Origin of the sequence: Paludisphaera rhizosphaerae, from assembly GCF_011065895.1 — a bacterium.
GTDB lineage: Bacteria > Planctomycetota > Planctomycetia > Isosphaerales > Isosphaeraceae > Paludisphaera > Paludisphaera rhizosphaerae.
Genome location: NZ_JAALCR010000007.1, coordinates 115,344 through 172,214, shown reverse-complemented (window position 1 = coordinate 172,214; position 56,871 = coordinate 115,344). Strand labels below are relative to the sequence as shown.

Genomic DNA, 56,871 nt, shown 5'->3' with positions numbered 1-56,871 from the left:
CCCTCGCTACATCCCGAGATCGTTGGTTCATTTTTGCTCCGCCTTGTCAATAAAAGCACAGGAGCGGCCGGCATGCAGCCATACACAGATTTGACAATTCAACCTGACGCCATATTGCAGCGCACCCAACCTGCGTTTGGCGCTATCGTGCGATCAGACCAACTCTTGGTACCTCCGATCGTAGCGAAGGTCTTGGAATCTTTGGGTATCGAAGTCGCCTCGGAATTCCTCTCCTATGCGAAGACGTACCCCGATTCATTGGCAGAATTATTGACCTTAGACGTTCAGCATGTCGAACGGGAATCTCAGTCGCTTGAGACAATTCTAAGAGACTACATCGATGTGAGGCTATTCGACGCTGGGCTTCCCGAAGACCTGGACGAGTTTGGGTTCGGGGCGATCTTGTCTCAAGACTGACCCCTTACTCTTTTATCCGTGTGTCATAGTGATGTAAATTCGTGTCGGCTTCCTTGACGACCTGTGAATTCTAGCATCCGAGGCCGTTCGAGCTATGAAAAAAGGCCTTGCGCCATGAAAGCGGCGCAGGGCCTTTTTTCATTAGTTTGTTGATTTTACTTGGGGGCGGAGGCGGTTTCGGCGGTCTTCTTGGGGGACTCGCCGGGGTCCTGGCGGAGGACGACGATGCGGTCGTGGAGGATGGCGACGAAGTCGGAGCGGCCGTCGCCGTCGACGTCGCCGACGGCCATCTCGCGGGGCTCGAACGAGTGGCCGGAGCCGCCGCGGTAGGACTTTCGTTCGAAGAGCTTGAACGTCAAGGCGTGCAGGAGGTCCTCGGAGCCGTCGTAGGTGGCGATGTCCACGGCCTGTTCGGCGAGGTCGGTGAAGATCACGTCGGCGACGCCGTCGGCGTTGAAGTCGCCGGCGATCAGGTCGCCGAGACGGCTCTCGGCGGTCCTGGGCTCGTACGAGGCGATCGCCTTCAGCCTCCGCGCCCGGCCCCCGGTCTGGAGGACGGCGAAGCGGTCGGTGCCGGCGATGAGGAGGTCGTCGCGGCCGTCGCCGTCGAAGTCGCCGACGTGCAGGCCGTCGAAGTTGATCGCCCCCAGCGTCAGGCTGCCGGCCTGGCGGTAGACGCCGTCCTTCGGGGTCAGGAAGAGCAGCGACTTGGTGCTGCGGTCCAGCAGGACGACGTCCTTGCGGCCCTCGCCCGTGACGTCGAGCGCCGCGGCGCCCTGGATCTGGGCGTTGCCGCGGGAGGCGTTGTACTGGTCCTTGATCTGCCACTGCCCCTTGTCGTCCAGCAGCACCTTGCGGGCGAAGGTGTTCTGGGCCACGAAGACGCCGGGGCCGTCCAGGTCGCCCACCCCCACGCCGGCGGGCGTCGCGCCGCCGAGCGGGCCGAGGCCCCCGTCGAACGGCTTCATCGAGCCGTCCTTCTGGCCCAGAAGCAGGATCGGCGAGCCGAAGGCGCTGAAGATGAGCAGGTCGGACTTGCCGTTGCGGTCGACGTCGAAGGCGCGGAGGGCCGTCGGCGCGCCGGAGAGGCCGGTGATCTTCACCTCGTCGGCGTCGGCGAACTTGATCGCGGAGTAGCCGCCGCGGCCGTCGGTCTGGACGCCGCGGACCTGGAATTCGTCGGAGCCCGGCTTGGATCGCGTGGCGTAGAGGAGGGTCGGCTTGCCGGATTCGTCGGCCAGGGTCATCGCCACCGGCTCGCCGATGGTCGGCAGCACGACGGGGAACGCCAGCCGGCCGTCCTGGAACCGGCTGACGCCGATCTGCTTCTCCTGCTCGGAGAGGATGTAGGCTTCATTGCGGCCGTCGCCGTCGAAGTCGGCGAGGGCGACTTGCTTCGCCCCCAGCAGGCTGGGGAACGACTCCGCGCTGCTGAGGCCGGTCGTCCCCGACTGGCGGTAGACCCAGACCTGGGCGTTGGCCGGGTCGGTGACGACGACGTCCTTCTTCTTGTCGCCGTCGACGTCCCCCACCGCCAGGCTCCGCCCGCGTTCGTTCCCCTTGGGGAAGCCGAAGAAGGCCAGCCGGCCCCACTTGTCCTCGGAGTCCGGCGCGGCGTCGTCGAGGGTGTAGACCTGGCCCCGGCCGGCCTGCTCCTCGACCGTCAGCACCTCCACGCCCTTCTTGCCGTCGATCTGCCCGAACGCCAGCGCCCGGACGCCCGGCAGGGCGAACTGCTGCTCCGGCCCCAGCTTCTTCTCCGGGGTGGAGAACCGGACGTGGATCGGGTGGTCGGTCTCGCCGTCGAGGATCACCACGTCGAGGCCGCCGTCGCCGTCGAGGTCCTGGAGCTTGACCATGCTCGGCTTGGACGCCGTGTGCGGCCAGCGCTCGGGCTCGGTGAAGACGCCGGGCTCGATCTGGCGGATCAGGACCAACTCGCCCTCGGTCAGAAGCGCCAGGTCGTCGCGGCCGTCGCGATCGAGGTCGCCGACGGCGAGGGCGTTGGTGCTCTCCAGGGCGTCGCCGGTCTTGATTCGCTTGGGAGCGCCGAACTTGCCGTTCCCCTCATTGGGGAGGATGACGACCTCGGCCGGGGTGCCGTAGAAGACCAGGTCGGGCTTGGAGTCGCCGGTGAACTCGCCGACGGCCAGGCTGACGACCTCGCGGTCAACGGGGAGGTTCACGACCCGCATCCGCTTCTCGGGCTCCAGCTCGTTGACGTCCTTGCGGAACGGGCGGGCCTCGGCCGGGTCGGCGGGCTTCTTGGTGGAGAGGAACAGGTCGATCCGCGAGCGGGCGTTGTCGGCGACGATCATGTCGTCGGTCTTGTCGCCGTCGAGGTCGGCCAGGGTCAGGTTGTTGATCCGGAAGTCGAGCTTGTACAGCTCCAGGGGAAGGAAGCCGAAGTAGTCGGCCAGCCGGCCCCGGCCCTCGGCCTTCGGCTCGTCGGCCGTCGCCAGGCGCTCCGCGCCCGCGGCGATTCCCAGACAGGCCCCGATCAACACGAACCCGCGAATCCCGAGCGGTTTGATCATCAGACGGTTCCCGACTTCCCGCGACCCTGGGCCGGTCGGCCGACGATTCGGCCTGCTCCCGCCCCCAGACTACGGGGGCGGGGCGTTATCGACAAGTGGAGGAGTTTGCCGATCGTGCGGGTGAAGCGGCCGTTCTCCGATCGTCAAGGGCGGAAAATTAGGCTCAAGCGGTGGACGGGGTCTCGCCGAAATAGACCACGAATCGACCTTGCCGATTATTCCATTTCCTCCGGCGGCCCGTTCATGACCCATCCTCTCAGCATAAACCGCTGGGCGACCCGCCCTTGGGATGCGGCGAAGGCGACGCGGCCGATCGCGGCGGCGGTCCTTCTGCTGCTGGCCGGGACGGCCGTCGCTCAGGAGCCGCCGGCGGAGCGGCCCATCGTCCCCCTGCCGCCTCCTCCGCGATTGGAGCCGGCCACGCCGGAGGCCGCGCCGCTGCCGCCGCCGCCGTCCCCGTCAGGCCTGAAAGGCCCCTTTGTCTCCGGGACGGCCGCGCCCAGCGCGACGATCGAAATCAAGGTGGGGCAAGGGAGGTTCCTGACCTTCGACGAGGATCTGGCCCAGCCGAACAAGCCCTCGCCGTTCCTGGCCGTGGGTGATCCCACCGTCGCCGACTTCTTTCAGGTCGGCCCCCGGCAGGTCAGGCTGCTGGGCAAGAAGCTGGGGATCTCCGACCTGATGGTCGGCACGGCGACGGGCAAGACGTACGAGTACGAGCTGCACGTCGTCCCCGACCTGGACGCGCTCGACGCCGAGCTGAAGCGGCTCTTCCCGGACGCCCGTCTGCAACTTTCGCCGCTGCGCGACAAGGTCGTCGTCGAGGGGCAGGCTCGGGACGCGTCCCAGGTGGGGCTGATCGTCGCGGCGATCGACGGCTACATCCGCCACGTCCAGCGGGTCGCGATCCTCGGCCAGGTGGGAGATGCGCGGAGCACCATCCAGGAAGCCCCCCTCAACCCGGACGGCTCGGTCAATCCCAACGCCCCCTCGGGCCCGAGCGCGATGGGGATGGAGATGGCCGGCGCGGGTCCTGGCATGATCGGCGGCCTGAGCGCAGCGGCCGGCAGCGGACCGCTGGCGCCGCCTACCACTCCCGGGTCGATGACGGCCAACCAGATCGCCGCCAACCACACCCAGGTCATCAACCTGATTCGCGTACCGACCTCGCAGCAGGTGCTGCTGAAGGTCCGCGTCGCCGAGTTGAACCGGACCGCCTTCCGCGAGGTGGGCGCCGACTTCCTGGCCTCCATCCCCGAGTTCTCCACCCTCTTCGGCAGCAATATCGCCGGCAATGCTTACGTTCCCGGCCAGATCGGCCGCACGACCTTCAACCCCGAGATCTCCCAGGTCGACGCGCGGTCGATGGCGATCGGGACGGCCGCGACGGTCTTCGGGACCTTCGCCGGCGGCCGGTTCAACACCGTCCTGGTGGCGCTGCGGCGAAACAACCTGTTGAAGATCCTGGCCGAGCCGAACCTGGTGACGCTCAACGGCCATCAGGCCAGCTTCCTGGCCGGCGGCCAGTTCCCGGTGCCGGTGAACTCCGGCCTGGGCGGCGGCGTCGGCGGCGGCAACGTGCAGGTCGAGTTCAAGGACTTCGGCGTCCGCCTGGCCTTCCTCCCCACCGTCGAGGACGGCGAGACCATCCGCCTGACCGTCGACCCCGAGGTCTCCTCGATCGACTTCTCGCTGGGGACCACGCTGGTCCCCGGCGGCTCGCCGGTCCCCGGCCTGAACGTCCGGCGGTCGCACACGACCGTCGAATTGAAGCAGGGCGAGACCCTGGCCATCGCCGGCTTGATGCAGTTGACGCTCGACGCCCAGACCCAGCGGATCCCGGGACTGGGGGACCTCCCCTACATCGGCGCCTTCTTCAGCAACACCACCAACACCCGGACTGAGAAAGAGTTGGTCGTACTGGTGACGCCCTACCTCGTGGAGCCCATGCGGCCGGGGCAGGTCCCGCCCACGCCCGGCGACGAGGTGAACGAGCCCAACGACCTGGAATTCTTCTTCATGAACCGGATCGAGGGCCGCACTGGCGTCGACAATCGGTCGACCACCAAGTACGACGACCCGCTCCACCTGGTCCGTCCGCATCTGCTGGAACGCAAATACATGAATGGTCCTGTCGGGTTCTCCCACTAATCAGTATGGATCTCACACGTTGACTCGAAATCGAGAGCCTGGGTGGCCATGAACCGGCCCGGGACGGCGGCGCGACCTTTGCCGATCACATGCCCACGACAAGCGTGGGCATGGCACCCGATTTCAATCTTCCCGCGGTGAAGTTGAGCGAAGAGCGTCGATACGTCCGCTCGAAGCTCGGAAAGCAAGGAGCGCAACCCCATGGAATCGAACCCCCGACGCCGTCAACCGCGCGTCGCGAAAGCCCTGGGGCTGGCGGCGATCCTGGCCGCGGCCCCGGTCGGACTCGCCCGGGCGCAGCAGGCCGCTCCGAGCGAGGTCGTGATCCCGCACCCGAACCCGGCGGCGCCGGCGCCGGTTCCGCCGGCGGCCGTGATCTCGCACCCGGTCGTCCCTCCGCCGCCGCTCATCCGAGGCGACGGCGCGTACGAGGAAGCTCCGGACGCCGCCTCGTCTGAGATCGTCCGCCCGGCCCCGGTCACGATTCAGGCCCCGCCCGACGAGTTCCCGACCCGGCTGGAGAAAGCCCCGCTCGACCCGGTGGCGACTGCCGAGAAGGGCCCGCACTTCGTCTTCAAGAAGATGCGGTCGTGGCTTTGGCGGCGATCGCAGGGGAAGATCCTGGGGTATCCCGAGGAGTTCAAGCCCCGGCCGCTGGGGTCGTCGGTCTACTCGATGGGCCGGACGATGGCCGCGAACGGGGCCGAGGCCCGGCTCGCGTTGTACGACTACGACTTCGCCCCCGGGACGGCCGAATTGACCGAGCGCGGACGCGACCAACTCGCCAAGGCGGCCGCCCAGATGGCCGCCAGCCCCTACCCGTTGATCGTTGAACGGACCCCGGACGACCCGGCCCTGGCCGAGGCCCGTCGTCGCGCCGTGATCGGCGCGCTGGCGTCGGCGTCGCTTCCCGTGGAGGCGGACCGCGTTCTGGTGGGCCAGCCGCTGCCGTTCGGCATGTCGGGCGTCAACGCTCAGATCGTCAACGCCAACTCCCTGAATCGGACCCAGCAGTACGGACCGCCGATTCCGATCAACTCCAACGGTGTGAACAGCCCCAGCGGCGTGACGAACCAGATGGTGGGCGTCATCCCCGGCCAGTGACGGCCGTGGTGGAAAGGGAGCGAGCGACCATGCGAATCGGATTCGCGACGACGCGGACCCCAGTTCTTCTGGGCCTGATTCTGGCGTCCGTCATGGCCACCGGGTGTCACGGACGCCGCCGCGAGGAGCACGCCTCCGCCAAGCTCCTCGACGGCGCCACGATCGCGCACGCCTCGCGCCGCCAGACGGCCGACGTGCAGGTGGCCATGGGCCGCACGCTCGAACAGACGGGCGACTTCAAGGGGGCGGAAGCCGCCTATCGAGAGGCCCTCGCCAAGGACCGTCGTCGAGGCGACGCCGAGGCCCGTCTGGCCGTCCTGGCGGAGCAGGCCGGCGACTCCAAACGCGCTGACGAGCACTTCGCCCGGGCGTTGAAGCTCGACCCCCGCGACCCGGACCTCCTCTGCGACCACGGATACGCCCTGTATCTCCGCGGCGAATGGGAAAAGGCCGAGGCCGCCTACCGCAGGGCGCTGGCCGAGGACCCGCGGCACGCCCGGGCGCACAACAATATGGGCCTGGCCCTGGCTCGCAAGGGAGAGCGCGACGCCGCCCTCGCCGAGTTCGCCGCCGCCGGCTGCGACCCTGCCGACGCCCGCTCCAACCTCGCCCTGGCGATGGCGATGGAGGGCCGAATGGAAGACGCCCGCGAACTCTACGCCGAGGCGCTGGCGTCCAAGCCCGACTCGCTCCCCGCCCGCGACGGCCTCCGCGCCGCCGGCGCTGTGCTGGCCTCACGCGACAGGCCGCCGGTCGCCGGGGTTCCAGCGACGGCCACCGCGTCCGCGACCCGTCGCGATTCGGCCGTGGCCCGCGCCTCAGCCCCCGGAAGCGACTGACGCCGCCGCCGGGGGCGCCTGGTCCGCGGGAGTGGATCCCAGCGACTTCATCATCTGGAAGACGGCCGGGGCGAGCAGAATCACGAAGATCGCCGGGAAGATGCAGAAGAGCGTCGGGAAGAGGATCTTCGTCGCCGCCTTCTGAGCGCGCTCCTCGGCGATCTGCTTGCGGCGCTCGCGGAGCGTGTCGGAGTGAGCCTTCAGGCTCTTCACCAGGCTGGCGCCGAACCGCTCCGACTGGCCGATCACCGTGGCCATCGACGCCGCCTCCTCCAGCCCCGTGCGCTCGGCGAAATGCGTGATCGCCTCGCCCGCCGTCCGGCCGAGCTGGATCTCGCGGTCGACGATCCGCAACTCTCCCCCCAGCATCGGGTGCGCCGTGCCGATCTCATCGGCGACCTTCTTCAACGCCGCCTGAAAACTCAACCCGCCTTCCAGGCAGATGATCAGGACGTCCAGCGCGTCCGGCATGGCTCGGCGGAGCTTGAGCTGGCGCCCATTGCGACGCTTGTCGAGCCAGAAGCTGGGCCCGATCATGCCCACGAGGAAGAGCCCCAGAGCGGCGCCCATCGCGCGGTCGGGAGGCGCCGCGCCGGTGAGCGTCAGACCGGCGCCCACGACCATCGCCGCCAGCATGATCGACAGCTTCACGCCCAGGAAGAGGTAGATCGCCTGGCGGTTGTACAGACCCGCCAGCACCAGGCGGTTGGCCAACCGATTGCGCTCGGCCTCGTCCTCCGGGACGATCACCTTGCCGAGTTTCGGCAGCGCGGCCTTGGCGATCTTGGCGACGGTCTCCGGCTTCTCCTCGTCGGCTCGGCGGCCGCGTCCCGACAACTCGTCGAGCCGGCCGGCGAGCTTGCCGCGCTTCTGCGAAAAAACCGTCCCGGCCAGGAGCGCCACTCCGGCGACGGCCCCGAAGACGGCGAGCAGGACGATGGTTTCCTGGTCCATGAGCGGAGGCCCTTCCTCGCGTCAAAACTCGAAGTTAACGATCTTGCGGATCCAGAGGATCCCGACCAGCTCCGCGCCGAAAGTGGCGGCCAGGACGTCCGGGTGCTCGAACAGGGCGATCGCGTAGTTGTAATTCATGACGAGGAGGATCAGGATCATCACCGGCGGCATGCCCGCCAGGACCCAGCCCTGCATCCGGCCCTCGGCCGTCAGGGCGGAGATCGCGCCTCGGATCCGGTAGCGCTCGCGGACCACGTTGGCCAGCTTGGCGAGCATCTCGGCCAGGTTGCCGCCCGTCTGCTGCTGGACGAGAACCGCCAGGACGAAGATCTTCAATTCGATGACGCCGGTGCGACGGGTCAGCTCGCGGAAGGCGACTTCGGGGGAGAGGCCGAGGTTCTGTTGTTCGTAGCAATACGCGAACTCGGTGGAGATGGGCTGAGGGAATTCCTCGGCGACGCCCAGCACGGCCTGGCCCAGGCTCTGACCGGCGCGGACGACGCGGGCCATCAGGTCGAAGGCGTCTGGAAGCTGGGATCGGAGCTTCTCCATCCGGGCGTCTCGGCAGCGTTTGACGTACCAGATCGGCAGCACACCGGCGATGACCGCCCCCATCACCCCGTGCAACGGGCTCCCCTGAATGAAGAACGCCAGCGCGCCGAGCGCGGCCGAGGCTCCGCCGGCGATCGTCAGCAGCCGGCCGGGGGTCACGTCCAGGCCCGACTGTTCGACCATCGACTCGAACGCCTGCGACCAGGTCGTCTGGCTGGATGCGGCCCGCGCCGCGGCGTCCATCTGGTCGAGGTTCTTGAACAGCGAGGCCTTCTTGACCTTCGCCGCCGCGCCGGCCGCCTGTCGCTTGAGCATCTCGACGTCGACGCGCTCGTTCACGCGGGCGCGGTCGCGAAGAAACAGGTCGGAGACGATCTGGTAGACGGCGGCGACGAACGCCGCGGCCGACGCCGCGGCCATGACGAGAATGATGGGCTCGTTCACGACGCCGTCTCCCGGGCCTTGCTTCCGAACAGGCCCCACGGCTTGGACGTCTCGACCGGCGGAGGCGGCGGGGCGTCGACCTTGGGCGTGAGGATCCGGCTCTCGAACATCTCCGGCGGCAAGGCCAGGCCAGCCTCTTCCAGCCTGGCCAGGCACTTGGGCCGGACGCCCGTGCAGAAGTGGTAGCCCTGCGCCCGGCGCTGCTCGTCCACGCCGGTCTGCTTGAAGACGAAGATGTCCTGCATACTCACCACGTCTCCTTCCATGCCGACGATCTCCGAGATCTTGATGATCCGGCGCACGCCTCCCGAGAGTCGGGCCGCCTGGACGATGAGGTGCACGGCCGAGGCGATCTGGCGGCGGATGATCCAGATCGGCAGATCGAACCCCGACATGCCGACCATCATCTCCATACGGCCGATGGCGTCGCGGGTGTCGTTGGCGTGGATCGTGGTCATGGAGCCGTCGTGGCCAGTGTTCATGGCCTGGAGCATGTCGAGCGTCTCGCCGCCGCGGCACTCGCCGACGACGATCCGCTCGGGCCGCATTCGAAGGGCGTTCTTGACCAGGTCGCGGGTGAGGATGGCCCCCTCGCCCTCGATGTTCGGCGGTCGGGTCTCCAACCGGACGACGTGCGGCTGCTGGAGTCGCAGTTCGGCCGCGTCCTCGATCGTGATGACCCGCTCGTCTTCCGGGATGAAGGACGAGAGTGCGTTGAGGAGCGTCGTCTTACCTGAACCGGTGCCGCCGGAGATGACGGTGTTGGATCGGCCTCGGATGCAGGCCGAGAGAAAGTCGACCATCTCCTGCGTCATCGCTCGCTTGGCCACCAGGTCGGCGGTCAGGAGCGGCGACTTCCCCGCGCGGCGGATCGAGAGCGAGGTGCCGTCGAGGGCCAGAGGGGGGATCACGGCGTTGACGCGGGAGCCGTCGGGAAGTCGGGCGTCGCACAGAGGGGACGTTTCGTCGATGCGCCGGCCGACCCGACCGACGATCCGACGGACGATTTCCTGGAGGTGCTTCTCGTCGTTGAAGACGACGTCCGTCCGGTTGAGCCGGCCCCCTTGCTCGACGTAGACCACCTTGGGGCCGTTGACGAGGATGTCGGAGACGGTCTGGTCGCGCATCAGGCCCTCAAGCGGGCCGATGCCGAAGACCTCGTCAAGCACGTCCTCGACGAGTCGCTCGCGTTCCGAGAGGCTCAGCAGGTCGTCGTGGCGGAGGCAGAGTTGCTCGGCTCCGCGACGAATCTCCTGGCGGATCTCCTCCTCGCTCATCGACCCCAACGACGAGACGTCCATCTCGGAGATTAGCTTCTCGTGCAGCTCCTTCTTGATCCGCAGCCGTCTTTCCTCGGCTGAAGACGGACCTCCGCTGCGTCGATCCGTCATGACCTCGTTCGGCAGGCTCATCGCCCTTCCTCCCATCTCCTCCGCGCAGGGGATGCCGCACGCCAGCGTCCCCGGACAAGCCTAGTGCGCGTCTGGGCCCACGGCGCGATCAGCGCGTCGCAACGGCCGGTTTTCGTCGCAGAAGCCGCAAGAAGGCCGGACCGGCGACTCCGGGCGTCGCAGCGGCCTGCGCCGGTTCTGTCTCGCGCAACAAGTCAGCGAGCTTCACCAGGCTCTTCGCCGCCCTTGAGGACGGCGCTTCGACCACGACGGGGACGCCGTTGTTGTTGGCTCGCGTCACGGCCTTGGCGTCCTCCGGGATCATATGGGCGATCGGGCCTCCCAGGGCCTCTTCCGCCTTGGCCTTCGGGACCTCCAGCGGTAGACCCGCTCGATTCACGACCACGCGGATACGATCGCCGGCCAGGCCCAGCCTGTTGAGGTGCTCCAGCGCCCGGTGGGCGTTGCGCAGGGAGTTGAAGTCCAGGCGAAGGACCACCAGCAGGACGTCGGCCTGCCGCAGCGCGGCGATCTGCTCGTCACGGTACGAATGATCGACGTCCACCACGACGAAGGGGAAGAGCGAGCGGGCCAGGTCGATCGCCCGCGCCACTCCCTCGGGACGGACCAGGCGGGAGTCGACCAGATGAGTCGGCGGGGCCAGCAGGCTGACGCCCGAGGCGTGCTTGACGAAGGTTCGTTCGAGCATCACCCGGTCGAACGAGGTGGGGTTCTTGCAGAGGTCGGCCAGGCTGAAGTTGGGTTTCAGATCCAGGAGCGCCGCCAGGTCGCCGGATTCCAGCTTCAGGTCGACCAGACCGGTCGAGCCGTGTTCGGCGGCCAGGGCGACGCCGAGGTTGGCGGCGACGGTGCTTGCCCCGGCGCCTCCACTCGGTCCGAGGATGGCGACCACCTTCCCCAGGGATGCCTTGGTGGCAGGCCCGGCAGCCAGTCGGCCGAGCGCCGCGGCCAGTTCGGCTTCCAGGTCGGCCCGATCCAGATAGTCGCGAACGCCGGCCCGCAAGGCCTGAAGGACGAACCGAGCGTCGGCGGCCGGCCCCACGGCCAGCAGGCCGCCGCCTGCCGAAGGGGCCAGCCGGGTCAGCAGTTCCAGGGCCGCCGCCGGGTCGAGCGGCAGCACTGCGATCACGGTTTCCACCCCCTTTTCGCGGGCCAGTCGGGTGGGGGCCTGGGCGATGGACACGACCTCGGGCCGAGGCCCGTCCTTTTGGTGGAAGGCCAGCACGGAACGGACGCGGGAGGCGAGCGACTCATCGTCGGCCACGATGAAGGAGGGCATGGGCGATTCCTTTACGGCGGGGGTCGACATTCCCTGAGTGAGCAGCGAGTCAGCGGGGAGGGCGGCGGAGTCCCTGCGAGGCGACGGCCGAAGCGTTGGGTTGAGGCCGCAGCCGGCCCGGCGAAAGTCGGTTCGACCCGGAGGGAAGGACCGTGATCTCGTCGCGGCCGGCGACCGTCCCACGGAGAGTCCGGACCGTCAAAACCACAAGCTCGGGTTCTTCGGGCTCGGGGGGGGGCGGGGGAGTCGGCGCGGCGATCGCGGGAGGAGGCGCGGCGGGCTCGGGCTTGGAAGGCGTCTCAGGGAGTCCGAGGTCGGCGAGCGTCGCCCGCGTCTCGTCGACCGGCGTCTCGTCGAGCGAGTTCCGCAACGACAGGTGGAGCTTCCCCTTGTCCTGAGCCAGATCGAGGATCGAAGCCTGTCTCGGCGTCACCAGCAGGGTCACGGAGCGAGTCTCGCTGAGGTTGGCCTTGGCCTCGACGGGTGCATCGACCAGGGTGTGCACGGCGAGCAACTCGATGTTCTGGAGGATCGTGGTCGTGGCCGAGCCGTCGTCTCCTTGCGAGCCAGGAGGCTGGATCGTCAGGAGAACGTCCACGCGGTTGCCGGGTTGGAGAAACCCCGCCAGGCTCGACGAAAACGTGGGGGTCAGGATGGTGAAGGCCCGCATCCCCGGCGGGATCATCGAGGCCATCCCGGCGCGGCTCCCCTTCGGTAGAAGCTTGGGCTCGACGACGATCTCACCCTTGAGCAATGGGATCGACGGAATCCGCCCGGCCGTTTCCTCGATGGAGGCCAGAGCCCCCTCGGGGACCTGGGACTTGGGGATTTCCTTGACCTCGATCGCGGCGGCCTCGATCGACTGGGCGCGGGCGAGTTCGGCCTTGGCCGTGACGACCTTCGCCTTCTCCTCGACGACGACCGCGGGCTTCTTCATCATCCCCTTGACGCCGAGCACGGCGGCCAGGCCGCTCGCCAGGGCGAGGATCGCGACCAGCATCGTCTGGGGTCTCACGACGCGGCTCCTTCAGAAGTCGTCGCGAACGCCGCGGCGGGGGCCGTTGGGTTCGCGGGGTGGGGCGAGGTCGGTTCCGGTCCGACGCCGTCCGGTCTCCAGATGAAGACCGCGGCGACAAGTCCGAGGAAGGTCATGGCGGCGAACGGCACCAGTCGGCGGCGGCGGTCGGCCCGCGCAGTCTCGGCGGCGATCTCCGGCGCGATCGACGGCCGGACGTCTCCTCGCCGCATCCGGTCGGCCAACCGGAGCATGTCGACGGTCGTCGCGGCCAGGCCGCCGTAGAGGACCGAGAGAGCGAGAGCGTAGAGCCCGGCGGCGATCGCCGAGGCGAAGAAGACGCGGAGCGTCAGGGCCGGCCCGAGCCAGGCCCCCAGGGCCGTCAGCAGCTTGACGTCCCCCGCCCCCACGCCCCCCAGGATGAAAAAGGCGGCGAGCAGGCCGAAGCCGGTTAGGGCCCCGAGCCCGCTCGCCGCCAGCCCCTCCCATCCCCCCGCCCAGGCCGATGCAGCCAGACCAGCGGCCAGCGCGGGGAGGGTCAGAGCGTTGTACACCTTGAATTTCCAGAGGTCCGTCCCAGCGGCGATCAGGGCGACCGTCGTCGCGGTCAGGACGAGCGCTTCATGGCCTGGCACGGGATCGCGCCTCCTCTTTCGTCCGAATGAGATCCGCTCGGTCCGACGGCCTCGGTTCACTGCGTGGAGGACGTGCCTCCACCCCCCGGAGCAGGCCCGCCGCCGGCCAGTGCCGACGACGCTCCCTGAAGTCTCGTTTTGACGATCGGCCCCAGCTCTCTCGCCGCCGTAATTGCGGCGACGGCGATCAAGCCGGCCACCAGGACGTATTCCGCCAAGATCGCGCCCCGCGCCCGGGGGGGCGGACGTTCGAGCCGGGTCATCGAGGCGCCTCCCGTCTCCCGCTCATGATCGCGACCGTCCGACTGGCTGTTAGCTCGGCGGACGGCCTCGTCGCGATCAGCCGCCGATCTGGGTGGCGACGGCGGTGAACTTGGAGGTGATGTTGGTGCCGAGGGTGGCGGCGGCGGTCATGGCGGCGACGGCGATGAGGGCGACCATCAACGCGTACTCAACCATCGTCGCGCCGTCTTCTTCGGTCATCAGGCGGTTCAGGAAGCTGCGCAGCATGGGGATGCTCCTTCAGAATCGTGTGGGTCGGGATAGGGCGAGCGTCGGCGACGGACGGGGGTTCAGCCGCCGATCTGGGTGGCGACGGCGTTGAACTTGGAGGTGATGTTGGTGCCGAGGGTGGCGGCGGCGGTCATGGCGGCGACGGCGATGAGGGCGACCATCAACGCGTACTCAACCATCGTCGCGCCGTCTTCTTCGGTCATCAGGCGGTTCAGGAAGCTGCGCAGCATCGGGAGCTCTCCTTAAGTGGTTGCTTGGGGGAAGACGTCGGAATCCTTAAACCGATCGTCCGGGGCGTTCTGGAGTGTTCTGGAGCGAAGGGGAGGCAGGTCGCTGGAGACCTGTCGGCGGGCCGTTCTCATCGGCTCACGAGAGAATCCAAGGTCACGTTCGACCGCGTGTCAAAAAAAGCGGCGAGAAGACGCGGTTTCCCGAGGCTCCGTCGCCTTTGGGAATCGCCGGTTCGTTGAAATCCTCTGGAGGCGGGAGCCATTCCGACTCTCTTGTTGGATGCGCTCTAGGCTTCTTATTGGGAGCCGCCTCGGATCGGCGACGCTCCCTCCCGACGAGAAAAGGAGCCGCAGACATGATCTGCAAGACTCGGCGCGCTCGGCCCCGCCGAGGCGCAGCGGCGATCGAGATGGCCATGATCGCGCCGTTCCTGACGCTCGCAGCTCTGGGGGCTCTCGATTACGGCCTTTGCCTTCGCGCAGCCGCGGCGGTCACCGAGTGCGCCCGCAGCGGCGCGAGCGCGGCGACCGACCCGGCCGTGGGAATCGCAACGCTGAACTCGGCGGCCCAGACCGCCGCCCAGGCCTCGGCCGTCGACCTCAACGTCGCGCCGACGGTCGCCGTCGTGTCGGGGACCGACTCCGAAGGCCTCAACTATGTGGAGGTCACGGCGACTTATACTTTCCACGGCGTGGTCGGCGGTCCCACGGGCATCTCCTCAGTCACGATCGTTCGCAAGGTCCGAATGGTGCGCAACCCCAACTCGGGGAGTTAAACGATGATGATCCGTGCCCGTGCCCTGGCGCGACGGCGACGAGGCGCCGTCCTCGCCGAAACCGCCGTGGTCTACCCCGCCTTCCTGATGACGGTCCTCGCCGGTCTGAGCCTCGGCATGGGCCTGTACCGCTACCAGGAAGTGGCCCATCTGGCGCGCGAATCGGCGCGATGGGCTTCGCTCCAGGACGCCACGATGCGGACCCCGGCTCAGATCCTCTCCAACGTCGTCCGGCCCAAGGCCGTCTGCGTCAACCCGAGTGCGGTCACGATCACCACCACTCCCTCGCAGACCGACATGGCCACCGTAACCATCAGCTATGCATGGACCCCGGAAATCTACTTCGGCACGATCACGCTCCACAGCACGGCGCGGGCGCGAATCGCCTATTGATCGGAGAGTCGAGACATGCTGCGAACGACGTACGCCCGAAGACGCGGTGCGACCGCAGTGGTCGCGGCCGTCTCGCTGATCCCGATCATCGGCGTGACGGCCATGATCATCGACGGCGGCCTCCTGATGGTCGAACGACGGCGCACTCAGGCCGCGGCGGACGCCGCGTCGTTCGCCGCCGTCTGCACCTACGACAAGGTCGCCAAAGGGGGGAGCGGCCGCGACCCCTGGACGGCCGCTTCGAACGCGGCGGTCTCATACGCCTCGGCCAACGGCTATTCCAACGACGGCGCCCACTCCACGGTGACCATGGCGCAACTCACCGTTCCCCCCACGCGGTACGGAACGGCCGACCTGACGCTCCAGGTTTCCGTCTTCTCGCATCAATCGCGGCTGTTCAGCTCGATCCTTGGTTCGGGGACCGTCAACGTCGCCGCCCGCTCGACTTCCGTTCGGGTGAGCAACTCGCCTCCGTCGATCATCGTCCTGAGCCCCTCGGCCTCGCCCAGCCTCACAGTTGCCGGCGGCGCCTACGTGACCGCCGCGGGCGAGGTCCAGGTGAAGTCGAACGCCACCAAGGCCGTCGACCTCAACAACATGGGCCACATCAAGGCGTCGACGTTCAAGATCGCCGGCAATTACCAACTCTCCAGCAGCGGCTACATCGACTCCGGCACGGCGGTCAAGACCGGCAGCGACCCCAGCGCGATGGTCGACCCGCTCTCCACCCTGACCGCGCCCGACCCTTCGGGGATGACCACCCGCACCAGCCCTTCCGGCTGGAACGCCACCAACCCTTACCCCGTTTACCCGGGCGTCTACAACAGCGGTCTGATCCTCAACTCGGGCGGCATGAACTACACGATGAGTCCGGGGGTGTACTACATCAAGAGCGGCAACTTCGAGGTCAGCAACGGCGTCCGAGCCACTGGCACGGGCGTGACGATCTACCTCTATAACGGCGACGTCAACATCCAGGGCGGAAACGGCACGTCGCTGACGGCTCCCACCAGCGGTACGTATCAAGATGTGGCCATATGGCAGCGTTCCGTCTACAACTCGAGTACGAACGACTACTCGCCGACTCACTCAATCGCGATGGCCAATGGGACGAATAACACGATTACCGGCAAGATCTACGCCCCGGGGGCGTCGATGAGCATCGCCGGCGGTTCGAACAACACCTACGGAACGCAGTTGATCGTCAACAAGCTCAACGTCTCCAACAACGCCGTGGTCAACGTCCCAGTGTCGACGGGGTCCACCACGGCGGCATTCCACCTGGCCCAGTGAACCTCAAGCCCGCGCAGGGGGTCTTGACATCGGCCCCCCTCGGCAGCATGCTTGTGTCGTAGGAAAGCCGAAGTGGCGGAATGGCAGACGCGACGGACTCAAAATCCGTTGGGGTAACACCCGTGTGGGTTCAAGTCCCACCTTCGGTACTCTAGACTTACGGAAATCCGCCCCCGCCTCCGGTCGCGGAAGAGCGATCCCCGCTAAACTTCCCACCCTCCCCCGTCGACGGTGCCGCATGCCTGACCGCGAGTCGGGACCATTGCGTTCAAGCGGCTACGATTACGGCCTCGGATGACGCGTGGCGACGTCGTAGGTTTCGGAGAAGCCAATTGTTCGCCCTGACGCCGTCCGTATGGAGGGCGGGGAGGCGTCCGAGCGACTCCGCCGAACGCGAGGCCCTCGCGAGCGCCGGTCCCACCCCGGCCTGGACTGTCTGGCTCTTCTGGAGTCCGCATCGGCTGAGGAAGGCCGGGGCGAAGAACCCTCGTTCAACCGGTCCGTCTTGGTCGGGCGGATGGCGCGTGCCCGTCGAGACTGGAGAGGAGTCTCGAAAAAAACGCTAAAATCGGAACCGATCCGAGACGGGCGGCATTCTTCTCGTGACAACGGGTCTCTCGGTTTCGCCACTCTTTCCCTTTTCCGCCCTGGATGATGCCCACGACCAGTCGACGCCACACTCTGCTGTGCATGCTGGCCTTGCACGTGACGTTGTCACTGTGCGGGGGCGGTCATCACGCGTTCGACGCGGTCTTCGCCCCGGGCGAGGTTCACGGAGCCGAAGAGGCCAGGGCCGTCTTCGATCAGCCGGCCGGCGGCTGCGCCGTCTGCGATCTCCTTTCTCTTCCGGTCCTGCCCGCCGAGTTCGGCGGTCTCGTGGAATGCGACCACGCCGTCGCGGCCTCCTCCGGGCTCGTTGAAGCAATCCTGCACCCTTCGCCTGAACGCCCGGCCACCCCTCCTCGCGCTCCACCTCGCCGCTCGGCCTGACGCCGTTCTTGCGCCTCCACGCGCGGGACTGTCGTCGTTGATCTTCTGACTCGTCGCCGGCCGGGGTTCGCGCCCTCTCAGAGCCGACCGTGCGCCGAGGAGAGACGTACGTCCGTCGAGATCACGAGCGTTCTCCGGGAAGAGCGGGTGAATTCATGTTAGGTGTTTCCTCACGCCTGCGCGGCGTCCGCGCCCAGGCTGCGACGACTCCACGTCGCGAAGCGTCCTGCGACGGCGACGATTTCGCCCTGGCGGTCCGGCCGCTCGTCGGCGATCTGGTTCGGCTCGCCCGGCGACGACTGGGGAGCGAGGACATGGCCTGGGAGGCCGTCCAGGACGCGCTTTTCAATCTGTGGTCCCAGCCCGTCCCTCCGCCGAATCCACGGGCCTGGCTCATCCGCGCCGTTCTTCTCCGATGTCTGCACATCGAGCGGACGGTTCGGCGTCGACGCCGCCATGAATCGGCGGCGGGAACGGCCCTGGATTCGGCCGACGACCGCGACGACCCGGCCCGTCGCGCGGCCGTCGCGGAGTTGTGGGATGAGGTGCGATCCGCCCTCGAAGGGCTGGCCGACGACCATCGAGCCGTCCTGATCCTCCACCTGATCGAGGGCCTGGATTACCGATCGATCGCCCTCCGCCTCGGCGTGCCGACCGGGACCGTCCGGTCGCGGCTGTCGAGGGCCCGCGAGGCTCTGCGGGCGCGGCTCTGTTTCGGACCCGACGATGTTCGATGACGAACCGTCCACCTCATTCACAGGATGGAATCGAGATGATTCGACGAAGCCCGAGACGCGGGTTCACCCTGATCGAGTTGCTGGTGGTGATCGCGATCATCGCCGTGCTGATCGCCCTGCTGTTGCCGGCCGTCCAGGCCGCCCGCGAGGCGGCCAGACGCATCCAGAGCACAAACAACCTGAAACAGATGGGCCTGGCGCTCCACAACTACGAGAGCTCCAACGGCTGTTTCCCAGGCTCCGGAGGTCAGTCGTCGTCGGGCTTCTCGGCGACGGCGCGGCTCCTGCCGTTCTTGGAGGGATCGGCCGCTTTCAACGCCGTGAACTTCTCCCTCCCGCTCGGCTCGGGGCCTCCGACCTTTTCGTTCCACCCGGCGCAGACGACGGGGTCTCGGACGGTGATCGCCGCGCTCCTCTGCCCGAGCGACGGCCATGATCCGCTCTACCCGTCGTACTACCAAAGCGTCCCCACCGCTGGGACGAATTACGTGGTCAACATCGGCACCGGGACGGGGACGTTCTACGACTCCCGCTATCCGACTGACGGCGTCTTCTGGGACAACTCGGCGGTGAAGTTCGCGGGGATCGTCGACGGGACGTCGAACACGATGTTCATGTCGCAGTGCTACCTCGGCGCCGGCTTCGACACGACGGGGCCGATCCCTCTCGACCGCGTTCGGCAGATCGTCAACATCTCCACGACGGTCAAGCCGACGACGGCGGCCCCCGGCGGCTACACGCCGGCGATGAACAACCCGGACCTCGCTTCGGTGAGTGCAACGCCCGTTTCATGGTCCGGCACGCGGGGCGTCGCCTGGATCGTCGGTACGCAGGTGATGAGCGGCTTCAGCGCCTACCTGACGCCCAACAGCAAGACCCCGGACGTCTACGGCCACGGCTTCGGCTGGCTGGCCGCCAGAGGCCCTCACCCGGGAGGCGTGTTGACCTTGATGGGCGACGGCTCCGTCCGGTTCGTGAAGGACTCGGTGAGCATGGCGACCTGGCAGTCGCTCGCGACCCGCGCCGGCGGCGAGGTCGTCTCGGCGGATTCCCTCTGATCTGACCCGGTCGCGAGGAGATCGAGCGGAACGATGGAAGCCTGCACCTGGATCTTGCTGGCGGTCGGACTCGCGGCGACGGCTCTCTACCTCTCCTGGAGGAGTCCTCGCCCGGCCCTCCTCGCCGCCGCGGCCTGGGCGGCGGTCCCCTGGCTGTCGAGCGACCTCGTCTCGAACGTCAGCGCCGCCAGGTTGTTCGCCTGGGCCTCGTCACCGGATCGCGTCGGCGGACTGTCGGCGCTGGTGGTGATGGAAGCCCTCGTCGGCGGCTGGGAAGCGGTTCGGCGTTCCGGTTCGGCGGCGGACGGGGGCCGGGGATTTCGCGATCGCCTGGTGCGATCGGTCGCCCGCGCAGCGGCGTGGGCGCCGTCGCCGAGTCTGGCGGCGGGACTCGTCGGCGTCCAGGCGTCGCTCTTCCACGCAGCTTCGGGGTGGAGCTTCACCGCGTTGAATACCGGGCTGTCGGCGGCCGTCTTCTTCGCGATCGTGGGAGGCGCTTCGGCATGGCGGTTCGCCCGCCATGAGCCCGAGCGACGGGCGGCGGGATCGCTGCCGTTCTTCGCGATCCTGTTCGCCCTGGGTGCGACGTTGTCGCCGGTGCTCGACTCTCGCCCCAAAGGCGTGAGGGCGGCTGAGATCGACCTTCGCGCGACGGCGTTCTTGCTAATCGTCGCGACGACGGGGCTCGCGCTGGGGATTGGGCTTCGGCTGATTCGGGTTTGGCGGATTCGGAAAGGAGCGGCGGCCTCGTGAGCGTATTGACGAATTTGATCTCCTGGGTCTCGGCGGGGCTCCTGGTTCCTGTGCTCGTGACGATGACGGGCCTGCTGGGGTGGTCGCTTCTCATGACGGGCGATTTCCTCGCCGCGGTCGTCCAGCGACGCCGCGCGGCGAGTGGACTGCGCGAGCTTTCCGGCCGTCTTCTCCGCGAGCCGGTCCGCGACGCGACGGCGGACTTGCCGGGCGACACGGAGGTCGCCCGCGCCCTTCGTCGCTGCGCCGAGGTCGGCTGGCATCCGATCCACGCGGACAAGGCGATCTCCGACTTCGAGCTGGCCGCCCGTCGCGGTCTCGACGGCCCCCAGGCCCTCATCCGACTCGGGCCGATGCTCGGTCTGATGGGCGCGCTGATCCCCATCGGCCCGGCGCTCGCCGGTCTCGCGGCGGGCGACATCTCGGCGATGGCCGCCAACGTGGAGGAGGGGCTCACCGCCACGGTCGTCGGCCTGTTCGTCGGCGGCCTGGGATTCTGGGTCCGCATCGTGAAGCAGCGCTGGGCGATGGCTGACGCCGAACTGCTCCGCTACGCCTACGAACTCGCCCAGGACCAGGCGGAAGGGCGCGACCACAACCCGAGGATGGACGACGATGATCCGACGCACGAAACGTTCGCGCCGCTCGCTCTTTGAGGACGACGAGAACGACGATCCGCTGGCCGGCGTGGCCAACCTCTTCGACCTGGCGATGGTCGTCGGATCCGCCCTCATGATCGCCCTGATCGTCCGCCCGCAGGTCGCCGACCTGATGTCCGACAAGGACATGACGCTGGTCAAGAATCCGGGGACGGCCGACATGGAGATCATCGTCAAGAAGGGGGGCGAGGTCACCCGCTACAAGGGCGCGCAGGGCAAGGGGGAGGGCCGGGGCAAGCGCGTCGGCGCCGCCTATCAGCTTGAAGACGGCCGCATCATCTACGTCCCGGAAGACGCGGCGAAGACGCCGTGATCCCAGTCGATCGCTCACCTTCTGAGGCTCCGTTCGATGTCGAGGTTGAAGTCGCTCATTCGAGGAATCTTCCGGCCCAGGATCGCCGCGTGCATCCTGGCGGCGATCGCCGTTGGCGTGACGGCTTGGTACGTCTGGGACCGCCACGTCGGCCCGACGAGGATCGCCCTGGTCAACTTTCGCGATTTCCAGTTCGCGGAGATGCTCGATTCGGAAGATCCCCGCGCCTGGGTGAAGCTCGACCGGATCGACCTGCCGAACCTCACGGCGACGGACCTGAAGCGCTACGACGCCGCGTTCTTCTTCGGCCGCGGCCTGAACCTCGACGAGCCCCAGCAGGCGACGATCCGACGGGCGATCGGGGCAGGGACCCGCGTCTACGTCTACGGCGCGACCAACGCAGCCAGCGACCTGACGGACCTCGCCGGCGACGATCTCAAGCGAGTCTCCGCCTACTTCGAGAACGGCGGCCGCAAGAACCTGGCCTCGCTGTTCCGCTACGCTCGTCGAAGGCTCGACGGCAAGGCCGTCTTCGCCCCCGAGCCCGACGAGCCCGAGGTGATCCCGTCGGACGCACTCTTCCACCTGGGCGGGCGCTTCTTCGGGGCGGTCGGCGACTACCAGGCGTTCTACGAGTCGAGCGGTCGGTTCCGCGAGGGTCGTCCGAAGGTGGCGCTCCTCACCTCCATCTTCGGCCCGCGCAACCCGAACCTGGGATCGATGGGGGCGCTCGTGGAATCGCTGGAGAAACGCGGGCTGAACGTCTACCCGATCGCCGGCTTCCTCAAGCGGCTCGACTTCGTCCGCGAGATTGGGCCCGACCTCGTCGTCTACGTCCCTCACGGCAGGCTCGCGCCGGGGAAGGCCGACGAGGCGATCGCCTACCTCAAGGAACGCGGAGTCCCGCTCCTCTGCCCGATGACCGTCCAGGAGGAATACGCCTCGTGGCTCGGCTCGCAGAAGGGGATGGAGGGGGGGATGCTGAGCCAGAACGTCGTCATGCCGGAGCTGGACGGCGGCGCCGAGCCCTTCGCCGTCGGCGCCCTCTTTCCCGACGAACGCGGTCTGAACGTCCCGGGGCCGATCCCCGATCGGGTCGAAACCTTCGCCTCACGCGTCGAGAAGTGGCTGACCCTTCGGTCCAAGCCCAACGCCGAGAAGAAGCTGGCGATCGTCTACTACAAGGGGCCCGGCCAGAATGCGATGGCCGCCGCGGCGCTGGAGGTTGCGCCCTCGCTCCTGAACCTGCTCAAGCGCCTCAAAGCGGAGGGCTACGACCTGGGGAATCTGCCCGACTCCGTTGAGGAGTTCCAGGCGAGAGTCCAGCGCCAGGGGCCCGTTCTGGGCGCCTACGCCGAGGGCGCCTTCGAGGCGTTCCTCAAGGACGGCGACCCTGAGATCATCAGGACTTCCGACTATCAGGAATGGGCCCGCAAGGGCGTCGCCGCCGAGGCCTACAAATCCGTCGAGGACCAGTACGGCCCTGCGCCGGGGAAGTTCCTGACGTTCGAGCATGACGGCAAGCGGAACCTGGCCCTGCCTCGGGTGCGGTTCGGCAACGTGGTGCTCCTGCCCCAATTGCTGCCGGCGATGGGCGACGATTCCTCGAAGCTGATCCACGGCGCGAAGGTCGCCCCGCCGCACCCCTACCTGGCGACCTACCTCTGGGCCCGCTACGGCTTCAAGGCCGACGCGCTTATGCACTTCGGCACCCACGGCAGCCTGGAGTTCACCCCCTGGAAGCAGAACGGCCTCTCCGGCATGGACTGGCCCGACGCCCTGGTGGGCGACCTGCCGCACGCCTACCTCTACATCATCAACAACATCGGCGAGGCCGTGATCGCCAAGCGCCGGAGCTACGCGACGCTGGTCTCCCATCTCACGCCGCCGTTCGCCGAGTCCGACCTGTACGGGCCGCTCAAGGAGCTGCAAACGGCCATCGGCTCGTGGCAGTCGACGTCCGACGAGACGCTCAAGGCCGAGCTGGTCGCCACCATCACGCGGGTCGTCCGCGAGCAGAAGATCGACAAGGACCTCAAGCTCCCCGAAAGCTCGACGCCCCTCGACGAGAACCAGATCGAACAGGTCCACGACTACCTGATGACCGTCGGCCTGGAGAAGATCACGCGCGGGTTGTACACGCTGGGCGTTCCTTACCCTCAGGACCGAGTGCTTGAGACGGCACGGCTGATGGGCGTCGACGGCGTGGCCCAGGCCCGCGCTCGTCTCGACGTCGCTCGGGGGAAGGCCGCGCGAGAGCAGATCGACGACAAGAAGTTCTTCGATGAACGTTATCACAAGCCAGCGTTCGAGACGCTCGACGCCCTCCTCGCTGATAGGGCCGATCCTCTTTCATTCATCGACCCGGCCGATCTGGAGCGTGTGAAGGCTGACGACTCGGCGGCGTCCTCTCCCGGACGTCCTCGGCCGCCGAATGCAGACGCGGACCGTGAATCCATTTCCGCCGTGAAGACGCTGCGCGAAGCCCTGACGACGGCGACCCGAAACCGCGACGCTCTGGCGACCTCGACGTCGGCCGAACTGGACGGCCTGGTCGCCGTCCTGAACGGGCGGTACATCGCTCCGTCCTCGGGAGGAGACGCGATCACAAACCCTGATGCGGTCCCGACCGGTCGCAACCTGACCTCGATCGACGCCGAGAAGACCCCTTCGGCCGAGGCCTGGAAGGTCGGCAAGAAGCTGGCCGAAGAGACGATCCAGGCCAAGCTGAGCGAGACGGGTAAGTTCCCCAAGAAGGTGGCCCTCAGCATGTGGGGCGGGGAGTTCATCAACACCCAGGGGGTCGACCTCGCCCTCATCTTCCACCTGCTGGGGGTGGAGCCGGTCCGCAACGCTCGGGGCGAGGTCCACGACGTTCGCCTCATCGCGGCCGCCGAGCTGAAGCGGCCGCGCGTGGACGTGGTCGTCCAGACGTCGGGCCAGCTCCGCGATATCGCCGCCAGCCGGCTCGCCCTGATCGACCGCGCCGTGAAGCTCGCCGCCTCGGCCGACGACCCGGCCGATTTTGAGAACCACGTCCGCGAAGGGGCCGTCGCCGCCGAGTCGCTGATGAAGGAACGCGGGCTGTCGCCCGTCGAGGCCAAGATGTTCGCCACGGCCCGCGTCTTCGGCGGCGTGAACGGCAACTACGGCACGGGGATCATGGGGATGGTGGAGGCCGGCGACCGCTGGGAGAACGCCGACGAGGTGGCCGACCAGTACCTCAAGAACATGGGCGCGGTCTACATCGGCGAGCACTGGGCGGCCTACAATCCGGGCGTGTTCGAGGGGGCTCTCCAGAACACCGACACCATCGTCCACAGCCGATCGTCGAACGTGAATGGGGCGCTGTCGCTCGATCACGTCTACGAGTTCATGGGCGGGCTGAACAACGCGATCCGCAAGGTCACCGGCGCGGAGCCGGCCGCGTATTTCGCGGACGTCCGCAACAAGCACAACCCGAAGATGCAGGCCGCGCACGAGGCCGTCTGGGTCGAGGCCCGCAGCACGCTGCTGAACCCCAAGTACATCCGCGACCTCCAGGCTGGCGGTGCCTCCTCGGCGGCCGTCTTCGCCGAGACCTTCCGCAACACGTACGCCTGGAACGCGCTCAAGCCCGAGCTGATCGACGACGCCCTCTGGGACGAACTCTACGCCGTGTACGTCGAGGATCGCGAGGGCCTCGGGATCCGCGAGGCCTTCGCCGCCAAGAACCCGTACGCCCTCCAGGAGATGACGGCCGTGATGGCCGAGACCGCTCGCAAGGGGCTGTGGGAAGCGACGCCCGAGCAGTTGCGGGCGATCTCGGCGCTGCACGTCGACCTCGTCAATCGGCACAAGCCCGGCTGCTCCGGCTTCGTCTGCGACAACGCCAAGCTCCGAGAGACCATTCGCAAGAACGCCGCCGGCCCCGCGGCCGACGCCTACCTCGCGGCCATCGACGAGGTCCGCGAGGACGTGGCGGCTCGAAGCGGCTCTCACAAGGTCGAGGGGTTGGCCCTTGAGAAGGTCGATCCGACGAAGGCGGCGAACAGGGCCGAACCGGCGACGGTCGAGGCGGTGAAGGACTATTCCCGCCCCGTGGACGTCCAGACGGCCCGCGAGAAGTCGAGCGTTTCGGAAGCCGTCGGCCTCGTCCTGGTGCTGGCCGCGGGTTTGACGGTGTTGGGACGGCTTTGGAAGCGAAGCGAAGTCTGAGCCGGCGTATCGATTGCGGAGGGGCGTCATGCAGGAAGGTGGGCCGAGAGTTCAGGAGGGCGAGATGCGTTCGCGGGCGATCTCGATCGCGAAGCGACTCCGCAGTCCCGCTTCGGTGCTGGCGACGGCCGCTGTCGCGGGCGTCCTTTGCGGGCTCTACTTGCATCCGAGGGCTCTCGTCCCGGCCGCGGGCATCGCGGCCGTGCTCGTCGTCGGCGCGGTGTGGCCCTGGGTGTCGTTGTGGGGGGTGACGGGCGAGCTGTCCTATGCGGTCGAGCGGACCCGCGAGGGCTCTCCCACCTCGGCCCGGCTCAGGATCCGGAACCGGGCCCCCTGGGGAGCCTGGGCTCTGGTCGTGCGGCCATCTTCCGGGGAATCCTTCGGTCCCTTGACCGGCCTGGCCTTCTCGCCGGGACTGCGGACCACCGAGGCGGCCTGGGACGTCGTCTTCGACCGTCGCGGGCGATACCCCGAGACCGTTCCTCGCGTCGCCTGCGGATTCCCGTTCGGCATTCGCGAGGCCTCTCGCCCCATCCTCGCGGCGCGCTGCATCCTCGTCTGGCCGGCGACCTTTCCGGTAGGGCCGATCCCCGAGTCGGCCGGCGCCCGGGAGTCGGAGGGGACGGCCATTCGGGCCCGCGCCGGGACGATCGGCGACCTCGTGGGCGTCCGGCCGTATCGAAGGGGAGACTCGATCCGACGCATCCATTGGCCGCAGTCGGCGCGGCACGGGACCCTGATCGTCTGCGAGTTGGAGTCGAGGGCCACCCCCGAGGTCCAGATCGTCATCGACGTCCACCCGGACTCCCACGCGGGCTCGGGATCGGCTGGCTCGCTGGAATGGGCCGTCCGGGTCGCGGCCAGCTTCGCCGAGGATTGGATCGGCCAGGGAGTTGAGGTCGAGTTGGTCTTCGGCGACGTGACGATTACGAGCAAGGGAGGCTCCGTGGACTCGCGTCGGCGCGCGGCGCTCGACGCTTTGGCGTGCCTCACGGCCGACGCCTCGCAGTCGCTCGAGAGGGTGCTGGCCGGCCCGGCGTGCGTCCGGCGCACGTCGGGATTGCGACTCGTCGTTGCGACGGATCGATCGCCGCGGCGTCCCCATCCTGGCTCTCCGAGGTTGGAAGAACGCTTCGTCCTCCTGGCGGCCGGGGCCTTCGCCGACGCGCCGGCTCCCGTCGTCGCGCCCTCGGGCCCGAGGGCGTGGATCTGGATCGACGATCCTCGCGACGTGCCGCGGCAGGTTCGCAGGGGATGGAAAGGGGGCGCGCTTGAGGCCTGAGGTCGTTGACGAACCACGGGACGTCCGGGTGGTCACGCTCGCCTTGGCGTCGATCGCCACGGCGACGACGGAGCTGGCGATCGCCGAACCGGGCTCGCCGCCGATGGGGGCCCTGGTGACCGCCCTGGGCTGGACGTCGCTAACCATCCTCGTCCACGCGTGCCTGAGCCGATACCGAGGCCGGCCGCTACGGGCGACGGCCGTAGTCCTGGCGGCCGCCTTCTCCGCCCCCCTGGCGATGTCGGCGGTCCGCATGATTGCGGTCGGCCGACCCGGCCCCCTGGAACTGGCCTTGCTGGCGTCGCTCCGCAACCTGGTTCTAGGTCTCGCGGCGACGTCGAATCGGGCCTCGACGACTCGACTCACGGCGCTCGCGAGTCTGTTTCTCATCCTTTGCTCCTCCTGCCTCGTCGAGGGGGCGATCGTGCTCGGGGCGATTGGACTCTACTCGATCGTCGGTGGGGCCTGGCTGGCGTTGGTCTACTGGCGGGGGCTGCGCCTCATCGACGGTCGACGCGAGCCCGGTCGGTGGCCGGCCGCGCCGATGTTGACCGCATTCGCGTTGGTCGGCGTCGCGGCCGGGATGGTCGCCCTCGGCCCAACTCGCGCGGCCGTGGCTCTGGCGGGCCTGATGCCCAGTTCGGGCGGCACGGACTGGGACGATCCCGACGCCCGCGGCGGCGTTGGCGACGGCGAGAACGAGGTGAAAGGCGCGGAGCGACCCGAGAGCATCGGCTTCGCGGACAGCGACGTCTACCTCGACACCGACCGCCCCTCGCTTTACGACGCCTTCAACGACATGTACGGCGAGCCCTCGAAGCCGCGCAAGATGGACCGTATGGTCGCGCTCAGCAACCAGAACGTCGCCGAACAGCGCGAGCGGCCCGCCGAGAACCTGCGCGCCGGCCGTCAGTTTTCGGCCGTCCGCCGAGGGGCGAAGCCCGGAACGCAGGGCAAGCCCGCCCATCGCGAGGCAGGCGCTCTCCTGTATGTCGAAGGTCCGACGCCGCTGCATATTCCGCTGGCGGCCTACGACGAATTCAACGGCCGGGATTGGACGGAGGCCGGTCGTCCCCGGTTTCACACGCGGTTGGTCCTGGAGCGGCGGAAGGGCCCCTGGTTTCGCGTCGACGGCGTGGAGCCCCGGACTGATGCGGGGACGGTCGCCCACAAGATCAAGATCGCCGGCCTGGATTCCTCGTCGCTCCCCGCCCCCGGCCGACTGCGGGTCTTCCGTGTAGGCGAGGTCGATCGCGTCGACTTCTTCGACTGGGCGTGCGACGGCTTGCTGAAGATGGAAGGGAGGACGATCCCGTCGAGCACGGTGGTGGAAACCGAGGCGGGCGTCGTCGACCCCCTGGCCCTGCACTCGCTCGTATTTCGGTCACACGCCCAACCGGGCGATCCGCCGCTCGGTCGGACGGCCTCGGCCTTACTTGCGTCCTGGACCCAAGGGGCCACCGACGACTGGGAGCAGGTCGAGGCGATCGTCGACGGACTGCGACGCTTCGGCGTCGTGGACGCAAGGTTCGTTGCGCCGCAGGACTGCGAGGACGTCGTCGAGCATTTCGCGAGGACGTCCCGAGGCCCCGACTACCTGTTCGCGACGACCGCCGCGGCGATGCTGCGGGCCTCGGGCTTCTCGGCCCGTCTGGTGAGCGGACTGTACGCCAGGCCCGAGCGCTACGACCCGCGAACGCGCCACACTCCGGTAAGGCGCGAGGACGTTCACGTCTGGGCTGAGGTGCGAGCCTCCGACGGCGCCTGGATCGCGGTCGAGCCGACGCCCGGATACCAATTGATGAAGCCGCCGGCGACGACGTTGGCCACGCTTCGGTCCCGCCTGGTCGCCGCGTGCCGCCGGCTCGCCGCCCACCCGGCAGCGATCGTCTCGACCCTGGCCTTGCTGCTCGCGGGGCTCCGGTTGCGGCGCGAGGCCGCCGACGCCGCGGCCACGCTCGTCTGGAGGGCCGGTCTGCGCGGCTCCTCGCGGCGGATCGTCCTGCGCACGATGAGGCTGGTGGAGCGACGCGCCCGGCTGGGCGGTTCGCCTCGCCCTTCCCACGCGACGCTGCGGCGATGGTACGGTCCGATGAAGCTCGGCTGCAACTTCGGTCCCGACCTCGATCAACTGCTGGCCCTGGCCGAATGGAGCCTCTACGCGCCGGAGGGCTCAACGCCTCCCCGGCACGCCGGCCTGGCTCCGCGGGATCTCTGCAGGCTCATCGTCCGCTCGTGGACGCTTGGCCGATTTAGCCGAACGCGAACGAACTGCGAGGAAACATCGACATGAAAGTCGCCAGCGCGACAATCTTCGACAGCCTCCCCGACGACCGCCTGGAAGCGGCCGAGGCGGTCGCCGCGCTGAGGCGCGCGTTGAACGCGGCCCTGCGAGGGAAGGCGGACGTCGTGGAGATGGTTCTGGCCTGCCTCCTGGCCCGCGGGCACCTCCTTCTCGAGGACATGCCAGGGCTGGGCAAGACCACGCTGGCCAAGGCCCTGGCCGCAGCCGTCGGCGGGCGGTTCGCCCGCGTCCAGTGCACGCCGGACCTGCTCCCGGGGGACCTCACCGGCTTTCGGGTCTACGATCCCAAGACCCGCGAGTTCGAGTTCATCCCCGGCCCCGTCTTCGCGGACGTCCTGCTGGCGGATGAGATCAACAGGGCCACCCCGCGGACCCAGAGCGCCCTCCTGGAGGCGATGGCCGAACGGCAAGCGACGGTCGATTCCGTCCATCACCGCCTCTCCGACGGGTTCTTCGTGATCGCGACCCAAAATCCCGTCGAGCAGCACGGAACCTACCCCTTGCCCGAGGCGCAGCTCGATCGGTTCGCGATCAAGTTGAGCATCGGCTACCCCGGCCGGGATGACGAGCGTGCGATGCTCGACGCGGCGGTCGGGGCGGCCGCTCGCGAGCCCGAACTGGCGCCAGCGGTCATTGGGGCCGACGAGTTGGCCTCGCTGCAGGTTCGCGTCGCCGCCACGCCCGTCGCGCCGGCGGTTCGCGACTACCTCGTCGACCTGGGCAGGGCGACGCGGTCGCATCGTCGGGTCGAGCTTGGCCTCAGCCCGCGCGGCCTGTTGATCTGGCAGAGGCTCGCCCAGGCGCGTGCGTTCCTCGCCGGCCGCGGCTACGTCACCCCGGACGACGTCCGCGACGTGGCGGCCCCGACGCTGGGCGTCCGGCTGGGCGTCGAGGCCGGCGCGCTTCCGGCGGTGGTGTCCGAGGTTTTCGCCGGCGTCCCGGTGCCGACGACGTTCAAACGCTGATCCTTCACCCGGCGACGGAGAGTCCCGCAGATGGCCAGGTCCCAGGGTCGTGAGCACGTCTGGCTCCAGTGCACCGAGACGGACGACCAGAACCATCGGGAATCGATCAACACTCGCGGCGGCCTTCCCGAAGCGATGCGGGAAGGGCTCCGCAAATACTGCCCCCGGCTGCGTCGCCATACCATCCATAAGATCAAGCGGAAGTGAGCTAGTCGATGATCGACCCTCTCGCGGCCTTCTTCGGGGGACTTCTGGTCCGGGCGGCGCGTGTCGTCGTCGAGGCTTCGCCTTACCTTCTGCTGGGCCTTGCAACCTCCGCCATCCTCCGCTCGATGGTCGGCCCGGCGCGGTTGCGGCGGGTGTTCGGCGAGGGCCGTTGGACGGGGCCCGTCCGGGCCTGGGCGGCCGCCACGCTCCTCCCCGTCTGTTCGCTAGGCGTGCTGCCCGTCCTGCGAGAGCTGCGGCGTTCGGGGGTGCGGCGGGACGCCGTTCTGACGTTCGCGCTGGCCGCGCCGATGTTCAATCCCTTGACGCTCCTGACCGGCTTCTCATACCTGGGCCCCGGCGTGATGGCCAGGTTGACGGCGGCTTCGGCAATGGTCTCCGTCGTCGTGGGGATGGCTGTTGGGAGATCCAGGGAAGCGGAGACGGTGGACGGCTCGACTCCTCTCCCCGGTCGAGATCGCCAGGCGGCGGGGGCTGTTCATTTCCTCCGGGAGGCGAGCGGCCCGGTCTGGTTCGACGTGGGGGTGGGGCTGATCGTCGCTTGCATCGTCTCCGCCGCCGTCTCCCCGACCTGGCTGGCCGAAGGGACGAACGCCGGCGATCCGATGGCGCCGGCTCGACTGGCGGCGATCGCTGCGCCAGCCTACGTCAGCCCCGAAGCGGGCGTGGTCATGCTTCCGGAAATGGTCAAGTTCCGCCAGTCCGCCGGAGCGATGCTGGTTCTCGTGGTGCTGGGGATCGGAGTCACCGCCGGCCATCTGACGTGGATCGGCGGAGCTTATGGTCGCGCCGTGGTCGTTCGTTGGCTGACCGCGACGGTCGTCGCGACCTTCCTCGCCGCCTGGGCGATCGAGAGCCTGGATACGCCCGTCGGGTCGATCAACCCGGACAACGATCATTACGACGCCCTGGTCTCTCCGATCTCCCACGACCATCCGAGCCTCGTCGGCAGCGAGTTGGGGAGGATCTGGGAACGAACGGGCTCCGGCGGGCTGGCTGCACCGGTTGCACTGGCCCTGAGTTTGGCGGCCGGCGTGGCGCTCCGAGCAGGTCGGTTGGGTCCGAGGTCGACGTTTGAGGACTGGTCGGAAGGATCCGATCGACAGACCGAAGGCGTGAGCGCGGCGATCTACGAACGTCCCTTGCCGAGATGGCTCGTCTGGGCGATCGGGGCTTCGGCCGGGATCACCCTGTTCGTCGTCGGCGGCTTCATGTTCTTCCCATCCCCCGACGAAGCCTTCCGCGACATGAGCGTCATCCGCGCTGATTACTTCGGCGAGATCGACGCGGCTGACGTCGAGGTTCCGATCCATCACCTCGATCTCTGGGAGCGGCAGGCGTCGCGACTGCCGATCGGCGCGGCGATCCGCTTCCGCCGTCCCGACGCCGAGGCTCAGCGCCTCACCCAGGCATTGTTGGAAGCCGTCCGAGGGCTCCGCGAAGCGACCCGGCTGGGCGACCGCAGCCGTGCTCGGACTCTCTTTCGTGAAGCTCAGACCACCTACGACGGATGCCGTCAGGCCTACGACGTCCGATTCTAGCCCGAGCCCCATTCGCCGAAGAACGCCCTCGGCAAGAGACCTTGCACTCACGCCGGACGACCTTCGCGGCGGCTGATCTTCCTACTCGCTCGGCCGCGAACTCGTCGCTGCCCGATTCGCAAGGTCCGCGGGACTGACGGCGGTTCGGTCTACGGGTACGTTGTTCGGTTCGAGCCCCGCGAGCCGTTCGGCAAGTTTGGAGTGCTGGCGACGCAGGATCGCGTCGTCAGGGGCGACGGCCAGGCCGGCGGCCGCCGCCTGGATCGCCACTTGCAGGCCGGATCGAACGCCGGCCAGGTTGTCCCGCTTCCAGGCGTTCTTGGCTCGCTGGCCGTAAGCTTCGGCCAGCAATGCATGGGCATCGGCCGATCTGGGCCGGTCTTCAACGAGTTTTCGAGCCGTCGTCATTATCACCTCGGTGACGCGCTCAGCCTGATCGAACCGCCCTTGGCTTCGGAGGGTCATCAGGACGTGGGCGGACCCGTCGTGTACGCTCGCGATGGGGTTGATAGCGCTATCGGAACCGACTCCGGCCCGCTCATAGAGACGTTCGAGCCGGGCGAGGACGTGTTGGAAATCCTCGGCCTCAAGGTGTTCGAGCTTGATCAACCAGCGATAGACCTCGCGTCGCACCCAGGCGTTCGTCGCGTCCACCATCTCCAGCCGTCGACCGAAGGTCGGCGCCTGGTAGGGACAGGCCAGCGCCGTCAGGCCGGCCGCATGCTCATCGGCTCGGGACGGATCGCCCAGGTCGACCAGGGCGCACGCCCGAAAGAGGATCATCTCGGGCCGGGCCGAATCGATCTTCGCCAGTGGCTCTAGGATTCGTCGACGCGACTCCTCGGCGCGCCTGGATTCTTCCGGCTGGCTCTCCGGGGCGTCACGGATGTCGGCGTAGCCTTCTCCAATCCGAAGCGCCTGCGTACATCGCCCCTGGTTCTCAGCGCCGACCGCGAGGACCAGGGCCGCGGCCTCGTCGAGCCGCGCGAGCGCCTCGGCGGTTCGTCCCGATCGTTGTTCGCAGTCAGCCTCGTTGATCAACGCCCCGCACAGATAAAGTTGGAACGGATTCTCCTCGGCGACACGCCGAGAGCTACGGAGTATCGAGGTCCGCTCGTGGAAGAGGCGGCGGGCTTCGTCGAGTCGCCTGGCTTCCATGAGGCGGTGGGCCGCGACGCCCTCGATCTCGGACAGCCCACGCACCAGGTGGGGAGGCAACTCCACGATTTCAGCGAGTCGGAGCATGCCTTCCCGAACCTCGGTCGCGGCGGTGTCGAATCTCGTTGATTCCGGGTATCGTCCGTAGCCCATCTCCACGACCAGGGCCTGGAGACGTGAGGCGACGTCGGAGGCGGTCGCCAGGTTGCGCTCGGCCCGGCGATAGAGGGCGATCGACACGGTCAAGCCAAGCATGACGGCCGCCGCGAGGGCGGCGGACGCGACGGCGAGCCGCGGTTCTCGGCGCGCGAATCTCCAGATGCGGGAGGCTGCGGAGATCGGCCGGGCCTTGATGGGACGGCCGGCGGTCCAGAGCCGGAGGTCTTCGGCGACCGCCGCGGCCGAGCTGTAGCGACTCCTCGGGTCTTTCGCCAGGCATTTGAGGGCGATCGTCTCCAGGTCGCGCGGGATGTGGTCGACGAGCAGCCTCGGCGGGACAGGATCTCGGCCGCGGACCTGTTCGATCGTCTCCTGCGGACTCGCCCCCAGAAACGGCGGCCGGCCGGTCAGCAGGCGGTAGAGGATCGCGCCGAGGGCGTGGACGTCGGCCGCCTTTCCGATCGGCTCGGCGCCGGCTGCCGCCTGCTCGGGCGCCATGTATGAGGGGGTCCCGCGGATCCCGGCCCCGCGTTCGCTTTCGTTCGATGCCGGGGTGGAGAGGCCGAAGTCCGCGACCTTCGGGATGATTCGGCCGGGGGTCCCGTCGGGGTCGTCGTCCAGCAGGATGTTCGACGGCTTGAGGTCGAGGTGGAGCAAATCGACGGTATGCAGATGCGCCACGGCTCGGGCCACGGCTTCAACCAGCGCGGCGGCCTCGCGCGGGGGCAGGGGGGAGGACGCCCGACGCTGGAGGTCGCCGCCGGGGACGTATTCCATGACGAGGTAGTGCAGTTTCTCAACCTCTCCCCAGGAGTGGAGCTGCACGACGTTCGGATGCCGGACGCTGGCGGCGGCCGTCGCTTCCTCAATCCACCGGGTTCGCGTGCGGGCGGAGGCGTCGCCGTCGCCGGCCACGAGGACCTTGATCGCGACGAGTCGGCCCACGTCCGCCTGGCGGGCCAGAAAGACCGCCCCCGCGCCGCCTCGGCCCAGCAGCTTGACGAACTCGAAGCCCGGGATTTCCGGCAGGGGACCCTCGATCGGCGACGGCAAGGCGAGCGATTGCGAAATGGTGGAGAAGGTTCTTCCCGAGACCTCCATCTGTCTACGGCATTGTGAGCAATTATCCACGTGTTGATTGATTGTGTCGAAGGCGGCCGGATCGAGCGAGCCCTCGATCAGGCCGCGGAGGGTCTCATCGGAGGGGCACGCGCCGTCGGTGCTCATGGGCGATCGTCCGCCAGGTGTTCCAGCCGATTCCGCCCTTCCTCGCGGAGCATGGCGAGGACGCGCTTCTTGGCCTGGTGGACCGACGCGAGCTTGATCCCGAGATGGCCGGCCACCTCGTCGCCTTTCCAACCCACGATCTCGAAGAGTCGGAAGGCCTCCCAGGTGTGCGGCTCGATCCGCCGCCGGACCGCTTCCTGAACCTCGGCGGCGATCCGACGGTGCTCGGCCCATTCGTCGGCATCCTCGGCCGCGTCGCCGAGCATTGGCGCAGGGGCTGGGATCTCATCCCAGCGTCCGAGCAAGCCTGCTTCCTCAGCGCTCCGCCGCCGCAAGTGGCTTGCGGCCGAGTACTGACAGACGCGCCACAGCCAGCCGCGAAAGTTCCGCTTCTTCGGGTCGTAGACGAAATCCCTCATCCGCCGGGCCACCTGGACCCACGCATCCTGGACGACGTCGTCGACGGCGTGCTCGTCCAGCCGATAGCGGCGGCAGCATTCCCGCATGAGAGGCGTATAACGCTCCCGAAACTCCCGCCAGTCCCGGTGATACCTCGGGTCGGACACCGCTCGCAGCAGCGTCGGGCTGGTGAGGCCCACGTCGAGGTTCGACATCGATCGGCGCTCCGGGAGCTTATTGCTGGATTCGGAAAATCCAGACCGCGTGTCAGGAACCCGCGGATTGCTTTCCAGACGACGTGCGGCGTCGAGCGGTGGGCCTGAGTGCCGCATGCATCATTCTGGCGATGACGGGGTGGTGCGACAAGGCGATTTCCGCTCAATGCGGAGGTTTTCTTTTGGGTGAGGGAGATTTTAAACGCTGGGTCGTCTTGCCTGCGCGATCAACCGAAGGTATCAACGAAACAAAGAGGTGAAAACATGGTTGATTCATTTTGAGTTCGTCTCTGCGCTCTGTTCTTGTCGTTAGCCGCCGTCGGCTCAACCGGCACGACCGAGGCGGGACTCATCGTCACGGCCGACGCCCCTAGCGTGCAGGCCACGCTCGTCGCGGGAGCGACGACCGAGAACTTCGACGGCTTCAGGACCGGCCTGTATTCGAGCCTCGACACCGCCGTCGGACGGCTCTCGACGAATGGCGCATTCGCCATCCTCGCCGCTAACGTCTACGGCGGGGCGGGTGGGAAGGGGGAGTTCTTCTCGGTGGGCGTCCAAAGTGGATCCACCGCGCCGACGACGCTCACGCTTAACGGGCCACAGGCGTATTTCGGCTTCTACTGGTCGTCCGCCGACTGGTGGAACAACGTTTCGTTCTACTCGGGCGGCCAGTTGATCGCCACGTTCAACGCCGCCTATGTCCTCGACGCCATCTCACACTTCCCGAACGGCGGTCAGTACTACGTTGGCGTGAATCCCTTCATCTATCTGAACTTCATCGGCACGGACGGGACGACGTTCGATTCGATCGTGTTCACGAATACCACCGCGTCCCAGAGCGGCTTCGAGTCCGACAACTGGAGTGTTTCGGCCACGACGCCCGCCGTCGTCACGGGGACGGTGATCGCCGGAGGAGTCGACGCCGCCGTGCCGGAGCCCTCGGCGATGGTCCTTATGGGCCTGGGAATCTCCGGGATCGCGGCCGTTGCTCGTACGGCCCGCAAACAACGCGGTACACGCCCGGTGGTTTGAACGGTCCTCCGTGCTTCTTGCCTCGCGAGATGGGGGAGATAGGATGGAGTCCTCTCGCAAGACGACTTCACCCCAATCCCCCTCCCGAGGTCTGCGAACATGATGAAGCCTTCGACCGTTGCGACGATCGCGATCGGCCTGTTGCTGGGCGTGCAGCCGTATGCGACCGTCGGGCAAACGCCGGTGGCGGGGCCGGCGGCGACGCACAATTACGCGAGGTGGGAGAAGGAGATTTCGGCGTTCGAGGAGGCCGACAAGAAAGCGCCCCCGGAGAAGGGGGGCGTGCTGTTCATTGGGTCGTCGACGATCCGGCTGTGGAAGACGCTGGCTGAGGATTTTCAGGGGAAGAACGTCGTCAACCGCGGCTTCGGCGGGTCGGCGATCGAGGACTCCACCCACTTCGCCGACCGCATCATCTTCCCCTACGAGCCCAAGCAGATCTTCCTCCGCGCCGGGGGCAACGACATCCACGACGGCAAGACGCCTAAGGAGGTCGCCGCCGACTTCGCCGAGTTCGTCCACACCGTCCGCGCCAAGCTGCCGAAGACGGAGATTCTCTACATCGGCCTCGCCCCGACGCGCGCCCGCTGGAGCGAAGTCGACAAGGGACGCGAGCTGAACCGGTTGATCCGCACCATGGCCCTGGACATGCCCTTCGTCGGCTACGTCGATGCAGACGAGTTCACCCTCGGCGGTCCCGACGGCCTCCCCCGCGAGGAGCTGTTCGTGCAGGATCGGCTCCATTTCTCGCCGACCGGCTACCAACTGTTCGCGGCGCGGGTGCGGCCGTTCGTGAAGTGATCGTGGGGCGGGCCCTTCTCGTTCACCCCTTCTTCGCGACCGGCGGGCGGAAGTCGCGCTCCACGGCGTCGTTGGGGTCGGTCGAGACGGGGCCGTCGCGCCAGAGCCAGCGCATCATGTCGGGGAGGATCGCGCCGCCGAACTTCTGGCCGTGGTTGTTCATGCCCCACGAGTAGTTGACGTCGTACCCCTTCTGCGTGAGGGCCTTCATCAGCCGGACGTTCTGATAGAACCAGTCGCGTGTCTCGTCGTACTTGCCGTTGCGCAGGCCTCGGTTGTCGTTGCGACCGTCGCAGAGGTAGACGCGGATCGGCTTCTTCTCAGCGGCGAGGATCTTCTCCGGGTAGACGTGACCCCCGCGCAGGTTGACGAAACTGCCGACGTTGCTGAGGACCTTGCGGAAGTGATCCGGCCGCTCCCAGGCGACGGTGAACGCGGCGATCGCCCCCGAGCTGGACCCGCCGATGCCGTGCATCTCCGGATCCTTGGAGATGTTGTAGTCCTTCGCCAGCGCGGGCATGAGTTCCTCGGTGATCACGCGGGCGTAGCGGTCGTCGAGACTGTTGTATTCGGTGGGGCGGTTGGTGTCGCGGTCTCCCCAGTTCTTGGGGGTCGGCTCGGGCTGATCGGGGCGTCGGCCGGGGTTGATGAACACGCCGATCATCACGGGGATCTCGCGGCGGTAGATCAGGTTGTCCATCACGTTCTGGGCCCGCATGTCCCCGGTCTCATTCTTGAACGCCTGGCCGTCCTGGTAGACCATCAAGGCCGCCGGGACCGCCGGGTCGTACTGCGCGGGGACGTAAATCCAGTAGGTGTGCTGGGTCCCCGGATAGACCTGACTGGGGAGCGTGAACGGTCCCTTGATCTCGCCCTTGGGCACGCCTTCCTGGGGGAGCGAGTCGGGACCCAGCCGATACTGAGAGTCGGGGTTGGGCTGCCCGGACGCAGCTTTCTTCGCCTCTTGGGCGGACGCCGACAGGCAACTCAGGACGCAGACGCAGAAAATGACCCTTCTCATCGCACGACTCCCAGGGCGTGGGGAAATCTCGCGGCATCGACGAGCGTATTCCAAAAGCGAGGCGAAAGCTACGGAAGAGATACGGATTGAGAGGCCCAGGAGAGACGATGGTTCTGGCTCTCGCAACTCTCGGTAAAGTTCAAGAACGGTTTTTATTGGACTCGTCGGCAAATCTTTGAGATTGCCGACTAAATATCCCGTGGGAATTTGGACAGCGGGGCTGATTCCTTGGTATTGTAAGAGAAAGCAAGTGGCGTTCGCCGATTGCCTCGCAAGAGTCGGGGTAGTGTTTCTCTGCCGCTGTTCCCGAGGTGCATGGCTGGGGGAGCCGTCGCGTTCTGCTTGCTTGAAAATTAGTGTTCGCGAGCGCTGCATTGATTCGATTTGTTCGACAGTGGGTCGCCAAGGCGAGAACAAGCGGGTTTAAGTGGGGGCTTTGAGATGCAGAAGAACCTGAAAGGCCGATTGGATACGACCACGAAAAGCTTGAGCACGCTTTGCGAAGAGATTCGAAAAGGTGAGGTGAAGATCCCTCAGTTTCAGAGGAAGTTTGTGTGGAAAGATCAGCAGGCTCTCGATTTGCTGGATAGCATGGCAAATAATTACCCGGTCGGAAGCCTGTTGATTTGGACGACCAAAGATAAAATGCGAGTAGAGAGGAATATTGGCGACTTTAGTTTGCCTGATACCGATGATGTTGATCCGACTGATTATGTTCTGGATGGACAGCAGAGGCTGACGGTTATCTACTCATGTTTGGGAGCAGAGCCTACAGATCCCGGGTTTGCTGCGGGCTACGATCTCGAAAAAGAAGAGTTTGTTAGGCTTCCTAAAAATCCTCTCGTGCATGTGTTTCCGTTGCGACATCTATACGTGTTTACCGCCATGTTGAATTTTAGAGCTGCGCTATTGACTCATCCCCGAGGCAAGGAGCTGAACGAGCGATTTGACGCAATCGCTGGTATTTTGACTAACTATCGAATTCCGGTCGTTACGCTCAAAGATCTGACGGTTGACGAAGTTTGCCCGATATTTGAACGGGTTAATAGCTCTGGCACGAAATTGTCGACATTTGATCTTATGGCTGCTGCGACTTGGACTCGCAGTTTCGATCTCAATGAACAGGTCGAGCAAATTCAGGGCGCGCTTGTTCCTAAAGGGTTTGACGATATTGAAGGCGGCACTGTGTTGAAGTGCTTGAGTGCCATCCAATGCCGAGGCGTCAAACGCGCCCAGATTTTTTCCTTGGACAAATTGCCGAAGTCCGACATGACGGAATTAGTGTCTAGGGCGCAGGCCGCCGTGCTGAAATCGGTAGACTTGCTATCGACAGAATTCCGCGTTTACAGCTGGGACTTTTTGCCCTATGAGGCTCTTGCGGTGGTTTTAACTTACGTGACCGCCAAACAGCCCAATCTCAGTCCTGATCAGGTTGTTCGTGTGCGCCAGTGGTTTTGGCGATCCGCCTTGAATGAGCGATATCGAGGCGCTTCCGATTCGGTTGTTTCCAGTGATTTGGATTTGATACACGACTTTGTGGTGAACCGGAAGGGGTCGCCAGACGAGTTTGGAGGGGTTCCAAAAGATGAGGCTTGGGAGCGGGGTGTTTTTCGGAGTAACAACTCACGATCACGAGCCTTCGTCCTGGCTCTTGCGCTCTTGAATCCAAAGAACGTGACCAATGGAGCCGCGATCGACATTAGTGAGGCTTTGTCCGCGTTTAATCAAAAGGAATTTCACCATGTATATCCTAGGGCGCATCTAAGATCGATCGATGCGCCAGGCGAACATAATGCGAATGCCAATATATGTATTCTGTCTGCCTCCGAGAATAAGCGAGTCGGTTCCGCCGATCCTAAATCGTATCTGCCGCGTTGTGCTCTTGCTCTTGGGGCTCATGCGGACTCGGTCTTCGCCTCTAATTTGCTTCCCAGTCCTGCGAGCTTCGATTATAGCACAGCTACATACTCAGATTTTGTTCAGGCTCGCCTTGGTTTAATCGGCAATATGTTGAGTAAATTGTGTAACGGCGAGGTGTAGTCGTTGTTGGTTTTGTTACGCCGGCTAACGCTGACGATGGATCGGAACCGGCTCATGAAGGAATGCAGGGCGGCTGTCGACTATGTACAACAGGGAGGCGACGCCATGAGGCGGTTGTTTGCGGCGGTGATTGCGGGGGCCTGGATGGCGTCGGCCTCGGCGGGGGAGGTCGAGAAGATCGACCTGTTTGAAGCGGGACGCGACGGCTACGTGATGTACCGCATCCCCGGCGTCGTCGTCACCGCGAAGGGATCGGTGCTGGCCTACTGCGAGGCTCGCAAGTCCGGCGGCGACTGGTCGGACATCGACGTCTTCCTCCGCCGCAGCGAGGACGGCGGCAAGACCTGGAGCCCGCAGACGCAGATCGTCCACAACGAGGCGAGCGTGCCGCCCAACCCCGTGGCGCCCAAGAGCCATGCGGAGCAGGGCGTGCGGACGGTCAACAATCCCGTGGCGATCGTCGATCGCTCGGGCGCCGTTCACTTTCTCTACTGCGTCGAATACGGCCGATGCTTTTATATGAAGAGCGACGACGACGGCCGGACGTTCTCCACGCCCGTCGACGTCACGGCCACGTTCGACGCCTTCCGGCCTGAGTACGACTGGAAGGTCCTCGCCACCGGACCGGGGCACGGAATCCAGCTTGCGAACGGCCGGTTGGTGGTCGCCGTTTGGTTGTCGACCTCGACGGGGGCCAACCAGCACCATCCGTCGGTCGCCGCCACGATCTATAGCGACGACGGCGGCAAGACCTGGCGGCGCGGCGACATCGCCGCGCCCGACACTCCCGAAACCGACGACCCCAACGAGACCGTCGTCGTCCAACTCGCCGACGGCCGCGTGATGCTCAACGTCCGCAACGAGGGCCCCTCGCTGCGCCGGCTGGTCACGATCAGCCCCGACGGCGCGACCGGCTGGACGAAGCCCGAGTTCGTCAAGGAACTCGCCGAGCCCATCTGCATGGGGAGCATCGTCCGCCTGCCGGCCTCGGCGGGCGTCGGCCCGGACCGACTCATCTTCGCCCAGCCCCACAAGACGCCGATCCCGGCGGGCTCACCCATGCCCAAGGAATGGAAGGACCGCAAGAACCTGTCGATCAAGGTGAGCCGCGACTCCGGCGCGACCTGGCCGCTGGTCAAGACGCTCGAACCCGGCCCGAGCGCCTACAGCGACCTCGCCGTCCTTCCCGACGGCACCATCCTCTGCCTCTACGAGCGCAGCCGCGAAGTCGGTCCCGACGCCAAGGGAAAGCCCTACGACCGCCTGACCCTCGCCCGCATCCCGGCCTCGTGGCTGCCGGAGTGAGAGGGGCACGTTCAAGAAGCACGTTCGCGGGCCTGGGCCAACCCTCCCTTCTCCCCTCGTGGGAGAAGGTGGCCCAAAGGGCCGGATGAGGGGGCCACGACCTAGAGGCGGCTTTCGCGGTCCGAGGAGTAAGGCCAACCCAACGCCCAGCATAGGCCGATGATGACCATGAGGAGGCCTATAGCTATCGCCGAAAGGGCGCCTTCGAACGTCTTGCCGAAGTATTCCTCCCAACCCGGTGGAACTTCGCGGTCGCCGAAGGTCGTGGCGGCGAAGGCAAACGGAATGGCGAGAAACCACAGGCCGCCGAGGACGAACAACGGCCCCACGATGAAGCGAGAGATACTTTCCAAAGGACCCTCCCCGAGCAGAGCCTCGCCCCGCGTGGCCCACGGCGTCGACTCGAACCGTCTCCGGCTCGAAGGCGACTGGGCATCCTCCTTGTGGGCCAGTGAACGACTGCGTCGGACGCGCACCCCACGACTGCTCTGAACGCGGAACCGGTCCCCCCTCATCCGGCCCTTCGGGCCACCTTCCCCCGCGAGGGGGGAAGGCCGTTGTGGATCGGATCGGGAGGGACGAAGGCGCCTGGCGGCGCGACCTTCATCCCCCCGTCGTCTTCACCGGGATCGTCTCGCGGAGGTACGTCGGGTCGATGGTGATGCCGAAGCCGGGGCCGGTGGGGATTTTGACCCGCCCGTCGGTCACCTTGAGGGGCGAGGTCTCGCTGCTGACGGGGACGGCGGCTGAGCCCTTGTACTCGGTGAAGGGGACGGGGTTCGGGATGCAGGCGGCGAAGTAGGTGGCGTCCAGGTAGCCCAGGCCCGAGCCCGACATGTGAGGCGTGCAGAGCAGGCCGGCCTCGTGGGCCATCCGCGCGACTCGCATCGAGCGGATGAAGCCGCCGTGGTAGTGCAGGTCGGGCTGGACGATCTCCACGCCGCGATTGGCGATCATCCAGAGGAAGCCCTCTTCGCTGAATTCCTGCTCGCCCCAGGCGATCGGGATTCGCAGGGCGTCGGCGACGGCCTTGGTCTCTTCCAGGTGGTCGAAGCGGCAGGGCTCCTCGTAGAAGGCGTAGTTATACTCCTCCATGATCCGGCCGATGCGGATGGCTTCGGGGACGCCGTACGAGCTGTTGGAGTCCGCGTACAGGGTCATGCCGGGGCCGAAGGCTTCGCGGACCATCGGGATCAGCCGGACGGTGCGATCCGGGGGGAAGTCGGCGTTGCGGCTCATCCGGCCCCCCAGGCGGAACTTCAACGCCCGCGCCCCACTCTCGGCGACGATCTTCTTGAGGTCGGCCACCTCCTGCTCGGGCGTGTTTCCCCGCGTGCCGCTGGCGCGGTAGACGTCGATCTCGGTCCGCTTCAGGCCCCCGAGCAGGTCGGCGACCGACCGGCCGGAGACCTTCCCCAGCAGGTCGAGCACGGCGAATTCGGCGGCCGCCGTGCAGACCCAGAGGGCGAGTCCCTGGTATTTGTAGTTGTCGTCGTGGCGGTAAAGCTCCCAGAGCAGGGGCTCCAACTGCCGGGCGTCCTTCCCCTTGAAGAACGGGGCGACCCGATTGAGGAAGATCGGGTACGTGTGGACCATGTGCATGGAGTTGGCGACGGAGTAGCCCTCGGCCCCGTCCTTCGACCGAGCCCGGACGAGGTACTCCCGCCCGCGCCGGAGGAGGTCCAGCGAGGCGATCTCCACGGGTCGGTCGATCGCCTCGACCCGGAGCACCGGGGTTTCCGCGACCTGGCGAAGACGCTCGACCGAGACCCGAGGGGATTCCTGAGCCTCGCCCCGCCCGCCGAGCGCCGGGGCCGCCGCCGCGCCGAGGGCCGTCCGAAGGATCGTGCGTCGCGAGGGCTTCATGGTCGTGTCGTCCTCCGGCCCGGGGCCGGTCTGGTGGAGAGCCGTGCACCTCTGTCGCCCAGCATAGGCTCCGAGAGTGGGAAGTCCAGGGGCCGGATCTCGCACTGGCCAGGAACGGCGGTTTTGATTAGGTTGGATATTCCTCTCGCGACGACCTCGGCGATGGATGGACGCTCGGAAGCGATGCACGGGACGGCTCGGCTGCGGATGCGACCGCCGCGGGCGGAGGCCCGAAGCCTGGTAGAGGGACCTGACCGGTGTCCTATCGCAGCTTCAAGCACCTGCTCGGCGAGACCAGCCTGGAGCGGAAGTGCCGCTTCATCTTCGGGCTGGGGCTGTTCTTGCTCGTCGTCGGCAGCTTCCTGCTCTACGGCATCAAGACGGAGAATCTGGTCAAGAACCAGACGACCCAGACGGCCCGGATGCTCATCAAGCCCACGCTGATGAACATCCACTCGAAGAAACTGGGCAACTACCTCTTCGAATCCATCCTCGACACCCTGTGGGGCGACCTCAACCCAACCCCCGACGACCTTCCCAACGTCGACGCCCGGGTGATCCGGCCCTACACCGACAAGGACAAGTCCAAGAACCCCCAGGACGAGTTCGAGACCGCCTCGTTGGCGCGGTTCCTCAAGGCCTCGGCCGACGAGGAAGCGGCCGTCAAGGCGGGCAAAATCCGGCCCAACCCGTATACGTTCGCGGACGGCACGCGGATGTGGGAAGACCGGGTCGTCACCAATCGCGAGAGCAAGAAGCCGGAATACCAGTACATCCAGGCCGTGACGTTCAAGCCGACCTGCCTGATGGACTGCCACAGTCGCGACGATGCGGCGATCGACTCCTTCGAGGGGGGCAAGGTCCACATCGACGGCCACCTCTGGCGGCCCGCGCCGGATGGGAAGCTCAACATCCCCGTCAAGGCGGGGGATATCGCCGGCGCGGTCGTCGTCCGGGTGCCGATGGACCAGATCCAGCAGAAGATCAACAACAACCGGGCCGTTCTGATCGCCGCCGCCCTGGTGACGACCGTGCTGGCGATCCTGGCCTCGGCGATGATCGTCCGCTACGTGATCGTCAAGCCGGTCAAGCACCTTCGGGACGTCTCCGACGCCATCGCCGCCGGTCGGCTGAACATCCGCAGCCAGATCCAGACCGGCGACGAGTTCGAGGACCTCTCGCACGCGTTCAACCGCATGCTCCACAACCTGGTCGCCATGCAGCAGGAGTTGCGCGACGTGAACAACGACCTCGACCACAAGGTTGACGAACTGGCCCAGGCGAACATGGCGCTCTACGAGATGAACCGCATCAAGAGCGACTTCCTCGCCACCATGAGCCACGAGCTGCGCACGCCGTTGAACTCGATCATCGGCTTTTCCGAGGTCCTCAACGGCAACTCCAACCTGAACGACCGCCAGCAGCGGTACGTGGGGAACATCCAGACCTCCGGCAAGATGCTGCTGGGGATGATCAACGACATCCTGGACCTGGCCAAGATCGAGAGCGGTAAGATGGAGGTCCGCGGCGAGGACTTCTCGATCCGCGACGTCTGCGAGGCGCTCACGAACCTCACCCGACCCATGGCCGACCGCAAGGACGTGGTCCTGGAATGCCGGCTCGACGAGGCGATCCCGCTGCTCCGCCAGGACGCGGGGAAGATCCGCCAGATCCTCTACAACCTCCTCTCCAACGCCATCAAATTCACCCCCGAAGGAGGCCGGGTCACGCTCCGGGCCCGGACCGAGGGCCGGTCCGTCGTCCTGGAGGTCGAGGACACCGGCATCGGCATCGCCGAGGACGAGCGTGAGGCCATCTTCGAGAAGTTCCGCCAGGCGAAGGCGCCCGGCCGCAACGACGACGTCCTGACCCGCGAGCACCAGGGGACCGGCCTGGGACTGTCGATCGTCCGCGAACTCGCCCGGCTCCTCGGCGGCGAAGTCCACCTCCGGAGCCAACTGGGCCGGGGGAGCACGTTCACCGTCCGAATCCCCATGCAGTTGGCCGGGAACCAGCGCTACGAAGTGAACCTGACCGACGACCGGGTCGACCTCTCCAAGGCCCGTCGGATTGAAGCTCAACCGTCGTTCCCGCACCTGCCGCGCACGCCTCGCCCCCAGCCCCAGCCGGGCGTCGACCCGCTGCGGGGGCCGGGTAAGATCGCCCCCGTGAGTTGACGACCTGACTGTAAGTAACACCCGACGACGCCACACCGTGAGCACTATGAACCGCTTCTCGCTCTCGCACCGCACCCGTCGAGGACGTCGCAACCTGGGCCTGCTGGCGGCGACCGTCGCGCTGGGGTTGGCGGCCCTTCTGTACCCGCTGGCGGCGTTTCGCACGCCGGTGGAGGATCTTTCCTACGGCCGCTTCCGCAAGCTGTTGACGGAAGGCCGCGTGGCGTCGGCGCGCGTTGGGCCGTCGGAGATCGAGGGCCGCCTGGCGGCGTCGCCCCCGCTCGCAACGGGCTCGTCGTACCGGGTTTCGCGGCTGGGGATGGAGCACGACCAGGACCTGATCCGCTTGCTGGAGGCTCACGTCCCCGGCGGCGACTACGACGCCGAGCCGGTCCCGTCGCCCGCCTGGGCGATGATCGTCCCCACGGCGATGTTCCTGGTGATGATCGCCGCCCTGTCGCTGGTCTTCGCCCGTTCGGGGGGGCTCGGCTCCGCTCTGGCCTTCAGCAAGAGCAAGGCCAGGGTCTACGACGAGGGCGAGCGCCGGGTGACCTTTGATTGCGTCGCCGGCCACGACGAGGTCGTCGACGAACTGCGCGAGGTCGTCGACTTCCTCCGCACTCCGGGCAAGTTTCAGACGCTGGGTGGGCGGATCCCCAAGGGCGTGCTGCTGGTGGGTCCTCCCGGCACGGGCAAAACCCTGCTGGCCCGCGCGGTGGCGGGCGAGGCCGGCGTGCCGTTCTTCTCGCTCTCGGGCTCGGATTTCGTCGAGCTGTTCGTCGGCGTCGGCGCGTCGAGGGTCCGCAGCCTGTTCGCGAAGGCCCACGCCAAGGCGCCCTCGTTGATCTTCATCGACGAGCTGGACGCCATCGGCAAGGCCCGGGGCTCGGGGGGCTCCGGCGGCCACGACGAGCGCGACCAGACTCTCAACCAGCTCCTCGTCGAGATGGACGGCTTCGACTCCGACCGCGGCGTGATTCTGCTGGCCGCCACCAACCGCCCGGAAACGCTCGACCCCGCGCTGGTGCGTCCCGGCCGGTTCGACCGCCAGGTGGTCGTCGACCGCCCGGACCTCGTGGGCCGCGAGCAGATCCTCCAGGTCCACGCCCGGACCGTCCCGCTGGCCGACGGTTTGAGCCTCCGCCACATCGCCGCGATGACCTCCGGCTTCGCCGGGGCCGATCTGGCCAACCTGGTGAATGAGGCCGCGCTTCTGGCCGCCCGCCGAGGGAAGGACTGCGTGGGAAGAGCCGAGTTTGAGGACGGCGTCGAACGCCTCATCGCCGGTCCGGAGAAGCGTCAGCGGCTGCTCCGCGCCGACGAGAAGCGAAGGATCGCCGTCCACGAATCGGGCCACGCCCTGGTGGCGCGGAGCCTCCCCCAGACCGATCCCGTCCACAAGGTGACGATCATCGGCCGGGGATCGGCGGCGCTGGGGTACACGATGTACCGGCCCGAGGACGACCGTTTCCTCCACACCCGCACGGCGCTGGAGAATGCGATCTGCGGCCTGCTGGGCGGGACGCTCGCCGAGGAGATTGTGCTGGGCGAGCCGTCCGACGGCTGCTCCAGCGACCTCAGCCGGGCGACCGAGATCGCCTCGCGGATGGTGCTGGACTTCGGCATGAGTCCCGTCGTGGGCCGCCTCCGCTACGCGCCCGACCGCGGCGACTCCCCCCGCGGCGGCTCAACCCCCGACCGCGGCTACAGCGAGCAGACCGCCCGCGAGATCGACCTGGAAGTCCGCCGGATCGTCGACGAGTCCATGACCAAGGCCCGCCGCATCCTGGAAGACCGCCGCGACGCGCTCGACCGCCTGGTCGACCGCCTGCTGGAACAGGAGACCGTCGACGCCGCCGAGCTGGACGAGATCCTCGCCGGGGCGACCCCTTCTTCCTAAAGCCCCGGCTTACGCGACGACGGCTCGTCCGCTAGAATGTGCGGACGACTCAGGCGGTGACAGGCCGCGGTCGCAATTCAACCCAGGGGCGCATCCCAATGGCGGAAGGGCACGGGGGCGGGCCTCCGGTGATCGGCGTCGATCTCGGGGGCACGAAGATCATGGCGGGCGTGGTCGCGGCCGACCACAAAATCCTCGGCCGGGGCAAGCGGAACACGCCGGCCAAGGAAGGGGCGGAGGCGATCCTCAAGACGATGCTCGACTGCATCGACGAGGCGCTCGCCGAGGCCCGGCTCTCGCGCTCGGACGTCGCCGCGGCGGGCGTCGGGTCCCCGGGGCCGCTCGACGCCGACGCCGGCGTGATCCTCTACAGCGCCAACATGAACGTCAAGAACTTCGCCCTGGGGCCCGACCTCTCCAAGGCGCTCGGCGTGCCGGTGAAGGTCAACAACGACGTCCGCGTCGGCGGCTACGGCGAGTTCATGCTGGGCGCGGCGCGGGGGTATTCGGACGTCATCGCCGCGTTCGTCGGCACGGGGATCGGCGGCTGCCTGATCCAGGGGGGCCGGATCGTCGGCGGCTCGACCAACAACGCCGGCGAGATCGGCCACGTCGTCGTCAAGGCCGGCGGCCCGCGCTGCGGTTGCGGGTCCAAGGGCTGCATGGAGGCCCTCGCCAGCAAGACGGCCATCTCCAACCGGCTCGTCAAGGCGTCGAAGAAGCGCGACTGCCCCCTCGGCGAGAAGATCCAGCGCAAGGGGAGGCTCAAGAGCGGCGACCTGGCGGAGGCCGTCCGCAACAAGGACGAGGTCGCCGTTCGCGAGGTCGAACGCGCGGCCTTCTACCTCGGGACGGGCCTGGGGGGCCTGGTCAACGTCTTCGGCCCGCAGATCGTCGTCATCGGCGGCGGCGTGACCCAGGCGCTCGGGCAGCCTTACCTCGACATGGTCACCGAGGCCGCCCGCCGCCAGATCATCACCGACCCGAACCGGACCATCAAGTTCGTCCTGGCGACCCTCGGCGACGACGCCGGCGTCCTCGGCGCCTCACTCTTCGCCCGCGAGATGCTGGCCCACGGGTGACCGGACTGAGCTTTCGTTGCTTGCCAGGCTGGACCGAGATCCTAGGGAGACGACCTCCATGCCGACCCGGAACATCAAGCTCACCGAGCATTTCGACCGTTTCGTGGAAGAGCAGGTGGAGGCCGGCCGATACCAGGACGCCAGCGAGGTGCTTCGGGCGGGCTTGAGGCTTCTGGAACGGCGGACGCGGGCCGAGGAACAAAAATTGGCGTTGCTGCGCGGACTGGCCTCGGATGGGTTTCGGACGCTCGACCAGGGGCAGGGGTTGAGTCTTTCAAACGCCAGTGAATTGAGGAACGCCATCGCCCAGATCGGCCGCCGCGCGGCGAAGGCCGGCGAATCCCAATCAGCCGATTAACCCATGACGCGGTTCCGCCTTTCTCCCCAGGCTGAGCGGGATATCGAAGCGATCCTCGGCTGGTCGCACGAGCAATTCGGCGAACGAGTCCGCCTGCGTTATGAAGAATTGCTGACGCAATCGATTTTGGATCTCGTGGAAGACCCCCGGCGCGTTGGAGTCCAGGAACGCCCAGAACTGGCGAACGGGGCTTTCACGTACCACCTTCGTCACAGCCGAGACCATGTTAGTCGATCAATTGGGCGTATCCGAAAGCCTCGTCACTTCCTCCTGTATCGTGTCGCACACGACGGGTGTCTGGAGATCGCCCGCGTCCTTCACGACAGCATGGATCTCGCGCGGCACTTCCCGCCTGACGACCGATTGGAGGATGACGAGCGGGGCTAAAAAGCCGCTCAGGGCTTGGCGGCGTCTCGGGTGCGAAGCCAGGCCAGGATGTCGCGCTGCTGGTCGGCGCTGAGCATGGAATTCATGGCGGGCATCTTGCGGAGGCCGTCGCGGACCTGCTTATGGTAGTCGCCGGCGTGGGTGAGCACGGCGCGATCCGCCAGGGCGGGGCCGAGGTCGGTCCCCAGGGCGGTCGGGCCATGGCAACTCGCGCAGACGACCAGGAAGAGCTGCGCCCCCTTGGCCAGGTCGGCGCCTTCGATCCCCTCCTTCGGGTCGCCGGGGATCTCCCGCGTGGGGAGGCCGGCCAGGGCGACTCGACCGGGAGTCTGGAGAGGGGATTTCTCGCCGAAGTGCTTCGAGAGGTAGGTCTCGACGTTGCTACGGTCGGCGTCGGGCATCATCGCGCCCCACGAGATCATCTTGTCGACCTCGGCCTTCCACTGGGCGGCGGTCAGGCGTTGGCCGGTGAACATGCCCTCTTCGTGGCAGATCAGGCAGTTGTCGGTGAGGGCTCGCCGCGCCATCGCGTTTTGGTAGGCGGCCTCCTCATCGTCGGCGTCGTCGGCCGCGCTCGGCAGTTTCGGCTGCGGCGCCGCAGCCGCCTTGGCGGCGGCCTCCTGAGCGACTCGGACCTCCTCCTCGGCGATCTTCGCCCGCATCTGGGCGATGGCCGCGGCGCGGTTCCGCTGAGTTAGATAGCCGACGACGAAGCTCCCCGCCGTGACGGCCGCGAGGATCAGGACGACCCAGGAAATACGCATCAGTCAATCCTCACTCGACGGTGCACGACACGCGGTCGTAGCCGTTCCACAGGTAGCCGGACTTGTTCCAGGGGGGCGTCTCTGGTTGGACCTCCCCTTGGGAGTCGGTGGCGCGGGCCTGGAGGGTGAACGAGCCGGCGGCGGGGGGCGTCCAGACGAGCTTGAACCGCCGCCAGCTTCCCTGGCGGGGGGCGTCGAGCAATTCGGCCTCGCGCCAGGTCGGGTCCTGGACGGTGGCGACCTCCACCTTCACGACGTGGCCCTCGCCCGTCCAGGCGACGCCGCGGACTTCCACCGGCCCCCGGCCGACCTTCCCGCCGATGTCCGGCGAGGTAATGAGCGATTTGACGTTCATCCACTGGACGGGGATCAAATCGCTGGGAGGCGGGTTGGTCCCCGGCGGGACCGGCGTGCGGGGGATGCGGTAGCCGGCCTTCATATAAAAGGACTGGGCCTCCTCGGCCGAGACGACGAGCTTGCGGATCCACTTGGACCAGCAGTTCCCGCCCCAGCCGGGGACGACCACTCTCGCGGGGCCGCCGTGCAGGATGGGGAGCGGCTCGCCGTTCATGGTCAGGGCGAGGATCACGTCCTCGGCCCGGGCGCGGTCGAGCGGAAGGCTGCGGACGAAGGCGGGCGATTTGGGGTTGGGCGGGACGTCGCCCCCGACCATATGAACGTGGGCCGCGTCCGATTTGACGCCGGCCTTCTCCAGCAGGTCCGCCAGTCGGACCCCCGACCATTCCGCGTGGCCGACCGCTCCGCGCTCCCAGGCTTGCCCCGGCATTCGGGGGCGGAACAGGGCGCGGCCGTTGCCCGCGCACTGGAGGACGGCCGGAACCGTGATCGTCTTCAACCCCGCCAGGTCTTCGAGGCTGAGTGTCAGGGGCTTTTCGACCAGTCCCTCGACGACCACCTCCCAGGGCCGCAGGCCGACGGCCGGCGCTCCGTGGTGGCTGCGGACGAAAAACTCGGCGTTGGGGGTCAGGAACGAGTCGAGGGCCGGAGAGGGGGATTCCAGGTTCAGGGGCCGCTCGGTGCGCACGATCATGCGCCGGTCCGGGCCGGCCGGTGACTCGTCGGCGAGGGTGGAGGCGTCGGTTGTGCGGTTGAGTCCGCCCGCCGCCAGCGCTCCGCCCCACACCGCTCCTAGAAACCCGCGACGGTCCGTCGCCGGCCTTTCCGGGCCGGTTGGCTTCTCCACGTGATCCGATCCCATCGTCCTGCACCCCCTCCCTACGCGAACCCCGGCCTCCGGGGCTGCGTCCAGAGTATGCAGAAGTGCCCGCTCCGTGTCCAGGACCGTCGATCCGCTCCGCCCGCCCAACGCCCCTCCGCCAGGAACCGCGAGGCGCCCACGCAACGTCCAAACGGGCGGCGAATCGGCGTAATTGGAATAATTGGAAGAACCTGGCTGCGAACATGTTCGTATCAAGGGGTAGTAGGGCGAACTGGGTATCCATTTTGCTCTATACTTGCGGTGACGAGAACGGGCCGACCTCAGGATGGCCGTTCATGGACGTCACTAGCAGCCCGCAGTCGGCTCGCGATCGCGCTCCTTTCTTCCAGCGTTCGATCTGAGGTGGCCACCGACTCCAACATACGGGTTGCGACGATGAAAAAGATCCGGCGCAAGCGTCAGCACGACCTGTTCGCTCGTCTCGGCCGTCATCTGGACATCTGCCTCGACTCAATCAAGCCCCGACGGATTCGCACCCGCTCGGCGCGCTACGCGGCGGCTCTGGCCGAGTCGCTGGGCTTGATCGAACGCCCCCGTTGTTGCTCCTGGTGCCGTCGTCGCCAGCGTCTCCAGCGTCACCATTGGGACTATGAGGAGCCGCTGAACGTCACGTTCCTCTGCCCGGACTGCCACGCCCTGGCCGACAACATGGTCGCGCACAAGGCCATCGCCTGAACCAACCCGCGATCGGGGGCGGCGCGATCCCGCCGCCCTCGTCGGCGTTTGCGCAGGCGCGAGGGTTGCATGAAGGGATCCCCGAGAATCCGCTCGGTTAGCGAGTCGATCGATTCGTACTCGACCGGCGTCGCGACTTCGTGATTCGAACGAGGATCCGACTCATGCCCGCGTCGCTCGGCCCCTTGATCTTGAAAGCGCTTCACCTCGCGAACGCGGCGGCCCTGGGCGCGGTGCTGGTCGGCGCGCTTGCCGGCTATTATTTCTGGCCGGGCTTGCTCGCCTATCTTTCCATCGGCGTCGCTCTGCTTGGACTCTGGGCGACGTTCCTGCTGTCGAACCTTCTGGGCCGGATTCGGCTGTTGATGTGGCTGATTCCGTACGCGGACCGGCTCAAGGATGGATTCAGTGCACGAAAGGATCAGCCCGAATCTCGTCCCGAGGCTACTCCCCGGAAGCTGGTCTGACCGAGCGGCGGCTACGACGTCTCGTCGTTGAGAGCCGCCTCAGCCTCCGCGCGGAGGTCTTCGAAGACTTCCTGATCGATGAGCGAGTGGATTTCGGCCCATTTCATGGCGTGCTCGTAGTGCCTGCGGGCGGTCGACAGGTCGCCTTTCTGTGTGTGTGCCAGAGTAAGGGCCAGGGCGTCGAGGCCTTCCAGACGGCCGGGAAGACATTCTGCACGTTCGAGCCTGACGACAGCCTCGTCGTACTGACCGGAGCGGAACAGGGCCAGACCGAGTGTCGACTCGTACGCGCCGTTCAGAGGCGAGAATCCCGTCGCCCTACGAGCCAGTTCCACGGCCCGAGACGGATCCCGGAGGCCCGGATGGGACGTCGTGGCCAGGACGTACGCCAGCAAGTTCTGGATACTCGCATTGCGGGCTCCGAGATCCGCCGCCTTGTCGACGGCGGCCTTGGCGACGGCTCGATTTTCGAGGAACCCGACGGCCATCGCCAGGGCCTGGGGGTCGTCGGGCATGTCGCGAATGAGCGACTCAGCGGTTTCCGAGGCTCCCGCCCGGTCGCCAAGAGCCCGCTTGGCCTTGGCCAGCTCGTAGTGCGCTTCCCGAAAGGCCTGGCGCACGGCCAGGTCGGACGGGTTGTCGGCAAGGTTGGATCGCTGAAAGGCCAGGGCCCGCTCGCACAAATCGACGGCCTCCGCGGACTTCCCTTGGAGTCTTCGCAGCTCTCCGAGGCGGACCAGATCCTCGCCGAGGGCCCGCTGGAAGTCGAGGTCGTCGGGACGCTGGTTCGCCAGGCGTCTGTGGAAGTCGGCCGCACGCCGTAGTGCGGACTCAGCTTCCTCAAGCCCGTCGCGGTGGAGCTTGAGGCATTGAGACAGGTTGGTTAGCCCGCAGGCCAGATACGAAAGGCCCTGCATGTTCAGCGAGCGCTGGCCGCTCACAGGTTCATAGGCCGCCAGGCCATTCCGGAGGTAGCCCAGAGCCTCGTCTGTGCGGCCGACGCCCATCAAGCTCCCCCCGATGTCGATCCAGGCGTTCGCCAGCGCCAGGCGACGGTTGACGTTCTCAGGAGCCAGGTCGACGAGCGATCGAGCCGCGTCCGCCTGCATCACACGGTATTCCAGGGCTTTCGCGGATTGATCGACGCTATCGAGCTTCGAGGCCAGCAGGGCGGCGGTGGCGGCGAGGTCGGCGCGAGATTCTTGATCGTCAGGAAAATCGCGAAGCAAGTCCTCGTACAGCTTGATGGAATGGCGCCAGGCCGCTTCCGCGTCGGCTGCCCGGCCGAGTCGGTCATGCAGCACGCCCAGGTTGTGCCAGGCTGCGGCGGAACGTCGGCGGTAGAGAAGGACGTCGGGATGCTCCTCGGCCAGTTCGTCGTGCATCGCGACCGATCGGCGCAACACGGGGTCGGCGTCGCGAGGCCGCTTTGCCTTGCTCAGGGCGACGGCGAGGTCGCCCAGAGCCGCCGCGTGCCTGGCGCGGTAGTCGATGCGGCTCGGGGCGTCGATCTGAAGATCCTTCAGGATGCCTATCGTCTGACGCAGAGCGGCTTCCGCGTCGTCACACTCGCCCCGCACACCGGCGCGGGCTCCCTCGCGGCTGAGAAGCCGGGCCAGCAGCTCTCGATGTCTGGGGGCGGTCGGATTCGAGGCCGCGAGGGATCTTGCGAGGCTGAGCGCTCGCTGGTGGGTCGTTTCGGCCTCATCGTTTCGCGCCAGGTCTTCCTGCCGCTGGCTCAGATCGTTCAGGCATTCGATCAGCACGCCGAGGTAGAGCGGCTCGCCGGGATTTTCTGCGACGAGGGAGTCGGCCAGATCGGCGGCCTCGCGATCGAGCTGTTCCGCCGCGGTTTTGAGCCGCAGGGTGCTCAGAACGGCTCCGCGCGCCCGAAGGCTTTCAGCCAGGGCGAGGCGGTCGGCGGGGTGGTGGGGGGGAAAGTCGGCAAGCTGTCGTCGAATCGCCACGGCCTGCTCGAAGGGTCCTTCGGCGTCGCCGGGGCGGCCGAGCGCCATGCGGATCTGGCCGACCCGGTGAATGGCCGTCGCCGTGGCGCGGCGGACGTCGGGGGCGTCGCCCTGAGCCTCCGCGAACCGTTCGTAGCGAGGCAGGGCTTTTGTCAGGCATTGACGCTGAAGACTGGTCAACCCGTCGGCGTTCGCCAACCACCATTCTCCCAGGTCGGCGTACAGTTCGTCGAGTTCCTCAAGGGCGACGGCCAGTTGCTCCTGGGCGAACCGGCGCTGGGCGACTTCGCTCTCAAGCGCGTCGAGGGCTCGTCGCTCTGCCTTTGCGGCCCGCCAGGTCAGTGCGAGGCCCGCCGAGGCGGTCCCGGCCAGAGCGAGCGCGACGAGCAGGATGGAACCGTGGCGGGCGTGGACTCGGTGGAAAAGGGTCGGTTGGTCGTGTTCCACGTTCATCGATCGGGCCTCCTGACGTTTCAGCCCCATCACGTGAGCGCGACTCCCTCGACGTCGATCGAGGGGGGAACTCGTCGGCGAATTCATCGTTCGCAAGACAATGCGAGAAAGGAGACGAGTTAGCCCAGTAAACTGGAAAAAAGTTCGAAAGTGACACAAATTTGATTGTAAAGTGTGGGGAAGAGGTCGGTCTTGGCGATATCCCTAAAACGAGGGAGTCTACGACGCGGTTCTCGACCATCGCGCATGCATATGAGTGTTCGCCGGTCGATCCGCCGGCTCGTCGGCGCGTGTCAAGACCAGGCGACGACCTGGCACCGGCGTTTGAAATCGAGCGACTGGCGGGGGGCCGACGGCGCCGTCGTGGAGTTGACGGCGCGCTGGATTCGGAGGCGGGAGCCTCCATCCAGGTCCCCTGAGCGATTACGACCTCCGCAGGTCGCGAGTCGTCTGTTTTGACGATCTCGGGCGGTCGATCAAGCTCCGCGTGCGGCGGGCTCTTCGGGGGGGCGTTCCCAGGGGATGCGGACGTGGAAGATCGAGCCCTGGCCGGGGGCGGGGTCCCATGTCAGAGAGCCGCCGGCGCGCTCGACGATCCGGGCGGCCCGGGCGAGGCCCAGGCCCAGCCCGCGGCCGGCCTGCCGACCGCAGAAGAAGGGGTCGAAGAGGTGGGGGGCTTCGGTCGGGGCGATCCCCTTGCCGGTGTCGGCCACCTGGATGCGAAGCTCGCGGCCCTGCCGCCCCGCGCGGAGGCGGATCGTCCCGCCGCCGTTGCCGGAGGAGGCCTGGAGTGCGTTGCGGATCAGGACGTCGGCGACGTGTCGCAGGCCGTCAGGGTCGGTCCACGCCTGTTGCTCGGGCTCGTCGAATTCGCCGACCAGACGGAGGCCGCGGGATTCGCACTCGGCCTGGAAGTCGGCCAGGCAGGCGCGCAGGACGTCGGCCGGTCGACAGAGCCGGGGGCGGGAGGTGCCAGGACGGGCGATGAACATGAGGTCGCGGAGGATCCGGTGCGTCCGCTGCGCCTGGCTGAGGATGATTCCCAGCGACCGCTTCGTCTCCGGGTCCTCGGCCTTGGCCTGAAGGAGTTGGGCCCGGCCGACGATGACGGCCAGCGGGTTGTTCAACTCATGTCCCGCGCCGGCGGCGAATTCGGCGAGGGCGTCAAGCTTGGCGGTCTGAAGCCGAGCCCGGGCCGATCGCGAAGCCTCGCGAGAGCCCTCCACCGCGGCGCGCAGGCGACGATCTTGCAAGGCCCGGCCGGCGACATGGGCCGACCACGACTTCCAGGCTTCGATCACTCGCGTGGGGCCAAGTCGGTCGTGGAGAGCCTGCACGTCGGCGTCGAGCCAGAGCTGGATTTCGCCGATGGATTCGCCCGCCGATTCCAGGGGGATCGTCCAGGAGGCACCCCGGCGCGACGGGTTCTCGGACTCGGGCTCGTCGTCGAGACCTGGAGCCGCCGCGCCCATGCGGGGCTCGCGCCAAACGACGCGGGCGGCGTTGACCTCGGGTTCGCCGCACCAGGCTCGGCCGGCGCGGACGGCCCAGTTCTCCGGGGTTTCGTCGGGGACGGAGTCGGCGACAGCGTCGATGAGCCGCTGCCGGCTGGCGGCGGTGCGCGTCATCTCGGCGAGCCGGATTCGGAGCCGGGCGGCGTCGCGGACGGCCCGCTCCTCGAAGGGAGAGGCGTCGGCGGCCGTAAACGGAGCCCCGGTGCGAGCCTGGACTTCGGCCACGAGGATCCTCAGGCGGGGGTCGGCCGGCATGGCCGGCGTGCGGCCGTCGGGCGGGTCCAGCGCCCAGGGGGTGGCCTCGGCGCGGCGGATGGCCTCGCGGACGAGGGCTAACCGGGCTGGCTCGCGGGCAGCGGCCAGCAGGTCGGCGTCGTCCTCGCCGTAAAGCCATGCGGCGTCGACGATCAAGGGGTCGCAGCCCCAGCGCTCCGCCAGGCATCGGCCGACTTCGCGGAGGTCGAGGCCCAACTCGGCGATCTCGCGGCGGCGGCGGGCTTCGCGATCGGGTTCGGCCAGCCAGAGGGCCAGGCGTTCAGGATCGACGGCCGCCAGGGCCCAGCGACCCAGGCCGTGCAGCATCCCCGCGCGGATCAGACCGTCGGGATCGCGGTCGTCGTGTTCTTTCGCTAGCGACCGACACGCCGAGGCCGTCGCGACGGCGTGACGCCAGAGCTTCTGGATCGCCTCGGCCGCGGGGCCCGAGGCTGTCGCTGAAGGCCACCAGGGGGCGTTCGCCAGAACCTGGAGCGCGCCTGGGGAACCGGGCGTCGCCTCGGCGGCGAGCCAGCCCGGGTCGAGGTCGGGGAGCGTCCGGGGGACGACCGGGCCCGACTCGTCGTCCTCGGCTTCGACCGCGTCGGCGAAGACCGCGGCGACGACGCGCGCGGAATGAGGACGGACCGGCAGCCGCGCCAGCCCGTACAGGCGGCCGAGCAGCGGCTCTCCCGGTGTTGTTCGTCCCGACTGGAACCGCACGACGATCGGGCTCCTTCCCGACCCCCTTCCGCCCGTCGGCCCCCCGGATCGGGCGGCGCGTCGGGCGCTTCGCACTCAGGCGTTAGGGCTGGTCTCCATATCTAACAGTCGGCAGAT

The 56,871-nt window shown here is 67.3% G+C and carries 49 protein-coding genes and 1 tRNA gene (1 of these 50 cut by a window edge); 29 read left to right on the top strand and 21 right to left on the bottom strand.

The features are described 5' to 3' along the window. Positions 1–572 precede the first annotated feature (572 nt). Positions 573–2,954 (bottom strand): FG-GAP repeat domain-containing protein, encoded by a 2,382-nt coding sequence (locus G5C50_RS11145; protein WP_165069021.1) that lies wholly within the window; start codon positions 2,952–2,954, stop codon positions 573–575. 243 nt (positions 2,955–3,197) lie between these two features. Between G5C50_RS11145 and G5C50_RS11140 the strand changes: the two genes are divergently transcribed. From G5C50_RS11140 to G5C50_RS11130, 3 genes are all read left to right on the top strand, one after another. Further along, complete coding sequence (locus G5C50_RS11140; protein WP_165069018.1) at positions 3,198–5,105, top strand: type II and III secretion system protein family protein; 1,908 nt, start codon at positions 3,198–3,200, stop codon at positions 5,103–5,105. Positions 5,106–5,306: 201 nt separating this feature from the next. Beyond that, entirely contained in the window at positions 5,307–6,209 is a 903-nt protein-coding gene (locus G5C50_RS11135) for a hypothetical protein (RefSeq protein ID WP_165069015.1), read from the top strand. 29 nt (positions 6,210–6,238) lie between these two features. Then, entirely contained in the window at positions 6,239–7,048 is an 810-nt protein-coding gene (locus G5C50_RS11130) for a tetratricopeptide repeat protein (RefSeq protein WP_165069013.1), read from the top strand. Here the strand turns inward: G5C50_RS11130 and G5C50_RS11125 are convergent. From G5C50_RS11125 to G5C50_RS11085, 9 genes are all read right to left on the bottom strand, one after another. Next, complete coding sequence (locus G5C50_RS11125; RefSeq protein ID WP_165069010.1) at positions 7,028–8,002, bottom strand: type II secretion system F family protein; 975 nt, start codon at positions 8,000–8,002, stop codon at positions 7,028–7,030. The genes G5C50_RS11130 and G5C50_RS11125 overlap by 21 nt on opposite strands. Before the next feature lie 21 nt (positions 8,003–8,023). Next, positions 8,024–8,998, bottom strand: coding sequence for a type II secretion system F family protein (locus G5C50_RS11120; RefSeq protein WP_165069008.1), 975 nt, complete (start codon positions 8,996–8,998; stop codon positions 8,024–8,026). Then, positions 8,995–10,410, bottom strand: a complete 1,416-nt coding sequence (locus G5C50_RS11115; protein WP_165069005.1) for a CpaF family protein — start codon at positions 10,408–10,410, stop codon at positions 8,995–8,997. The genes G5C50_RS11120 and G5C50_RS11115 overlap by 4 nt, the downstream gene beginning before the upstream one ends. An 88-nt stretch (positions 10,411–10,498) precedes the next feature. Further along, positions 10,499–11,689 carry an AAA family ATPase gene (locus G5C50_RS11110; protein ID WP_165069003.1) on the bottom strand — a complete coding sequence of 397 codons (1,191 nt, stop codon included), beginning with the start codon at positions 11,687–11,689 and terminating at the stop codon, positions 10,499–10,501. A gap of 49 nt (positions 11,690–11,738) precedes the next feature. Next, entirely contained in the window at positions 11,739–12,704 is a 966-nt protein-coding gene (cpaB, locus tag G5C50_RS11105; protein ID WP_165069000.1) for a Flp pilus assembly protein CpaB, read from the bottom strand. Further along, positions 12,701–13,339, bottom strand: coding sequence for an A24 family peptidase (locus G5C50_RS11100; RefSeq protein ID WP_165068997.1), 639 nt, complete (start codon positions 13,337–13,339; stop codon positions 12,701–12,703). The genes cpaB and G5C50_RS11100 overlap by 4 nt, the downstream gene beginning before the upstream one ends. A 56-nt stretch (positions 13,340–13,395) precedes the next feature. Beyond that, positions 13,396–13,602 carry a Flp family type IVb pilin gene (locus G5C50_RS32255; protein WP_206107648.1) on the bottom strand — a complete coding sequence of 69 codons (207 nt, stop codon included), beginning with the start codon at positions 13,600–13,602 and terminating at the stop codon, positions 13,396–13,398. Positions 13,603–13,678: 76 nt separating this feature from the next. Continuing rightward, on the bottom strand, positions 13,679–13,849 hold the full coding sequence (locus tag G5C50_RS11090) for a Flp family type IVb pilin (RefSeq protein ID WP_206107647.1): 171 nt from the start codon (positions 13,847–13,849) through the stop codon (positions 13,679–13,681). 62 nt (positions 13,850–13,911) lie between these two features. Next, positions 13,912–14,082 (bottom strand): Flp family type IVb pilin, encoded by a 171-nt coding sequence (locus G5C50_RS11085; RefSeq protein WP_165068995.1) that lies wholly within the window; start codon positions 14,080–14,082, stop codon positions 13,912–13,914. Between the two features lie 356 nt (positions 14,083–14,438). Between G5C50_RS11085 and G5C50_RS11080 the strand changes: the two genes are divergently transcribed. From G5C50_RS11080 to G5C50_RS11065, 4 genes are all read left to right on the top strand, one after another. Further along, a complete protein-coding gene (locus G5C50_RS11080; RefSeq protein ID WP_165068992.1) occupies positions 14,439–14,858 on the top strand; it encodes a TadE/TadG family type IV pilus assembly protein in 420 nt (139 codons plus the stop codon). Between the two features lie 6 nt (positions 14,859–14,864). Beyond that, complete coding sequence (locus tag G5C50_RS11075) at positions 14,865–15,251, top strand: TadE family protein (protein WP_206107646.1); 387 nt, start codon at positions 14,865–14,867, stop codon at positions 15,249–15,251. A gap of 15 nt (positions 15,252–15,266) precedes the next feature. After that, the gene (locus G5C50_RS11070; RefSeq protein WP_165068987.1) at positions 15,267–16,544 is read left to right on the top strand and encodes a pilus assembly protein TadG-related protein; all 1,278 of its coding nucleotides are present in this window, start codon (positions 15,267–15,269) and stop codon (positions 16,542–16,544) included. 66 nt (positions 16,545–16,610) lie between these two features. Next, positions 16,611–16,693, top strand: a tRNA-Leu gene (locus G5C50_RS11065). Positions 16,694–17,258: 565 nt separating this feature from the next. Here the strand turns inward: G5C50_RS11065 and G5C50_RS11060 are convergent. Next, positions 17,259–17,435, bottom strand: coding sequence for a hypothetical protein (locus tag G5C50_RS11060; protein WP_165068985.1), 177 nt, complete (start codon positions 17,433–17,435; stop codon positions 17,259–17,261). A gap of 254 nt (positions 17,436–17,689) precedes the next feature. Here G5C50_RS11060 and G5C50_RS11055 point away from each other — a divergent pair, with 254 nt between their 5' ends. The 11 genes from G5C50_RS11055 to G5C50_RS11005 all read left to right on the top strand — a co-directional run bounded on the left by G5C50_RS11055 (position 17,690) and on the right by G5C50_RS11005 (position 31,569). Further along, positions 17,690–18,271 (top strand): RNA polymerase sigma factor, encoded by a 582-nt coding sequence (locus G5C50_RS11055; protein WP_165068983.1) that lies wholly within the window; start codon positions 17,690–17,692, stop codon positions 18,269–18,271. A 35-nt stretch (positions 18,272–18,306) separates the two neighbouring features. Then, positions 18,307–19,329: a DUF1559 domain-containing protein gene (locus G5C50_RS11050; RefSeq protein WP_240907054.1), complete on the top strand. Its 1,023-nt coding sequence runs from the start codon at positions 18,307–18,309 to the stop codon at positions 19,327–19,329. 33 nt (positions 19,330–19,362) lie between these two features. Further along, positions 19,363–20,082 carry a hypothetical protein gene (locus tag G5C50_RS11045; protein WP_165068978.1) on the top strand — a complete coding sequence of 240 codons (720 nt, stop codon included), beginning with the start codon at positions 19,363–19,365 and terminating at the stop codon, positions 20,080–20,082. Next, positions 20,079–20,738, top strand: a complete 660-nt coding sequence (locus G5C50_RS11040) for a MotA/TolQ/ExbB proton channel family protein (RefSeq protein ID WP_165068976.1) — start codon at positions 20,079–20,081, stop codon at positions 20,736–20,738. Before G5C50_RS11045 ends, G5C50_RS11040 begins: the two co-directional genes overlap by 4 nt. Then, entirely contained in the window at positions 20,698–21,054 is a 357-nt protein-coding gene (locus tag G5C50_RS11035; protein ID WP_165068974.1) for a DUF2149 domain-containing protein, read from the top strand. Before G5C50_RS11040 ends, G5C50_RS11035 begins: the two co-directional genes overlap by 41 nt. Positions 21,055–21,090: 36 nt before the next feature. Further along, positions 21,091–25,251, top strand: coding sequence for a cobaltochelatase subunit CobN (locus tag G5C50_RS11030; RefSeq protein ID WP_165068972.1), 4,161 nt, complete (start codon positions 21,091–21,093; stop codon positions 25,249–25,251). A gap of 64 nt (positions 25,252–25,315) precedes the next feature. Further along, complete coding sequence (locus G5C50_RS11025; RefSeq protein ID WP_165068970.1) at positions 25,316–26,533, top strand: DUF58 domain-containing protein; 1,218 nt, start codon at positions 25,316–25,318, stop codon at positions 26,531–26,533. Beyond that, the gene (locus G5C50_RS11020) at positions 26,523–28,826 is read left to right on the top strand and encodes a transglutaminase-like domain-containing protein (protein WP_165068968.1); all 2,304 of its coding nucleotides are present in this window, start codon (positions 26,523–26,525) and stop codon (positions 28,824–28,826) included. The genes G5C50_RS11025 and G5C50_RS11020 overlap by 11 nt, the downstream gene beginning before the upstream one ends. Continuing rightward, on the top strand, positions 28,823–29,803 hold the full coding sequence (locus G5C50_RS11015; RefSeq protein ID WP_165068966.1) for an AAA family ATPase: 981 nt from the start codon (positions 28,823–28,825) through the stop codon (positions 29,801–29,803). The genes G5C50_RS11020 and G5C50_RS11015 overlap by 4 nt, the downstream gene beginning before the upstream one ends. Before the next feature lie 30 nt (positions 29,804–29,833). Next, positions 29,834–30,010, top strand: a complete 177-nt coding sequence (rpmG, locus tag G5C50_RS11010; protein WP_165068964.1) for a 50S ribosomal protein L33 — start codon at positions 29,834–29,836, stop codon at positions 30,008–30,010. 8 nt (positions 30,011–30,018) lie between these two features. Beyond that, positions 30,019–31,569: a permease gene (locus tag G5C50_RS11005; protein ID WP_165068961.1), complete on the top strand. Its 1,551-nt coding sequence runs from the start codon at positions 30,019–30,021 to the stop codon at positions 31,567–31,569. A gap of 81 nt (positions 31,570–31,650) precedes the next feature. Here the strand turns inward: G5C50_RS11005 and G5C50_RS11000 are convergent, their stop codons facing one another. Further along, positions 31,651–34,113 (bottom strand): serine/threonine-protein kinase, encoded by a 2,463-nt coding sequence (locus G5C50_RS11000; RefSeq protein ID WP_165068958.1) that lies wholly within the window; start codon positions 34,111–34,113, stop codon positions 31,651–31,653. Further along, the gene (locus G5C50_RS10995; protein WP_165068956.1) at positions 34,110–34,727 is read right to left on the bottom strand and encodes an RNA polymerase sigma factor; all 618 of its coding nucleotides are present in this window, start codon (positions 34,725–34,727) and stop codon (positions 34,110–34,112) included. The genes G5C50_RS11000 and G5C50_RS10995 overlap by 4 nt, the downstream gene beginning before the upstream one ends. Positions 34,728–35,030: 303 nt before the next feature. Between G5C50_RS10995 and G5C50_RS10990 the strand changes: the two genes are divergently transcribed. Both G5C50_RS10990 and G5C50_RS10985 read left to right on the top strand, forming a co-directional pair. Beyond that, on the top strand, positions 35,031–35,759 hold the full coding sequence (locus G5C50_RS10990) for a PEP-CTERM sorting domain-containing protein (RefSeq protein WP_165068953.1): 729 nt from the start codon (positions 35,031–35,033) through the stop codon (positions 35,757–35,759). 99 nt (positions 35,760–35,858) lie between these two features. Beyond that, positions 35,859–36,560 carry a GDSL-type esterase/lipase family protein gene (locus tag G5C50_RS10985; RefSeq protein WP_165068950.1) on the top strand — a complete coding sequence of 234 codons (702 nt, stop codon included), beginning with the start codon at positions 35,859–35,861 and terminating at the stop codon, positions 36,558–36,560. A gap of 22 nt (positions 36,561–36,582) precedes the next feature. Here the strand turns inward: G5C50_RS10985 and G5C50_RS10980 are convergent, their stop codons facing one another. Next, complete coding sequence (locus tag G5C50_RS10980; RefSeq protein WP_165068948.1) at positions 36,583–37,581, bottom strand: alpha/beta hydrolase; 999 nt, start codon at positions 37,579–37,581, stop codon at positions 36,583–36,585. Positions 37,582–38,022: 441 nt separating this feature from the next. Between G5C50_RS10980 and G5C50_RS10975 the strand changes: the two genes are divergently transcribed. Then, positions 38,023–39,621: a DUF262 domain-containing protein gene (locus G5C50_RS10975; protein WP_165068945.1), complete on the top strand. Its 1,599-nt coding sequence runs from the start codon at positions 38,023–38,025 to the stop codon at positions 39,619–39,621. Between the two features lie 105 nt (positions 39,622–39,726). Beyond that, positions 39,727–40,926, top strand: a complete 1,200-nt coding sequence (locus tag G5C50_RS10970) for a sialidase family protein (RefSeq protein WP_165068942.1) — start codon at positions 39,727–39,729, stop codon at positions 40,924–40,926. A 101-nt stretch (positions 40,927–41,027) separates the two neighbouring features. On the opposite strand, the gene G5C50_RS10965 is transcribed toward G5C50_RS10970, so the two are convergent. Both G5C50_RS10965 and G5C50_RS10960 read right to left on the bottom strand, forming a co-directional pair. Then, positions 41,028–41,279 carry a hypothetical protein gene (locus G5C50_RS10965; RefSeq protein ID WP_165068940.1) on the bottom strand — a complete coding sequence of 84 codons (252 nt, stop codon included), beginning with the start codon at positions 41,277–41,279 and terminating at the stop codon, positions 41,028–41,030. A gap of 250 nt (positions 41,280–41,529) precedes the next feature. Beyond that, positions 41,530–42,792, bottom strand: a complete 1,263-nt coding sequence (locus tag G5C50_RS10960; protein ID WP_165068937.1) for a mandelate racemase/muconate lactonizing enzyme family protein — start codon at positions 42,790–42,792, stop codon at positions 41,530–41,532. A 257-nt stretch (positions 42,793–43,049) separates the two neighbouring features. Here G5C50_RS10960 and G5C50_RS10955 point away from each other — a divergent pair, with 257 nt between their 5' ends. The 5 genes from G5C50_RS10955 (at position 43,050) to G5C50_RS33200 (ending at position 48,696) form a co-directional block, all read left to right on the top strand. Beyond that, a complete protein-coding gene (locus G5C50_RS10955) occupies positions 43,050–44,969 on the top strand; it encodes an ATP-binding protein (RefSeq protein ID WP_165068934.1) in 1,920 nt (639 codons plus the stop codon). A 46-nt stretch (positions 44,970–45,015) separates the two neighbouring features. Further along, complete coding sequence (gene ftsH, locus G5C50_RS10950) at positions 45,016–46,869, top strand: ATP-dependent zinc metalloprotease FtsH (protein ID WP_165069311.1); 1,854 nt, start codon at positions 45,016–45,018, stop codon at positions 46,867–46,869. 98 nt (positions 46,870–46,967) lie between these two features. Further along, positions 46,968–47,951 (top strand): ROK family protein, encoded by a 984-nt coding sequence (locus tag G5C50_RS10945; protein ID WP_165068932.1) that lies wholly within the window; start codon positions 46,968–46,970, stop codon positions 47,949–47,951. 58 nt (positions 47,952–48,009) lie between these two features. After that, complete coding sequence (locus tag G5C50_RS10940) at positions 48,010–48,309, top strand: type II toxin-antitoxin system ParD family antitoxin (RefSeq protein WP_165068929.1); 300 nt, start codon at positions 48,010–48,012, stop codon at positions 48,307–48,309. Positions 48,310–48,312: 3 nt separating this feature from the next. Then, positions 48,313–48,696 (top strand): type II toxin-antitoxin system RelE/ParE family toxin, encoded by a 384-nt coding sequence (locus G5C50_RS33200; RefSeq protein ID WP_165068926.1) that lies wholly within the window; start codon positions 48,313–48,315, stop codon positions 48,694–48,696. An 8-nt stretch (positions 48,697–48,704) separates the two neighbouring features. Here the strand turns inward: G5C50_RS33200 and G5C50_RS10930 are convergent, their stop codons facing one another. Both G5C50_RS10930 and G5C50_RS10925 read right to left on the bottom strand, forming a co-directional pair. Then, positions 48,705–49,460: a c-type cytochrome gene (locus tag G5C50_RS10930; protein WP_165068923.1), complete on the bottom strand. Its 756-nt coding sequence runs from the start codon at positions 49,458–49,460 to the stop codon at positions 48,705–48,707. A 10-nt stretch (positions 49,461–49,470) separates the two neighbouring features. After that, on the bottom strand, positions 49,471–50,679 hold the full coding sequence (locus G5C50_RS10925; RefSeq protein WP_206107645.1) for a sulfite oxidase: 1,209 nt from the start codon (positions 50,677–50,679) through the stop codon (positions 49,471–49,473). A 396-nt stretch (positions 50,680–51,075) separates the two neighbouring features. Between G5C50_RS10925 and G5C50_RS10920 the strand changes: the two genes are divergently transcribed. Both G5C50_RS10920 and G5C50_RS10915 read left to right on the top strand, forming a co-directional pair. Further along, the gene (locus G5C50_RS10920) at positions 51,076–51,375 is read left to right on the top strand and encodes a hypothetical protein (RefSeq protein ID WP_165068918.1); all 300 of its coding nucleotides are present in this window, start codon (positions 51,076–51,078) and stop codon (positions 51,373–51,375) included. Positions 51,376–51,539: 164 nt separating this feature from the next. Continuing rightward, entirely contained in the window at positions 51,540–51,842 is a 303-nt protein-coding gene (locus G5C50_RS10915; RefSeq protein WP_165068916.1) for a hypothetical protein, read from the top strand. A gap of 11 nt (positions 51,843–51,853) precedes the next feature. Here G5C50_RS10915 and G5C50_RS10910 read toward each other — a convergent pair whose 3' ends face one another. From G5C50_RS10910 to G5C50_RS10900, 3 genes are all read right to left on the bottom strand, one after another. After that, positions 51,854–54,262, bottom strand: a complete 2,409-nt coding sequence (locus G5C50_RS10910; protein ID WP_165068913.1) for a tetratricopeptide repeat protein — start codon at positions 54,260–54,262, stop codon at positions 51,854–51,856. A 476-nt stretch (positions 54,263–54,738) separates the two neighbouring features. After that, entirely contained in the window at positions 54,739–56,754 is a 2,016-nt protein-coding gene (locus G5C50_RS10905; protein WP_165068910.1) for an ATP-binding protein, read from the bottom strand. A 75-nt stretch (positions 56,755–56,829) separates the two neighbouring features. Then, on the bottom strand, positions 56,830–56,871 hold the final stretch of the coding sequence (locus G5C50_RS10900; protein WP_165068908.1) for a response regulator. 540 nt of this gene lie beyond the right edge of the window; only the last 42 of its 582 coding nucleotides appear in the window; the start codon falls outside the window, past its right edge; the stop codon is at positions 56,830–56,832.

Bases quoted from the DNA above. Each gene is read 5' to 3' on its own strand.
- G5C50_RS11145 (WP_165069021.1), bottom strand. From the start codon at position 2,954: ATGATCAAACCGCTCGGGATTCGCGGGTTCGTGTTGATCGGGGCCTGT.
- G5C50_RS11140 (WP_165069018.1), top strand. From the start codon at position 3,198: ATGACCCATCCTCTCAGCATAAACCGCTGGGCGACCCGCCCTTGGGAT.
- G5C50_RS11135 (WP_165069015.1), top strand. From the start codon at position 5,307: ATGGAATCGAACCCCCGACGCCGTCAACCGCGCGTCGCGAAAGCCCTG.
- G5C50_RS11130 (WP_165069013.1), top strand. From the start codon at position 6,239: ATGCGAATCGGATTCGCGACGACGCGGACCCCAGTTCTTCTGGGCCTG.
- G5C50_RS11125 (WP_165069010.1), bottom strand. From the start codon at position 8,002: ATGGACCAGGAAACCATCGTCCTGCTCGCCGTCTTCGGGGCCGTCGCC.
- G5C50_RS11115 (WP_165069005.1), bottom strand. From the start codon at position 10,410: ATGAGCCTGCCGAACGAGGTCATGACGGATCGACGCAGCGGAGGTCCG.
- G5C50_RS11110 (WP_165069003.1), bottom strand. From the start codon at position 11,689: ATGCCCTCCTTCATCGTGGCCGACGATGAGTCGCTCGCCTCCCGCGTC.
- G5C50_RS32255 (WP_206107648.1), bottom strand. From the start codon at position 13,602: ATGACCCGGCTCGAACGTCCGCCCCCCCGGGCGCGGGGCGCGATCTTG.
- G5C50_RS11090 (WP_206107647.1), bottom strand. From the start codon at position 13,849: ATGCTGCGCAGCTTCCTGAACCGCCTGATGACCGAAGAAGACGGCGCG.
- G5C50_RS11085 (WP_165068995.1), bottom strand. From the start codon at position 14,082: ATGCTGCGCAGCTTCCTGAACCGCCTGATGACCGAAGAAGACGGCGCG.
- G5C50_RS11080 (WP_165068992.1), top strand. From the start codon at position 14,439: ATGATCTGCAAGACTCGGCGCGCTCGGCCCCGCCGAGGCGCAGCGGCG.
- G5C50_RS11075 (WP_206107646.1), top strand. From the start codon at position 14,865: ATGATCCGTGCCCGTGCCCTGGCGCGACGGCGACGAGGCGCCGTCCTC.
- G5C50_RS11070 (WP_165068987.1), top strand. From the start codon at position 15,267: ATGCTGCGAACGACGTACGCCCGAAGACGCGGTGCGACCGCAGTGGTC.
- G5C50_RS11055 (WP_165068983.1), top strand. From the start codon at position 17,690: ATGTTAGGTGTTTCCTCACGCCTGCGCGGCGTCCGCGCCCAGGCTGCG.
- G5C50_RS11050 (WP_240907054.1), top strand. From the start codon at position 18,307: ATGATTCGACGAAGCCCGAGACGCGGGTTCACCCTGATCGAGTTGCTG.
- G5C50_RS11045 (WP_165068978.1), top strand. From the start codon at position 19,363: ATGGAAGCCTGCACCTGGATCTTGCTGGCGGTCGGACTCGCGGCGACG.
- G5C50_RS11035 (WP_165068974.1), top strand. From the start codon at position 20,698: ATGATCCGACGCACGAAACGTTCGCGCCGCTCGCTCTTTGAGGACGAC.
- G5C50_RS11030 (WP_165068972.1), top strand. From the start codon at position 21,091: ATGTCGAGGTTGAAGTCGCTCATTCGAGGAATCTTCCGGCCCAGGATC.
- G5C50_RS11025 (WP_165068970.1), top strand. From the start codon at position 25,316: ATGCGTTCGCGGGCGATCTCGATCGCGAAGCGACTCCGCAGTCCCGCT.
- G5C50_RS11015 (WP_165068966.1), top strand. From the start codon at position 28,823: ATGAAAGTCGCCAGCGCGACAATCTTCGACAGCCTCCCCGACGACCGC.
- rpmG (WP_165068964.1), top strand. From the start codon at position 29,834: ATGGCCAGGTCCCAGGGTCGTGAGCACGTCTGGCTCCAGTGCACCGAG.
- G5C50_RS11005 (WP_165068961.1), top strand. From the start codon at position 30,019: ATGATCGACCCTCTCGCGGCCTTCTTCGGGGGACTTCTGGTCCGGGCG.
- G5C50_RS11000 (WP_165068958.1), bottom strand. From the start codon at position 34,113: ATGAGCACCGACGGCGCGTGCCCCTCCGATGAGACCCTCCGCGGCCTG.
- G5C50_RS10995 (WP_165068956.1), bottom strand. From the start codon at position 34,727: ATGTCGAACCTCGACGTGGGCCTCACCAGCCCGACGCTGCTGCGAGCG.
- G5C50_RS10985 (WP_165068950.1), top strand. From the start codon at position 35,859: ATGATGAAGCCTTCGACCGTTGCGACGATCGCGATCGGCCTGTTGCTG.
- G5C50_RS10980 (WP_165068948.1), bottom strand. From the start codon at position 37,581: ATGAGAAGGGTCATTTTCTGCGTCTGCGTCCTGAGTTGCCTGTCGGCG.
- G5C50_RS10975 (WP_165068945.1), top strand. From the start codon at position 38,023: ATGCAGAAGAACCTGAAAGGCCGATTGGATACGACCACGAAAAGCTTG.
- G5C50_RS10970 (WP_165068942.1), top strand. From the start codon at position 39,727: ATGAGGCGGTTGTTTGCGGCGGTGATTGCGGGGGCCTGGATGGCGTCG.
- G5C50_RS10960 (WP_165068937.1), bottom strand. From the start codon at position 42,792: ATGAAGCCCTCGCGACGCACGATCCTTCGGACGGCCCTCGGCGCGGCG.
- ftsH (WP_165069311.1), top strand. From the start codon at position 45,016: ATGAACCGCTTCTCGCTCTCGCACCGCACCCGTCGAGGACGTCGCAAC.
- G5C50_RS10945 (WP_165068932.1), top strand. From the start codon at position 46,968: ATGGCGGAAGGGCACGGGGGCGGGCCTCCGGTGATCGGCGTCGATCTC.
- G5C50_RS10940 (WP_165068929.1), top strand. From the start codon at position 48,010: ATGCCGACCCGGAACATCAAGCTCACCGAGCATTTCGACCGTTTCGTG.
- G5C50_RS33200 (WP_165068926.1), top strand. From the start codon at position 48,313: ATGACGCGGTTCCGCCTTTCTCCCCAGGCTGAGCGGGATATCGAAGCG.
- G5C50_RS10930 (WP_165068923.1), bottom strand. From the start codon at position 49,460: ATGCGTATTTCCTGGGTCGTCCTGATCCTCGCGGCCGTCACGGCGGGG.
- G5C50_RS10925 (WP_206107645.1), bottom strand. From the start codon at position 50,679: ATGGGATCGGATCACGTGGAGAAGCCAACCGGCCCGGAAAGGCCGGCG.
- G5C50_RS10920 (WP_165068918.1), top strand. From the start codon at position 51,076: ATGAAAAAGATCCGGCGCAAGCGTCAGCACGACCTGTTCGCTCGTCTC.
- G5C50_RS10915 (WP_165068916.1), top strand. From the start codon at position 51,540: ATGCCCGCGTCGCTCGGCCCCTTGATCTTGAAAGCGCTTCACCTCGCG.
- G5C50_RS10910 (WP_165068913.1), bottom strand. From the start codon at position 54,262: ATGAACGTGGAACACGACCAACCGACCCTTTTCCACCGAGTCCACGCC.